Genomic DNA, 48,186 nt, shown 5'->3' on the forward strand with positions numbered 1-48,186 from the left:
CTCGGCGACGAGCGTCAACCCGACCCTCGCGTACGCGGCGAGCGCGGGGCCGTCGGCGGTCGGGTTGCCGCCGGGTGGCCGGGACGCGGGCCCGCGGACGGCCCGGTCCGGCGTGCGGATGTCCGCGGGGTACGGGCGGGGACGCGGCGTCGGAGTACCGGAGGGTTCGGCGTCCGGGGCGGTGCGGGCGGACCGCCACCGGGCCAGGAGCCGGGTCAGCACAGGCAACTCCGTTTCAGTGGCGGATGTCCTATTTTCGAATGTTGAAGATCCGGAGTGACGCCGCTGGTCATGGTCCCTCGTCGATGCGTCCGGGCGATCAGCGAGCCGTGACCAGAGACTCACCTTATGGCCCGGTCGGTCGTTCTACACCATGGGCGCCTGTGGCGTCGGCCTCCTGCGACTCAGTAGAGTGTCGGTTTCGTCGCCTGTCATCCAGGCAAACCTCTAGAGTCGCTTACGAACTGTCCGTTTCGGTTGCAATCGTGGAGCATCGTGACTAGCCGAGCGCAAGAGCCAGCCGTGAGTGCTGAGCCGCCTCTCCCCGACTCCCCGAGTGGTGACGCGCAGCGGGAGTCGTCCGAGTCGTTGCTTCAGCGACTGACGAGTCCCGCGAAACCGCCCGAGGAGAAGGCGGCCGACCGGCCGCTGTCCATCAAGGCCCGACTCCTTCGGATCGTCCTCGTCCCGTGTATCGCCCTGATCGTGGTCTACACGGTGCCCGCCGTGTACTTCCTCGGCACCGGCTTCCAGGCCCGGGAGATCGCGGTGACCGTCCGCGATGTCTCCATTCCCGCGCTGCAGGGCCTGGGTTCCCTGCAGAGGGAACGGCAGCTGAGCATCTCTGCCATCACCAACCCGCAGAACGCGCCCAACCTCAAGGACCAGCGGATCAAGTCCGACACGGGTCTGAAGGCCATGAACGAGGCGATCGACGGGATGCTGTTCACCCCGCCGGACGCCGTCAAGTCCAAGCTGACCGCGATGGAGAAGGCGCTGAACGGGCTGCCGCACATCCGTGCGCAGGTCGACGACCGGACGGCCACCCCGCAGGCGGTGCTCGACGCGTACGACAAGATCCTGGACGCGGCGGCGACGCTGTTCGACGCGCAGGCGCGCGCGGTTCCGGACGTCACGACCCTGCAGGGCGCGCTGGCCGGCGTCGATCTGTTCATCGCCGCCGACTTCATGTCGCGGTCCACCTCGCTCGCGGTCAGCGGCCTGGCCGCCAACCACTTCACCCAGGCGGACCTGCTGGAGTACTCGCGCCTGGTGGGTTCGGCCCGGCAGCAGCTGAACACCCTCAAACCGAAGCTGCTGCCGACGGTGCAGCAGCAGTACACGAAGCTGGTCCAGAGCGCCGACTACAAGCGACTGAGCCGGGCCCAGGACAACCTCGTACGCTCCGGTGCCTGGTCGGGCCACATGCCGGCGAAGGTCGCGGCGGACGAGGCGATCTGGCAGCAGACGTCGAACCCGGTGTCGGACTCGCTGGCGAACCTGGTGTTCCAGCAGACCGACGAGGTGTCCAGCGCCGAGCTGAAGTCCGGTAACACCAACCTGATCGCCTTCGGCGCCGGCGCGCTGCTCGCGCTGCTGCTGGTCATCGGCGTCATCGTGCAGACCGTGCGACGGTCCGCCAAGCTCGCCGACGGTACGGTGCGTGCCGGTCTGGAGGCCGCGGCCGCCCGGTCCACCGCGTTCGCGAACGTGCTGCCCGGCATCCTCGACCGGATCGACAAGGGTGAGAAGGTCGAAGCCGACGAAGTGCTGGCCGAGGCGGAGAAGAAGTCCGAACGGGTGGCGTCCAACGCGTCGAGCCTGCCCGAGTTCCAGAAGATCGACCGCGCCAACACCGACGTGGTCACCCGGCTGATCAGCGCCTCGACCGAGACCGCGATCGCCCGCCAGAACATGCAGGAACTGCTGGTCACGGTCGCCCGGCGGCAGACCTCGGACCTGAACCAGATCCGGGAGACCCTCGCCGGCCTGTACGCCATGTCGGAGAACTCGCACGACCCGGCCTTCCAGGCGAAGGTACTGGAGGGTCAGCACCGGCTCGACCGGCTCGACGTGCAGACCACGAACCTGATCACGCTCGGCGGTGGCCAGCGCCGCATCCGGCGTACGGCGGAGACGATCGACGAGGTGCTGCTGTCGGCGCGGGCCCGGTCCAGCGGCGGCCCGAGCCGCGTCGTGTGTGCCGCGGCGCCGCCGTGGAAGATCGCCGCGCGGCACGTGCTCGACGTCCGTGACCTGCTCGTACCGCTGCTGGACAACGCGGCGAACTTCTCCCCCACGACCGTGCACGTCTCCTGCGAGGAGGTCGCGCGCGGCATCGCGATCGAGATCGTCGACCGTGGCCTCGGCATGAGCGACGAGCAGAAGGAGGACGCCCGGGCGATCATCCAGAACGAGTCGAACACGATCACCCCGGAGGGCGTCAAGAAGCAGGGCTTCTTCGTGGTACGCCGGCACGCCCGCGCGGTCGGTGCCCGGGTCGACTTCGCCAACATGCGCGACCTGTACGGCGGGGAGGCGACCGGTACGAAGGTCGTCGTCCTGCTGCCCAGGTCGATCCTCGACACCGGCGAGCCGGAACCCAACGGCGCACCCGAGTCGGCCGCACCGACGCCGGCGCCACGGCACCTCGCGCCGGAGGACCTGGGGCCGGCGCAGCAGCCGTCGCTCGGTGCCGTACCGGCCGCCGCCGGGTCGTACCGGCCGACGGCCTTCCCGGCGCAACCCGGGACCGACCGTGGGTGGATGACCGGGCAGGGGCGTGACGGGGACCGGCGATGAGCCGTGACAGCCGGCTCACCTGGCTGCTCGACGACCTGGCGGACCGGACCCGGGCCGACCTGGCGATCCTGTTCACCGCCGACGGGCTGCTGCGGGACCGGTCCACCGGTACCGACCCGCTCTCCGCCGAGCAGATCTCCGCACGCTGCGCGGGGATCTGCGGCGGCGCGAAGTCGATGGCGAGCGTGCCGGCCCTGGGTGGGGCCCGGTTCGAGCAGGCGCTGATCGGCATGGACGGACGGGTCTGCTACATGTGCCCGGCAGGTGACCAGACGTACGTGGCGGTAGTCGTGGATCGCGGGGTGGACCTGGGAATGCTGACCTTCGAGGTGCAGCGTGTCGTGGACAAGGTGGGCGAGCACCTGGGAACCCAGGTGCGACGGCGGGTCTTCTCGGACACGTCGCCGGGACGGGGGGTGATCGGTGAGTGACCTCGACGACGCGCCACTGAACCAGGCGTACTCGTACCTGTCGAAGGACATGGAGACGGGTGCGGTGGTCCGGCCGACCCGGCGACTCCCCCCGGAGACCCAGGTACGCACAGCCGGTTCGCTCGACTGGTCGGAGGTGCAGATCGAGCACGCGTCGTGCATCCGGCTGCTGTCCGACAGTGACTGGCTGTCGGTGGCGGAGGTCGCGGCGCGGCTGCAGATCCCGCAGGGCGTGATCATGGAACTGCTCTGCCAGTTGCTCGACAAGCGGATGGTGGTCCGCGCTGCGGCGCCGACGACGGTGCAGGCCGCCGCGGGCGGCGAGCACCGGCTGCCGCCGAAGCAGGTGATGGAGCAGTTGCTCGTGGGTCTGCGCGCGCTCTGAGCCGCGTGGACTCTCCGGTGGGCAGGACGCTCAGGTGTCCTGCCCACCGGCGTGTCCGGGACCGTGTGGCGTGTCCCACGCCGGCGCCGGATGTGGCGTGTCCGTACGCGACCGGTACTCGTTGGACGGTGTGGAGTCACCTGTCCCGTGACGTACCTCCGGAGCGCGGACCATGACCGAGTCGCGTTGCCAGCGCCGTACGAGGGCGCGTGGATGGACGCCGTGCGCGTGGATGATCCGGTTCGTCGTGCTCGGTCCGGTCCCGGCCCGGCGGCGTAGATATGGGTACTCGGGTCCGGTCCCGACATGACGGTGTGGATACCGCCGTATGCTGCCGGTCAGGGCCCTCCCTCTACCACTGGCGAAGGGTGCACAGAACGTGGGCGTCTCCCCCAAGTTCACAGCGACGATGCGAGGCCGCGCCATCACCATGGCGACCCTCGTGACGATCTGGCTGTTCATCGTCCTGGGCGTGGCCATCTGGATTGCGTTCCGGGCGCACCTGTCCACCATCGGCTGGACGCTGGTGTTCGTCGGATTCCCGGTCACGCTCGCGATCGACCTGGTCTGGATCACGCAGGCGCCGCGGCACGTCATCACCAGCCTGCGCAAGCTCGCGATCCTCGCCGAGAACCTGGCCGCCGCGCTGAACGACAGCATCGAACGGCTGCACCGGCGCGAACCGGTGGCCGACACGCTGCCGGTCGAGTTCTCGGGCTGGACGATGGACGAGTTCGGTCAGCTCGGCCGGCGGCTGCACGACGGTACGCAGGCGAACCTGTCGACGATGATCCAGGCGATGCGCGGCGAGACGCAGTCCCGGGTCGGCATCAAGATCGCGCGGCGCAGTTCGGAGATCAACCGCCGGGCGCTGGACCTGCTGTACCACTTTCCGGACATGGACTCGCTGACCGCCGACCAGGCGCACGCGCTCGACCAGATCGACAAGGCGCTCGTCGAGTGGCGCCGGTACAACGACACGGTGCTGTTCATGTCGGACGAGCCGCTGCCGCGGGTGATGCCGGAGCCGGAGAGCCTGGAGACCGCGCTGCGGGCCGCCGAGGAGGAGTCGACCCTTCCCCCCGGCGACGACCGGATCGACATCATCGTTCCGCGCGACGTGCACACCGTCGCGGTCGGCCCCGAGATCTACCTGCACCTGGTACACCTGCTCACCGAGCTGCTGAACAACTCGATCCGGAGTACGCGGCAGGGGCAGAAGGCGGCGATCAAGGTCCGCGCCACCGACGAGGGCACCTTCGTGAAGATCACGATCGAGGATCTGGGCGAAGGCTTCCCGGACGGCGCGGACGGCGACCGCGTGATCCGCGCGAACAACGAGAAGATCGCGCGGGCGCCGCACCTGTCCACGTTCGATCCCGACCACACCGGGCTCGACCTGGTCGGCCGGATCGCCGGCCGGCTGGGCATCGGCGTCACCCTCGGCCGCAGCCCGTACGGGGGCGCTCTAGTCGACGTGACCATCCCGAAGACCGTCCTCGACACCCGCGCCGCCACGCCACCGACCGAACCGCCGGGGCCGCGACTCGCCGTCGTACCGGACATCGGGTGGCCACAGCCGCGCCCGTAGTCGAGCATTGACAGTTGACGAGGGGAAACCAATGACGGATCCGCCGAGCGAGCCGTATACGGTCCAGAACTCGCTGCGTCGCTTCACGCAGAAGCGTGGCCGCGCCAAACCCAAGCGGCGGTACGACGTGGCGATGATGGTCGTCGCCCGCGGCACCCCGCACCAGACCGACTACGAGACAACCGATCCCGGGCTACGGCTGCGCGAGGAGCACCGGGCGCTGCACGCGTTGTGCCGGCGCCCGTGCGCGGTCGCCGAGATCGCCGCGCGCCTCGACGTGAACCTCAGCGTCGCCGGCACCCTCATCGACGACCTGGCCGAACTGAACCTGGTGGAGTTCGTCGGCGCCCGCCGTACGGTGCACCACCGCAGGGTCCTGGAGACGGCCCTGCGCGAGCTGAAGGCCATGTAGCGACCGGCCCCGTGGGGAGGCTGCCGCCGGACCGGTGGCAGTGGGGCGGCCGCGGCTCCACTCCCCGCCGGTACGGGCGGGTCCGGCGCGGCGGGATCGTAGCTGCGGAGCCAGGTCGTCGCCTACGCGGCGTGCCGGTGTGCGAGGACCCCGCGCCAGGGCACGGCACCGCCCACGGAAGCGATCCGGCGCCGGGGCGCTACCAGGCGACGTCGTCGAGCGCCGGCCACGGCGGACCATCCCGCAGTACGCGCAGGAACGCCACTCCCGATGCCCGGCCGCTCGGGTGTTGGTCGTCGCGACTCCAGCGATGCGCCGCGACGATCGCGAGTACGACCGCTCGGCACTCGCCGACCAGGTCCTGGTCGGCGTCGGGGTAGCGCTGGCTGACCGCGTCGGGCACCCAGGCCAGGTCGTACTCGACTGGCCCGCGGGCGGCGTTCTCGAAGTCGATGAACAGGGGCCCGTCCTTCGTGGTGAGGATGTTCCCCGGGTGCGGCTCACCGTGCAGCAGCTGTTCGGGGGCGCGCCGGCCGGCGATGGATCGCCCGCGCTCGCGCAGCGTGTCGGCGAGCAGCGCCCGGTCCGCGTCCGCGAGATCGGGAGTGACGTCACGGCTGGCGACGTCTCGTCGGGTGGCGGCCACCCGGTCCATGACGTGCGGGGTCGGGACCTCGATCCGCCGCAGGCCGGCATGCAGACGTGCGAGCGCCTGCGCGTACTCGGCCGGCGGAAGGATCCGGGACCGCGCAGGTTCGACGTGAGCCCACATGGCGATCTTGAACCCGTCCCGTACGAACACGCGCGGTTCGACCCGGGCATCGAGCGCGGCGACCGGACTGTCCGTCCACGCCAGCCGCCGTACGAGGTCCACTTCCTGCTCCGCGCTGGCGAAGTGCGATTCGGGCGTGACCCGGGCGACGATGTCGCACGGTGTCAGGCGTACGACGAGCCGGTTGGAGTCGCTGAGCACGATCGCCTCGTCCACGGCCAGGCCGAACTCCGAGGCGGTCGACATCGCGGCGGCCACCGCACGCCGCGCCTCAGCTGCTTCCATCTCCGTGTCCCTCCCCGCCCGCGCGGCCGCAGCACGTGTCCAGCCAGCACGGTACGACGCCGCTGGATCGGTGACGTCGACTCGTGTACGTGCCGGTCAGGGCTGGACCCGCCGGCCGGGCGAGGACGGCACCCCGCATCGCGTGCAAGGACGGTAAGCCGGGCGGATGCGCCACGCCAGGGGTTTCGGGGCGGGAGGCTGCCGGCGCGTTCGTCCGGAAACAAATGTATGCGGATCGCATATAGTCGTGGGTATGGAGTCAGGCCTTGAAGCAGCGATCAACGAGTGGCACGCGAGCGTCAACTCCGGCGACGTGCAGCGGTCCGGGCGGGCGGTCGGTGATCCGGTCGTCGTCCTCGGCCCGAAGGGCGCGGGCCCGATCACGCCCGCACAGTTCGCGGAGTGGGTCGAACGTTCGGGGATCACGCTGATCCCCCGGTCATGGCACCCGGTCAGCGAGCGACTGATGGTGGTCGAGCAGGACGCCACCTGGCCCGAGAGTACGGAGCCGACCCGGGTGGCGACGGTGTTCCGCGCCGCCGGCGGAAAGATCACCGCCGCGCTGCGGCTGCCGGACCTCAGGTCCGCCCTCGACCTGGCCTACCTCTGCCGCGAGATGGCGGCCACCGAGTGAGCGGCGACGGCGCCGGGCAGGTGCTGTTCCAGTTCGTCCGGCACTGGGCGCGCCGGCCCGTCACCGCGGACGAGAATGGTGACCAGGGCCGGCTCGTACTGGTGTGCGAGGCGGTCCACGCGCTCGGCCAGCGACGGGCACCGGCGACGGTCAACGCGATCGCGTACGAGATCGGGATCGACCAGAGCGGCGCCTCGCGACTGGTCAAGAGCGCCGCGGCGGCCGGCTACCTGGCCATGGCGGCGTCACCGGCCGACGGTCGACGGCGCGAAGTATCACTGACCCCAGCGGGGCGGTCCATGCTGGACCGGGCACACCGCTGGCAGGAGGACGTCTTCGCCCAGCTGACCACCGGCTGGAGCGACAGCAGGCGCCGCGACTTCCGGCAGGCGATGGTCGACCTGATGGACCGCTCCCACACGATGGACGCCTGAGCCAGCGCCCGGTTGCGTATCGGCGGGGCCTGCCGCGCCGGATCCGTTGCGCGACAAGGAAAGTCGGGTCAGTCCGCGGTCGGGAAGACGAGATCGCGCTCGGGGTCGAACCGGCGGTACCGGGTGAGCCGCGGCAGCAGCGCCGGCGTCTCCGCCCGGTACGTGCGCCACGCGTCGCCGAAGATGCGGCCCATCGTGGGCTCCTCGTTCTGCCGCAGGTGGCTGGCCGACATCCAGACCACGAACAGTACGAAGAAGACGCCGAGCCACCAGTTCAGCAGGAGGGTTTCGGCGGCGAGCCCGCAGTACACGCCGAAGATCATGGGCGAACGGCACAGCCGGTACGGGCCGCCGACGACCATCACGCGGGGCTCGTGCGCTGGTTCGAGGGTCTGGCCGAAGCGCGCGAACGTGCCGATCGCCCACGGGAACCAGACGAGGAAGTTGACGGCGAAGAAGACGCCGACGACGATCGTGACGCCGCGCAGGGCGCCGGTGCCGATCCCGGCCCGTACCGCGTCGGACATCGAGCCGCCGAGCGCGAACCGCGACACCAGCCCGCGTACGACGGTGAGTACCGCGGGGATGACGAGCAGCACCAGGAACGGCCGGGTGAAGGACGCGACGTACATGGGGAGGGTGGCGCGGTCGAGGTGCCGGAGCCGGGCGCGGACGTCACCGCCCGGACCCGCCTCGTCCGTGCCCGCCGAGCCGCCCTGCTGCTGGGACTCCGACATCGATCTCCTCCAACACCCGCCCGCGTGGTGACGGCCTGGGACGCCCGGCTCGCGACGATCCGACCGGCAGCTGCCGGAAACACACGATTGCCGGCTACGGCGGGCATGCTACCCCGCTGACCGGTCACCGTGGGTGCGCCGCCCGGCGGAAGCGCGCCCTACCCGCCGGTACGGGACGGGATCCCGTGCGGTGCAACGGATCTCAGACGACGGACGGGCGGTCCAGCGACGAGACGAGCGGATCGGGCTGGGCGGCGAGCTTCGCGGTCAGCTCAGCACGGGCGGCGATCTGGTCCGGCACCGTACCGGTGATGATGGTGTTGGTCTCCGCGACGGTGAGCAGCTTGACGTTGACCAGGTGGATCGGCGACAGCGGACCGTCGATCACCGCCGGCACGATCGCCGGATCGGTCAGGTTGAGCAGGAACGTGATGCTGCCGTTGTCGCGGACGAACCGGTCCCGGTGCGGCCCCGGCATCCGCGACCCGTCGAACTCGACCGACAGCGTGCCGAACTCCGCCAGCGCCGGCACCACGTGCTTGCCGGACGCCTCGATCCCCGACATCCCCATCACCGCGGTGGCCAGCCAGCTCGACGCCAGATCCATGACCACCTGGTACCCGACGAGCGCCGGGTCGGTGGCGATGCCGTAGAACTCGACGCCCCATCCGTTGCGGCGCGGCGCATCCGGCTGACCGAACGGGTCGGACAGGCCGTCACTGGCCAGCAGTACGGCGTCGGGGCGGCGACTCACCACGTGCGCCTGCCGGGTGTCGGGCCAGAAGTCGCCGCCCATGAACCCCGGGTTGACGATCGGCGCGATCACGTAGGGGTCCAGCTCGCCCCACGCGTTCCACACCGCGCTGCGCGCCTCGTACGTCGCGAAGCGGGTGCGGTCGGCCTCGTCGGTCGCCTCGTCAGCGGTCTGCTCGGTGGTCTCATCGGTCACGGCCCGCGAGGCTAACACCGCCCGGCAAGCCCACAATGTCCACATGCGACAGACGCGCTTGGCCCAGCGGCCGTTGCGGGGTGGCGCGTGCGGAACGCCGCAGCGCAGCAACGGCGGCACCGGTGTTGTCCCGTGCGGCGCCCGTGGCAGGGTGGTACGCATGACGACGGTTGACGTGCGGTGGATCGACGCGCGGCGGCGGCTGCCGGCCGACGGCGACTGCGTGCTGGCGGCGGTGACCGGCCGCTACCCGGACGGCGAGGAGTTCTGGCTGGTGCTGCCGATGCACTTCCGCCGGGTACACCCGGTCGAGGAGACCGGCGCCGTGGTCGAGAACCGTTTCGTGGACGCCGACCGCGTCGTACGCGCGCCGCTCGGTGGTACGACGGACGAGCAGGTGACGCACTGGGCGGAGCTGCCCGTCCTGCCCGGTACGGACCGGCGCGAGATCCTCGGCCCCGGCGTACCGGCGGCGCTGGCCACCGCGCTCGCCACTGACTGACGGAACCCTTGGGGCGCAAGCGATCCCGCGGAGGGCGGCAACACGGTGCCGCCCTCCGAACGTCAGGCGGCGCCGTACGGCGCGAGGCGTACCTTGAAGTGGCGCAGGACCGGCGGCGCGTGCGTGATCCGGTATCCCTCCAGGGATTCCGGCTTCGCGGCGATCCCGGCGAGCACGTCCGCGACGTACTCCAGGTGGCTCTGCGTGTAGACGCGGCGCGGCAGGGCCAGCCGCACCAGCTCGTACGGTGCCGGCGTGACGACCTCGTTCCGGTCGTTGAGCTCGCCCAGGTAGAGCGATCCCAGCTCGCTGCACCGCACGCCGCCGTCGAGGTACAGCTGGCAGGCGAGGGTGTGGCCGGGGAAGCGCTGCGGCGGCAGGTGCGACAGCAGGCGACCGGCGTTGAGGTAGATGCCGTGCAGCCCGGACGGCCGCACCGTGTCGACCCCGGCCTCGCGGACCCGGGTGGCGAGGTGGTCCGCCGCGTCCGCCCGGTACGCCAGGTAGAACGGGTCGACCATCTCGCGTACGCCCTCGGCCAGCCGGGACAGGTCGTGCCCCGTCATCCCGCCGTACGTGGAGAAGCCCTCGGTGGCGATGAGGTTGGCCTCGCACTGCGTGGCGAGCGCGTCGTCGCGCAGCCCGATGAAGCCGCCGCCCCAGCCGGCGCCGTCCTTCTTGAGGCTGACCACCGTGCCGTCGGCGAGGTCGAACGCGCGGCGGGCGATCTCGCGTGGCGTGAACCGCTCGTACCCGGGCTCGCGCTGCTTGACCAGCCACGCGTTCTCACCGAATCGGGCCGCGTCGAGGATGAACGGGATGCCGTGCCGGGCGCACAGCTCCTTCGCCGCCTCCATGTTGGCCATCGACACCGGCTGCCCACCGCCGCCGTTGTTCGTGATGGTCATGAGCACCAACGCGACGCGCGAGCCGTCCGGGCCGGAAAGCGTACGCGCCAAGGCATCCAGGTCGATGTTGCCCTTGAACGGCTGGTCGCTGTCGAGGTCCGCCGCCTCCGGGCACGGCAGGTTGCGGGCCTCGGCGCCGGTGAGCATGACGTTCGCGGCGGTCGTGTCGAAGTGCGTGTTGCTGATACTGATCTTGCCCGGTCCGAGCAGCGCGGCGTCCAGAATGCGCTCCCCCGCGCGCCCCTGGTGTACCGGCAGGATGTGCGGGTAGCCGGTCAGGTCCTCGATCTCCTCGACGAACCGGTACCACGACCGCGATCCCGCGTACGCCTCGTCGGCCACCATCGCGGCGGCCTCCTGCTGGATCGACGTCGCGCCCGTGCCCGAGTCGGACAGCAGGTCGATCGTCACGTCGGCGGACCGCAGGTTGAACACGTTGTACCCGGCGGCTTCGAGCGCCGCCCGACGCTCGGCCCGGGTCAGGATCGGGATCGGCTCGACAGCCCGGATCCGGAACGGCTCCATCATCGGCACCCGACGTTCTTCCATGTGCATGTACAGCGCTCCTCAAGCGTCCACTCGGCGGCGTCCGCCGCCATCAGACAACGCGACCAAAGCCTCGGCGTCCGGCCGCGGCGGTGCCACGGCGTACGCCTCGGACGACAGGTACATCGTCACGCCGGGGACGCCGGCCCCGAAGCGCAGCGACACGTGCGCGATGAGCCCGCTCCCCGACGACAACGACCGATCCGTCAGTACGGCGATCGCGGCGTCCAGCAGCGAGGCATCGTAGCCGTACCGGTCGAGCAGCCGGCCGACGCGTCGCCGGGCCACCGCGTCGTCCGCCACGTACGCGCGGATCGGGATGTAGAGGCTGTAGCCGCTGGGGCGGTCGGTGTCGCCGTCGACGAACGTGTACGAGGAGATCAGTGGACGCGAGTCGAACGGCCCCGGGCCGCCGATCTCGGCGACGAACTCGCGGACCTCGTCGTCGTCGACGCCCGGCACCGCGCGGGCCGCGAGCACCGCGTCGTCCGCGGTGCCGTCCCGGTGCGACACGTACACCTTGACGCGGGATGCGCTGTCCTCGTGGAGATCCAGCGCGAAGAAGCTGAACCTGTCGCCGCCGACACGGTCCGGCCGGCCGGTGTGCGCCAGCAGCGTCGGATACGCCGCGCCGAGGCCCATCCGCCGCAGTCCCTCCGCGACGAGATCGCCGGCCCGGTGCGGGCCCTGCGCCTCCGGATCGAAGTACACCTTGACGCGCGGCAGTCCCGAGGAACGGAACACCAGCGAAAGCCACATCGAGAACAGACCCTGGTTGTCATCGGGAAGAAACAGATCCCGGACCCGATCCAACCGCTCCGTCGAGAGGTGGTAGCGGTCCCGCCACGAATCCAGGCATGCCAATGCCGCCAACTGATTCGCGTACTTACCGGGATCGGCTCCGACGGCCTCGGTGAGCAGTCGCAGCGTCGGTTCCTTCGCGTGATCGAACGCCAGCGAGAATTCGAGCGGCGTTCCGTCGTCGGCCACGTCCGAGAACCACTGACCCGGCTCGTCCAGGCTACGCTGACCGGCTGGCCCGAGCACGTCCGCCAGCATCCCGGTGGCAGCACGGTGATCCGACCGTCCGAGTACGCCGTGCAGGCCCACCAATTGCGTCATGAGATGTTCGGAGAGGGATGGACAGCGATCACTCATGCCTACTCCTGAATTCACGAAGCGTGATTGGGGCTGAAGTCTTTTGCAACGGCTCCCACCCAAGTGCCGTTGCGGGTGGAGGGTACCAGCGGATTCCGTCGGTGCCCGGCCGTAAAGCCGTCCGTTTGATGGGACCGAGAAACCTTACGTGGCACCGGAGCGGGTCATCGTCACCCAGTGACGCGGACCGATGAATAAGGCTCCAGCCACGGGTTTTGCGTCATATGGGTTCTGACCTGCGCCAGTACCTGGCGCTCGGCACCCGAGCCGTGGTAGTGCCGCCACAGAGCGTGTGACTCGCTGTGCGCAACGAACTTTTTTCGTTCGCCGCACGAAGGTTCTTGCGCAGTGGCGATCATCACGGATGTCTCGCACGCATACCCTGACCTGCGGCGCGACCCGTTCCGCGGGGCGCTGACACTGCGTTCGACCGATCGACGGGCGTCATCGCGAGCTGTCGTACCACCGGACGCCCGTCGCCCGCGGCGGTGCTCACGCAGCGCGCAGGACGTCGTCGCGACCGCCGACCCCATGACGCCGGCGACACGCCGCGACAGCACCCTCTCGTACTGGCCGGTAACGCCGCGCGTGCCGCGGTCCGTCGTCACGTCGGCGGGTGAACCCGGCACTCCCATCGTGAATCCGTTGTACGGCAAGGGATCCACGCATCACAAGGCCCGGCCCGAACGGTGCCGGGCCGGGCCGGGGGCAGGATCAGCGGGTGCCCTGGGCGGCGGCGGACAGCTCCTGCCAGTCGGCCCACGTACGGAGCCGGTCGGCGTAGACCTGTTGCAGCATCGGGTAGAAGCCCTGGCCGAACAGGATGCGCAGCGGCGGCTCCGCCGAGTCGACGACGGTGAGCAGGGCGCGGGCGGCGGCGGCCGGGTCGCCCGCGGGCTGGCCGCCGAGCGCACCGGCGAGCCGCTCGCGCAGCGCAGCGTACGCCGGGTGGGCCTGTGCCAGGTGGCCGTTCGCGAGCGGATCCGGGTTGTTGCCGTCGCGGGTTGCGTAGCCGCCCGGTTCGACGATGGTGACCCGTACGCCGAACTCGGCGACCTCCTGCGCGAGCGTCTCGTTCAGCGCCTCCAGCGCCCACTTGGACGCCTGGTACGCGCCGCCCATCGGCATCGCGATCAGTCCGGCGGCCGACGACAGCTGCACGATGTGCCCGGACCGCTGCTCCCGCAGGTACGGCAGGACGGCCTGGATCACCCACAGCGCGCCGAACAGGTTCGTCTCGAACTGGGCGCGCACCTCGGCACCGGTCAGCTCCTCGATCGCCCCGATCTGCGCGTACCCGGCGTTGTTGACGACGACGTCGAGGCGACCGAAGTGCTCCACGGCCCGGCGTACGGCACCGGTCACGGCGGTCGGGTCGGTGACGTCCATCGCCAGTGGCAGCACCGCATCCCCGTACTCCGCGGTCAGGTCGGCCAGGCTGCCGGTGTCGCGCGCCGTCGCGGCCACCCGGTCCCCGCGCTCCAGCGCCGCCCGCACGAACTCGCGCCCCAGCCCGCGCGACGACCCGGTCACGAACCACACCTTGCCCATGGCGTTACTCCCTATCCTGGCGTACCGGTGCGGCACCGGCCGCCGCTGCGCGTCCTTGTCGCCGGGATGACGGGCGCGGGCGGGCAGAGGTAACAGCACGCGCGGGTGACCACCGCCACCCGGGCGCGGTTCGCCTTGGCGTACAAGGGAAGGCGGGGTCAGGACGGGGTGGTCCAGGTGCCGCCGGTCATGATGCGGCGGCCGGGCAGCTCGTGCTCGCCGTGCCAGGCCAGGACGGTGCGCGGGAGTACCCGGAAGAACGCGTTGGTGTCGTTGCGGCGCGGATCCCAGCCCCACGCGCGGGCGATGGCGTCCGCCGCGTCGACCGGTACGTCCGCGGTGGTGAACGTCTCGACGTCACCGTCGACGATCACCACGTCGTCGGTGTCGCCGAACGCGAGGCGGGCCGCCCCGGTCTCACGCAGGTTGCGTCCGGTCGGGCTGGATGCGCTGGTGGACAACCAGATCGCGGTCCCGTCCCAGCGGAACCACAGCGGCACCAGCCACGGCTGGCGGTCCTCGCCGGCGGTGGCGACCCACACGTCCGACTCGCGGGTCAGCCGGTCCAGGACGTCGCGCCGGCGCTCGTCGGCAGTACGGGATCGCATGGTCGCCAACGCTATCCCGGTCCCGGCGCGGTCGGCCACTGTCCGGCGCGCCGTTGATTCCACTGTGGACAGTGCGGCGCCGGTGGGTGTCGCCGGTGCCGCACCACGGGCGGCCGCCACCACGCTCAGGCCAGCGCGCCGAGGGCCAGCGCCGCCACTACCGGCACCAGGTACAGCACCGGGAACATCACCGTCCGGTACGACCGGGCACGCAGCACAGTGACCACGGCGCCGAGGAAGTACAGGATGAGGCCGATGGCGGCGGCGACGCCGATCGCGGGCACGAGCAGACCCACCAGCAGGCCCACCGCCCCGGCGAGCTTGGCCACCGCGAGGTACGGCCACAGCGCCCGCGGCACGCCGTACTCGACGAGCGGCTTGGCGACGAAGTCGGCCTGGCGCAGCAGCGAGACGCCGGAGAATCCGACCCACAGCGCGGCGGCGATCGTGACGATGGTGTAGGTGACGGACATCGGGTACTCCCTGGGGTTCCGGTGAAGTGCGGTCACCCCACATGAGTGCGCCCGACCCGATCCTGTGACGTGACCCCACTCACGCCGGGTTCCCCGCGCTGGGGCAGCGGTGCGCCGCGGTGCGCGATCGCCACCCCGCAGCCCGGCCCGTGCGCCCGGGAACGGCCGTTGCCGCGGCCGTCGATGTCGTCGTGGTGGCGCGGCGCCGCCGGGCCCAGCCGACGCCGTCAGTGGGTGAGGATGGTCCAGGGGGTGCCGTCGGCCCAGCCCGGCTGGACCATCTCCTCGGGATCCACGACCAGCCGGCGCGCCGCGTCGACCACACCCGCCGGTACGAGGGGCTCGACCGCCGTGGCGGCGCCGGTGAGGAACCGCCGGTCCGGGGCCAGCAAGCCGGTGTCCGTACGGTCGGCGAGCGTGGCGCGGACGTACTCGATCTGGGTCGGGTCGGTGGCGCGGACGGCGACGCAGCAGGTGTTGGCGCTGCCGGCGATGGTCGCAGCCGTGTCGCCGTCGTACAGCGAGCAGCCGGCGAGCCGCCGCGGATCAAGGCTGTCGAACAGGATCCGGTACGCGGCCTGTCCATACAGGGAGCCGAGATCGGCTATGTGGAACAGGATCCCGATCTCCTGCGGGGTCCGCTGACCTCGTCGGAACAGTCCCACGGTCCACTCCCCTCCGGTCGACGCCTGTCCCGCCGCGGTAGGCGCGGCCCGCGGGAGCGGTCCCGGCCCCTTCGGGGCAGGTCACAGGGCGTGAGCGTGCGTGGCGATCTGTCCACTGTGGACGTTGAGTCGGCCGCGGTCGGCTTGTGAATACGGCACGCCGCGCCGCGCCGACGTGCCTGCCCGACCGGATCGCCGCACTGCGCGACGCCCGACGAGTCTCCGCTAGTCGAGGATCCACGTGCGGAGGTCGGCGCCGAACGAGGTGGCACCGACGACGGTCACCGCCACGGCCGCGAGCGACGCGGCGAGCAGCAGAACGCGGTGACGTCGCCGGGCACCGACCGCGAGCAGGAGCCCGAACGGGACCAGCACGGTGGCGGCGTACCACCCGGCGAACAGCTGGTAGTAGACGGCCAGCGGGAACGGCCAGGCGAACGGGTTCCACAACCCGAACACGAACAGCCCCTTCGGGTCGGCGGCGTCGGTGACCATCTGGGCACGCGTCATGCCGTAGCTCACCCGCCCCACGACGTACAGGCCGAGCGTGTACAGGTACGGGGCGACGGCGACGATCTGGACGACCGCGAACCGGCGGCGTGCCCGGTCGCTGATCCGACGGAGGTGCAGCGCCCCGGTCGCGACGGCGACGAGACCGCGCCGGTCGGCTGCGGCGAGCCGGACCGCCGCGACGGCCATGCCCAGAGAGACGCGTGCCGGTGTCAGGCCCAGTTCCGCCGCGCCGTCGAGGTCAGCGAACCACTGTTCCCGGTACCGCTCGCGAACTGCCGGGTCCGGCACGAGTCTCGTGGCGGCACGGACGACCGTGTATGCGAGGCGCACGCTCATCCGGTTGCCTCCGCCCCGCGCGCCGGCCCGAACGAGCGGCGGACGTGTCGCGACCGCGCCTGCCGTACCACGTCGCGGGCGGCCTCGGCGCCGTCGGGTGTCAGCGTGTAGCAGCGACGTCGGGGGCCGCGCCGTTCGGCGTCATCGTCCCAGCGCGACTCCACCCAGCCGGCCTTCTCCAGCCGGTCGAGCAGCGGATACACCGTGCCCGATGGTCGTCCGGTCATCGTGATCAGCTCGAGTCCCCAGCGCGGCTCCGGACTGTCCAGCAGGACGGTCAGCACGTCCACGGTGGCCCGGCCAATGCGTGGCAGCATCTCCATGGGGCGCTAATCTACATAAGTAGATCAGAGTTGTCACGTTGGCGCCGCGGCCTCGTCAGCGCGGACACGACGACGACCCGCCTCGGCCGGTCCGTGGACCGGCCGGGGAACGGGGTCACACCAGCGGGAACGACCACTCCGCGTGGAGTCCGGGGCCGACCACGAGGGTCGAGTGGCCGAGCTGCTCGACGTGCCGGTACCCGACGGGGTGGTTGAGGGACATCTCGACGTGGCGCACGCCGACATGGTCGCGCGGCCTGGTCGTGAACCGGAGCGTGGTGCCGCCGCGGACGGCGACGGCGCCCGACTGCGTGCTGCGGACGACGAACCCGCCGGCGCGCAGCAGCGGCACGGTGTCGCCCAGGTCGCCGCTGGTGACGTCGATGCTCACCTCGGTGACGTCGCGCATCAGGTGGTCCTGGTACCCGTCGGGCATGTACCGCAGGCGGCCGACGTCGCCGGGGTAGCGGGCCGGTTTGGTGTTGCTGCGGGGATCCGCGAAGTACTCGGGCAGGTACTCCATGCCCCACGCGTTGTACGCGTCGTAGGCGGAGTCGGTGAAGACGGCGTCGAACCACGGGACCGGCTTGCCGTCACCGAAGTCGCGGGTCTGCCGGAACGTCACCGGATCGGCGACGCCCTCGTCGCGCAGCCGCTGCGTCACGGTGGCGAGGTCGCCGGCGCGCTCGACGGACAGGCCGGTGCCGGCGGCGCCGAGGGTGCCGTCCTGGCCGGGCACGTCACCGACGCCGAACAGTTCCAGGTAGGTCTCGCGACCCAGCAGGTACCGTCCGGTCCACTTCTCGCCGCCGGCCCCGGTCGTCGTGCGCACCTGGAAGTTCGCGAAGTCCTTCAGGTACTCGGAATGCTCGATGGCGTCGGCGGTCTCCCGGTCGAACACGCCGTACGCGTGGTTGAAGAACAGCAGCTGATGGGCCGCGCCGGCGTGTGCCGGTCTCGCCGCGCCCGCGAACGCCATGCCGAGGGCGACGGCGAGCACGAGCGCGGCGACCATGAGCTTCCGCACCATCACTCTGGGGATCGTCATGTCGGCGATCGTAGGCCCGCGATGCCAGCCACGACACCGCCTTCCGGGTATCCCGCCGGAAGGTCCACAGTGGAGTCGCGGTCGCTGCCGGAAGGTGTCAGTGGGCCGGGCCTACGGTACCGGCATGAAGTTCGACATCGACGCGTTCGCGGAACGGTACGTGGCGGTCTGGCACGAGCCGGATCCGGTGGTACGCAAGGAGAGTGTGGCGGCGCTGTGGGCCGCCGACGGGACACAGGCGACCGAGGAGAGCGTGTACCGGGGGCACGAGGCGCTGACCGACCGCGTCGCCTCGGCGTACGAGCAGCTGGTCCGGGACGGCGGATACGTGTTCCGGTCGGCGGGTGACGTGGTCGGGCACCACGACACCGTCACGTTCACGATCTGGATGGTGCCGGCGGCGGGCGGGCCGGTCGAGTGGGCCGGCCGGATGGTGCTGCTGCTCGACGCCGACGGCCGGATCCGCGAGGACTTCCAGTACACGCTGCCGGTGCCGCCGTGCGCGAGTACCCGGGCCATCGCGGAGGCGTTCGTGCGGCGGCTGGCGGACGGCAACCCGGAGGACATCGGGGAGCTGTTCGCCGACGAGGTCGAGTGGGTACTCGACTGGCCGGACGAGGGACATCCGGCGGTGCCGTGGATCCGGCCGCGGCACACCCGGGCCGACGTCGTCGCGCACTTCCGGGAGATCGCCGCACACCACGCCGCGGGCGGGTCGGCCGCGCCGGAACCGCACCTCGTCGTCCACGACACCGACGCCGTGCTGCTCGGCGAGATCCGGCAGACGGTGCGCGCAACGGGCCGGGAGTACGCGGCAAAGGTGGCCGTGCACCTGACGGTCGAGGACGGCCGCATCACCCGCTACGCCGTGTACGAGGACAGCCTCACGGTGGCCCGCGCCCTCGCCGGCGAGTGACGGCGTGGTTGTCGTGCGGCAAGCACTCGGGTGGAGCTTGCCGCACGACAACCAGGGTTCGGGTTCCTGTTCTCCGACAATCACCTTCCGCGCGACCGGCACCTCCGGGTGGTTGTTGCGCGGCAAGTACTGCATGTCGGACACGGGCGGTGTGCGGGCGTACGTCCGCGCCGGTTAAGCGAACGGTTAGGCGGCGATTGACGGCCGCGTGGCCCGGGTGTGTGCTGCGGAAGAGGGGGCCCGGCGGCGGGTCGGGTCCGCTGCGCACAGGGGGCTGCCATGCAGGTTCCCGGACCTTTCGAGTACGACCGGGCGGGCAGCGTCGACCAGGCGATCGCCCTGCTGGAGCGGCGGGGCGAGACGGCGCGGCTGATCGCCGGCGGGCACAGCCTGCTGCCGATGATGAAGCTACGGCTGGCCGACGTGGAGTACCTGATCGACATCAACGACCTGCACGACGAGCTGGGGTACGTGCGGATCGAGCCGCACGTCGTCCAGCTCGGCGCGCTGGCCCGGCACCGCGAGCTGCTGGAGTCCGACGAGCTGGCGGCGGTGCTGCCGATCTTCCGCGACGCCGAGCGGGTCATCGCCGATCCGGTGGTACGCAACCGCGGCACGATCGGCGGTTCGCTGTGCCAGGCCGATCCGTCGGAGGACCTGTCGGCGGTGTGCAGTTGCCTGGACGCCGGGTGCGTGATCCGCAGCAGTACGGGGGAACGGGTCGTGCCGATGACCGAGTTCCACCGCGGCCCGTACGAGACGGCAGTCGGCGACGGCGAGATGCTCGTCGAGGTACGGATCCCGGTGCGGCCGTACTCGTCGTCGGCGTTCGAGAAGGTGGAGCGGCGGGCCGGGGACTGGGCGGTGGTGTCGGCCGCGGCGGCGGTGACGCTGTCCCGCGGCACGATCGTCGACGCGCGCGTCGGGTACGCGGCGGTGGGCCCGCACACGGTCGTCCTGCCGGCGGTGTCCGAGCTGCTGCGCGGCCAGGCCCCCGGCGAGCACCTGTACGAGCGGGCCGGCGCGCTGGCCGCGGCGAGCTGCGATCCCACGACGGACATGCGCGGAACGGCGGAGTACAAGCGGCATCTGGTGGAGGAACTGACCCGGCGCACGCTGCGACGGTCGGTCGGGCGGATCGCGGACGGGGGGTCCTGACCATGCAGGTGACGATGACCGTGAACGGCACGGGGGTGACCCGCGAGGTCGAGCCGCGGCTGCTGCTGGTGCACTTCCTGCGCGACGACCTCGGCCTCACCGGTACGCACTGGGGCTGCGACACGAGCAACTGCGGTACCTGCGTGGTGTGGATGGACGACGAGCCGGTGAAGTCGTGCACGGTGCTCGCCGCGATGGCCGACGGCCACCGGATCCGTACCGTGGAGGGGTTGGCGCAGGCGGACGGCACCCTGGACCCGGTCCAGGAGGGTTTCATGCGCTGCCACGGCCTCCAGTGCGGCTTCTGTACGCCGGGGATGATGATGACCGCGCGGGCGCTGCTGGACCGTACGCCACATCCGGACGAGGCGGAGATCCGGGCGGCGATCTCCGGCCAGATCTGCCGCTGCACCGGGTACGCGACGATCGTCCGGTCCGTGCAGTGGGCGGCCGACCATGCCGACGGCGCCGCGACGGCCGGACCGCCGAGCGCCGACGCCGAGGACCTCGGACACGCCGGCGAGGCCCGGGACGCCGTACCGGAGACGACCGGCGAGGAGCGGCACGCCACGGCAGGGAGCACGTCATGACCACCGTCGAACGGCCACCCACCCGGCGGGCCGAGGAGATCGACAACGACCAGCATCCCGTGGGGCACGGGCGGATGCTGCGCAAGGAGGACCCGCGGTTCGTACGCGGGCGCGGGCGCTACACCGACGACGTACGGCTGCCGGGGATGCTGCACATGGCGATCCTCCGCTCGCCCGTCGCGCACGCCCGGATCGTGTCGGTGGACACCAGCGCCGCCGAGGCGCATCCCGGTGTCCGCGCGGTCATCACCGGCGAGGCGCTCGCCGCGCAGGGCCTGGCGTGGATGCCGACCCTGTCCAACGACGTCCAGGCCGTACTCGCCACCGACAAGGTGCGGTTCCAGGGCCAGGAGGTGGCGTGCGTCGTCGCCGACGACCGGTACGCCGCGCGCGACGCCCTCGAACTCATCGACGTCGAGTACGACATCCTGCCGCCGGTGGTGGACGCGCGGCACGCGCTGGACGCGGACGCGCCGGTGATCCGGGACGACCTGGAGGGCAAGGCCGACAACCACTGCTTCGACTGGGAGGCGGGCGATGCGGCCGCCACCGACGCGGTGTTCGCCGACGCGGACGTCGTGGTCAGCCAGGACGTCGTGTACCCGCGGGTGCACCCGGCGCCGATGGAGACCTGCGGCTGCGTGGCCGACTTCGACCCGGTCGAGGGCCGGCTGACGCTGTGGTCGACCAGCCAGGCGCCGCACGCCCACCGCACCCTGTACGCGCTGGTCGCCGGGCTGCCGGAGCACAAGATCCGGGTGATCTCGCCGGACATCGGGGGCGGCTTCGGCAACAAGGTCCCGATCTACCCCGGGTACGTGTGTGCGATCGTCGGGTCGCTGCTGACCGGCAAGCCCGTCAAGTGGATGGAGGACCGCTCGGAGAACCTGACCAGTACCGGGTTCGCGCGCGACTACATCATGCGCGGGGAGATCGCCGCGACCAAGGACGGGAAGATCCTCGCCTTGCGTACCAACGTGTTGGCCGACCACGGGGCGTTCAACGGGACCGCGGCGCCGGTGAAGTACCCGGCGGGGTTCTTCGGGGTGTTCACCGGCAGCTACGACCTGAAGGCCGCCTACTGCCACATGACGGCGGTGTACACGAACAAGGCGCCGGGCGGTGTCGCGTACGCGTGCTCGTTCCGGATCACCGAGGCCGTGTACCTGGTGGAGCGGCTCGTCAGCCGGCTCGCCGCCGAACTCGGCCAGGACCCGGCACGGCTGCGCCTCGCCAACTTCATCCGCCCCGACCAGTTCCCGTACGCGACACCGACCGGATGGGTGTACGACTCGGGCGACTACGCGGCGACCCTGCGGGAGGCGATGCGCATCGCCGGCTACGACGACCTGCGGGCCGAGCAGGCACGGCGCCGGGAACGCGGCGAGCTGATGGGCATCGGGGTGTCCACGTTCACCGAGGCGGTCGGCGCCGGGCCGCGCAAGCACATGGACATCCTCGGCCTCGGCATGGCCGACGGCTGCGACCTGCGGGTGCACCCCACCGGCAAGGCCGTCGTACGGCTGTCCGTGCAGAGCCAGGGGCAGGGCCACGAGACCACGTTCGCGCAGATCGTCGGCGAGGAGCTGGGCATCTCGCCGGACGACATCGACGTGGTGCACGGCGACACCGACAACACCCCGTTCGGCCTCGGCACGTACGGGTCGCGCTCCACGCCGGTGTCCGGCGCCGCCGCCGCGCTGGTGGCCCGCAAGGTACGCGACAAGGCGCGGGTCATCGCCTCGGCGATGCTGGAGGTCGCGCCGGACGACCTGGAGTGGGTGAAGGGCTCGTTCCAGGTGGCCGGCGACCCGGGGCGGTCGGTGACCATCCAGGAGATCGCGATGCGCGCGCACGGCGCGGGCGACCTGCCCGAGGGCGTCGAAGGCTCGCTGGACGCGCAGATCACGTACAACCCGCCGAACCTCACCTACCCGAACGGCGCGTACATCTGCGTGGTGGACGTCGACCCGGGCACGGCGCAGGTACGGGTGCGGCGGTTCGTCGCCGTCGACGACTGCGGTACCCGGATCAACCCGATGATCATCGAGGGTCAGGTGCACGGCGGGCTCGCCGACGGGCTCGGCATGGCGCTGATGGAGATCATCGCGTTCGACCCGGAGGGCAACTGCCTGGGCGGATCGCTGATGGACTACCTGATCCCGACCGCGCTGGAGACGCCCGACTGGGAGACCGGGTTCACGGTGACGCCGTCGCCGCACCACCCGATCGGCGCCAAGGGCGTCGGCGAGTCGGCGACCGTGGGCTCGCCCGCCGCGATCGTCAACGCGGTGATCGACGCGCTGGCACCGTACGGGATCACCGGGCTGGACATGCCGCTGACCCCGTCCCGGGTCTGGGAGGCGATGCAGGGCCACCCCACGCCGCCGATCTGATCCGGTGGCGGCGAACGGTTCCGGCGGCTGGTGGCCCGCCGGCCGGGCCGGGAACCGTTGGTGGGCAACGGTTCCGGGCGACACGCACCGCGGCGGGCGGGCGCGGGAGTACGGAAGGGACGGTGTCGGGGTGAGCGAACGCGGGGGCGGCGGTGTGCGGACCGCGGAGCCGCCGTACGTGCGGGTCACGGTGGTGCGCGCGCAGCCGCCGACCTCGGCCCGGCCGGGCGACAGCGCCGTGGTGCGCGCGGACGGCACCATCGACGGGTTCGTCGGCGGCCAGTGCGTGACCGGCTCGGTACGGGTCGCGGCGCTCGCCGCGCTGCGCGCCGGCGAACCCGTCCTGCTGCGCATCCTGCCGGACGGCGCGGCGCCGTTCCCGGACGTACCGGGGGCGCAGGTGGTGGTGAACCCCTGCCTGTCGGGCGGCGCGATCGAGCTGTTCCTGGCGCCCGAGCTGCCCGCGCCGGTGGTACGCGTGGTCGGCGACTCGCCGATCGCCCGCGCGGTCGCCGAACTGGCGCCGATCGTCGGCCTGGCGCTGGACACCGGATCCGGCGGGCGCGCGCCGACCGCGGTGGTGGTGGCCAGCCACGGCGGCGACGAGGTGGGCGCGATCCGTACCGCGCTGGCCGACGGCGCCGGGTACGTCGGGCTGGTGGCCAGCGGGCGGCGTGGCGCCGCGGTCCTCGCCGACGCCGCGCTGACCGACGCCGAACGCCGCCGGGTGCACTCCCCCGCCGGGCTGCCGATCGGCGCCCGCAGCGCGGCGGAGATCGCGCTGGCCATCGTCGGCGAGATCGTCCGCGAGCTGCGTACCGGGGGGCTCGCGGCGCCGAGCGTGGAGCCGCCGGCGGTACGCCAGGAGGTCGATCCGGTGTGCGGGATGACCGTGGTGGTCGGCCCGGACACCCCGACGCTGACGGTCGACGGCGAGCGCTTCTGGTTCTGCAGTACCGGATGCCGCGACCGGTACGCGGAGAAGGTCGGTGCCTGAGGTGCGCGTGACGGGGGTGGTGCTGGCGGCCGGCGGGTCGGCGCGGCTGGGCGCGCCGAAGCAGCTTCTGCCGTACCGGGGGGCGACGTTGCTGGCGGCGACGCTCGACGTGGCCCGGCGGTGCGGCTTCGCGCAGATCCTCGTCGCGCTGGGTGGCGCGGCCGACGAGATCCACGCGCGGGTGGACCTGACCGGCGCGCAGGTGGTGCGCAATCCGGACTTCGGCGACGGCTGCGGCTCGTCGATCAGCAGCGCGATCGCCGCGGTGGACCCGGATTCCGCCGGCGTCGTCCTGCTGCTCGGCGACCAGCCGGGCGTCGAACCGTTCGTGGTGCGCCGCCTCGTCCACGCCGCGACCGCACCGGGATCCGGTGGTACGCAACCGATCCCGGTCGCGCCGGTACCCGGGGCCGCGGTGCGCGTGCCGACCGGTACGCCGATCGGTGTGTGCCGATACGACGACGGGCTCGGGCACCCGTTCTGGTTCGGCCGAAGGACGTTCGGGGCGCTGGCGGCCCTGCACGGTGACAAGGCGGTCTGGAAGCTGCTGCACTCCGGCCGGTACGACGTGGTCGAGCTGCCGGTCACCGGCCCGGTCCCGATCGACGTGGACACCCTGGACGACTACCGCGCGCTGCTGGCCGCCGACGCCGCGAGCGGCCCATGACCAGCGCGCTCACCGAGGTGGCCGAGCTGGCCGACCGGATGGACAGCGTCGGCTACCTCGTCGACGAGGGCCTCGCCACCGCCCTGTTCTTCGCGGTACGGCTGGGCCAGCCGGTGCTGCTGGAGGGCGAACCGGGCGTCGGCAAGACGACCGCGGCCAAGGCGCTCGCGCAGGCGCTCGACACCGCGCTCATCCGCCTGCAGTGCTACGAGGGCCTCACCGCCTCCGAAGCCCTGTACGAGTGGAACTACCAGCGCCAGCTGCTGGCGATCCGGCTCGCCGAGTCGCGCGGCGAACGGCTCCGCGACGCCGACCTGTTCACGGCCGAGTTCCTGTCCGATCGCCCCATCCTGCAAGCGATCCGGTACGCCGGGCCGCGCCCGCCGGTGCTGCTGATCGACGAGATCGACCGCGCGGACGACGAGTTCGAGGCGCTGCTGTTCGAGTTCCTGGGCGAGGCGTCGGTCAGCATCCCCGAGATCGGCACGTTCACCGCCGCGCGGCGCCCGATCGTGGTGCTGACCTCCAACCGCAGCCGGGAGCTGCACGACGCACTGCGCCGACGCTGCCTGTACCACTGGATCGACTTCCCGGCGGCGGAACGGGTCGCGCGGATCCTGCGCCGGGCCGTACCGGACGCGGCCGGGCCGCTGATCACCTCGGGCGCCGAGTTCGTCGGCCGGGTCCGCGCACTGGACCTGGACAAGCCACCCGGTCTCGCCGAGGCGATCGACTGGCTCTCCGCCCTCTCCGTACTCGGGGTCGGCGAGCTGACGCGCCCGGCCGCGCTGCGGACGCTGTCGGCGCTGGCCAAGACCGCCGACGACCGGGACACCGTCACCGGCGCGCTGGCCGACCTGCCCGACCCGGCGCACGTGTGATGCGAACCGGTTGCGGTGCAGGCGTTTCCGCCGGTTCGGCGGCGGGGCGCGGGGCGTTCCGGTGACCGTCGTACCGGGGCCGGTGCCGCGACTGCTGCGCGGCGTGGACCGGGCCGCGTTCGCGGCAGCGCTGACGCGGCGGCTGCGCGAGCGCGGCGTACCGGTGGACCTGACCGCGACCGGTGTGTTCGTGCGGGCACTCGCGACCCGCACCCCCACCACCCCCACCGCCCTGTACTGGACGGCCCGGATCGCCGTCGTACGGCGGCATGCGGACCTGGCGGCGTTCGACGCGGTGTTCGCCGAGCTGTTCGCCGACGCGGCACTCGGCACCGACCCGCACGCCCGGCACCGTCCCCCGGCGGGCAGGCCGGCGGCGTCGGCCGCGCCGGGACCGCCGGAACCGGGCGGATCCGGCCTGCCGTGGGCGATCCGGCCCACCGTCGTCGGCGTCGCCGACGGGGACGCGCCCGACGGCCCCGGCGTACCGCAGCGGTTGCCGAGCGCGGCGGCCGGCCTCGCCGACACCCCGTTCGAGGACCTCGACGCGGCACGGTACGCGCTGCTCGCCGACTGGCTCGCCGCGGCGTTGCCGGCACTGCCGACCCGCCGCACCCGCCGCCGGGCCGTACGCCGGCGCGGCACCCGGACCGCGCTGCGCGAGACGATGGCCCGGTCCCGGCGTACCGGCTGGGAACCGATCGACCTGGTCCGCACCAGTCCCGTACGCCGACCGCGAAGGCTGGTCCTGCTCTGCGACGTGAGCCGGTCGATGCAGGCCGAGGCCACCGCGTACCTGCACCTCGGGCGGGCGTTCGTGCGCGGCACGGACGCCGAGGTGTTCGCGTTCGCCACCCGCCTCACGCGGCTGACTCCCGCGCTGCGCCGGCGATCCGCGACCGACGCGACCGCCCAGGCGACCGCGGCCGTCGCCGACCGGTTCGGCGGTACCAGGATCGCGGCGAACCTGCACGCGCTGCTCGCCTCCCGGCACGCGGACCTGCTGCGCGGCGCGGTCGTCGTGATCGCCTCCGACGGCTGGGACAGCTGCCCCGCCGCCGACCTCGCCGCCGAACTGGCCCGCGTACGCCGCCGCGCCTACCGGATCCTGTGGGTCAACCCGCGTGCCGGCGTACCGGGGTTCGAGCCGCGGGTCGCGGCGATGGCCGCCGCCCTCCCGTACTGCGACCGGCTCGTGCCCGGGGGCACGTTCGCCGCGCTGCGCGGGGTGGTGGACGAGATCGCCGGCTGCGCCGCGCTTTCCCGCCGGCCCGTCACGACCACAGCGTGATGTGGATCGACGGCCGGAACCGCCCGGCCGTGACGCCCGAACCGCGCATCATCGCCTGGATCGCCCGCGGCGTCGCGATGAACCGCACCAGCTCCGCGGCCGGCGCGGGCTCAACACCGGCCAGTACGACGGTGTGCCAGGCACCCTCCACGGCCGTACCAGGACCGGACAGTCGCACCAGCGTGCCGCTCGCCAGGTCCGCCGTCACCGCGAACGACGGCGCGATCGCCACCCCCTTCGACCGTTTCGCCTGATCCACCGCCGCCGCATGGCTCTGGAAGATCTGCTGGTGCTCCTCCGGTACGCGCAGCTGGTGCAGCAGCCCGGACACCGCGCCGACGTCGGACGCCGCCGACGGGCCCAGCAGCCACGTCTGCGCCCGCAACTGCGCCACCGTCACCGCCGTACCCGCCAGCGGATGCTCCGGCCCCACCACCGCGATCATCCGGTACCGCAGGAAAGGCCGGCACGACAGGGCATCCGACAGTCCCGCCGGGCGCGGCCCGATCGCCACGTCCACCTCCCGGTTGTGCAACGCGGTCGCGAACCGGGCCGGCGGGTGCACGCTCAGCTCCACGTCCAGATCCCGCGCCCGCGACGTGAACAGCGCGATCAGCCCCGGCGCCGCCTGCTCCGCGAACATGCTCGACGCCCCGATCCGCAACAGCCGCTGCGTCCCCGCCGCCTGCCGCACCTCGTACACGGTGCGGTCCTGCAGGCCCAGCAGCTCGGCGGCACGGCTCGCCAGCCGCAACCCGCCCGGCGTGAACGCCAGCCCCTGCGACGACGGCACGAACAGCCGGTCGCCCAACTCGCGGCGCAGCTTCGCGACGTTCGACGACACCGCCGCCTCGGACACACCCAGCTCGTCCGCGGCCCGCCGCACCGACCCCAGCCGTACCACCGCCGAGAACGCCCGCAACTGCGTCGGGGTCACCACCGCCCCCTCGACTCCGGACCGTCATTTCAACGTACCGCGCGGTACTGCCAGGCACCGTGGCCGAACGTCCTGCCCCCGCCGGCCCGAGCGGCCACCCCGCCTGCTGGTGCCCGTCGCCGATCAGCCGCACTGCGACCACTCTGGCGGGTTGCCCGGTGCCGACCCGGCCGCACTCCCCTGCCGCATGTGCCCCCTTCATCGGGTACCGGCAGCCATGGGCCGGGGCAACGCCTCGACCGGCGTGACCGTTCAGGGGCTGGCGTCGTTCTCGCCGGCGTCGAGGGCCTTGAGGTGCCGGCGCAGCTGGTCGGCCCGCCACCGGTCGTCGAACTCGACGCAGATCTCCAGCGCGTCGCGGTACGCCGCGGCGGCCTGCGCGGTCCGCCCCAGATCGCGGTACAGGTCGCCGAACGTACCGAAGGTGATGCGTTGCGCCTCCCGGTCGGCGCAGCCGCGCTGGGCGTCGAGCGCCCGGCGCAGGCAGTCCTCGGCGCGGTCGTGCCGGCCCTGCTGGCGGTGCACGTCGCCGAGGTTGTTGAGGCACAATCCCTGCCCCTTGGGGTCGCCGAGGTCGCGGAACAGCTCCAGCGCCGCCTGGTACCGGTCCGCGGCCTCCGGGAACCGCCCGAGGTTGTCGTACACCACGCCGAGGTTGTTGAGGTTCCACGCCTCGCCGCGCCGGTCGGACGTACGGCGGAACAGTGCCGCGGCGGTCTCGTGGTGCGCGACGGCGTCGTCGAACCGCCCCAGGTCGTCGTACGCCACGCCGAGGCCCATCTGCAGCCGCGCCTGCCCGGCGAGGTCGCCGACGCGTTCCGCGGCGAGCAGGCCGACCCGGTGGGTGTCGAGCCAGTCGTCCCAGTGCTTGCTCAGGTAGAAGAAGGAGAGCAGCACCGCGGACAGCTGCCAGGTGACTCGGTCCTCGCCGCTGTCGGCCCCGGCGTGGATCGCCGCGACCATCGCGGCACGTTCGGCATGGAACCAGCGCAGCGCGTCGTCCCGGTCGTGGAACGTGCCGGTCGCGTCGCCGTCGTCGCCGGGCGGCTCGAACACCGGATGGAGGTGCGGGTCGAGCGCCTGGCGGGCCAGCGTCGCCGTCCGCCGGTAGTACCGCAGCAGCCGGCCCAGCGTCACCGAGCGCCGCTCGCCAGGTTCGCGGGTGTCGACCAGGTGCCGTGCGTACGCGCGGACCAGGTCGTGCATCCGGTACCGGTCGGGTGTCGTCTGTACCAGCAGGTGCTCGTCCAGCAACGACTCCAGCAGGTCCTCCGCCGTACGCGCATCCAGGTCGGCCGCCGCGGCCATCGACCGCGCGGTCGCGTCGGTACCGGGATGGGCGCCGAGCAACCGGAAGACCCGCTGCTGGGCCGGCGACAGCGCCCGGTACGACAGGTCGACGACGTCCTGCACCGCCCGGCTGCCGGCGACCAGCTCGTCGAGGATCCGGTGCCGGTTGCGCATCCGGGCGAGCAGGTCGCGCAACTGCCAGGCCGGGCGGGCGCGCAGCCGGTGCGCGGCGAGGGCCACCGCGATCGGCAGGTGCCCGCACAGCCGTACGATCTCCGCGGCCGCGTCCGGCTCGGCAGCGACCCGCGCGCCGCCCGCGTTGACCGCCAGGAACTCCACCGCGTCCGCCTCGGGGAACACGTCGACGTGCAGCGACACCGCGCCCTCCAGCGACAGGTTGCGGCGGCTGGTGACCAGTACCGCGCAGTACCGGCCGGCGGGCAGCAGCGGCAGTACCTGGTCCTCGGTGGCGGCGTTGTCGAGCAGTACCAGGACGCGCCGTTCGACCAGGTGGCTGCGGAACATCGCGGACCGGGCGCCCGGGTCGCCCGGGATCAGCTGGCCCGGCACGCCGAGCTGCCGGAGGAACGACTCCAGCACGTCGGACGGGTCGGCGGGCTGCTGGTCGGCGGTGACACCGCGCAGGTCGACGTAGAGCTGGCCGTCGGGGTACCGGTCGGCGTGCAGGTGACGGTGCGCGGCGTGCACCGCGAGGCGTGTCTTGCCGACACCGCCCATGCCGTGCAGGACGCAGATCGTCGGGGACTGGTCGGGCGGGCGGCGCAGCAGCTCGTCCAGCGCGCGCAGCTCGGTACGGCGACCGGTGAAGTCGATGATGTCGCCCGGAAGCTGGCACTGCCCCCACCACCCCGGCGCGCGGCCACCCGGCCGAATCCCCGTGCCAGCAGGCGATTCCCCCGCCCCGCTGGCGGAGCCGCCCGCCGTGACCGGTACCTGTTCGGGCGCCGGGCTGCCGGCGAGTATCTCGCGCTCGATGTCGCACAGCTCCGGGCCCGGGTCGATACCGAGCTCCTCGACCAGCATCCGCCGTCCGGTACGGAACACCGACAGCGCCTCGGACGTACGGCCCGAGCGGTGCAGCGCGAGCATCAGCTGCCCGCGAAGCCGCTCCCGTAACGGATGCGCCTCGACGAGGGTGGTCAGTTCCGGCACCAGATCGTGGTGCCGGCCGAGTACGAGGTCGGCCGCCAGCCGGTCCTCCAGTACGGCGAGGCGAAGCTCGGTCAGCCGGGTCGACTCGATCCGGACCGGTGCCGGTGGTTCGTCGATCCCGTCGTCCAGCCCGGAGTACGGTTCGCCCCGCCAGCAGCCGAGCGCCGCGGCGAGCTGCTCCGCGGCGGCACCGGCGTCGCCGTCCGCCCAGGCGCGCCGACCCCGCGCGGCCATCTCCTCGAACCGGTCGACGTCCACCTCACCCGGCTGTACGGCCAGGGTGTAGTCCGGTGCGGCGTAACGGATCCGGTCACGTCCGATCGTCTGCCGCACCCGGTACACGTAGGTCCGGAGGTTCTGCCAGGCGCTCGGCGGCGGGCGGCCGCCCCACAGCGCGTCCAGCAGCATCTCGTTGGACGCCGACCGGCCAGGCCGGCACAGCAGCACCGCCAGCAGTTGCCGCTGCCGCAACGACCCCATCCCGTACGGCCGGCCCGCGTCGTCGGTCACGGCCAGCCGCCCCAGCGCCTCGAACCGCATCCCTGCCCCCTTCCGGCGCGGCCAGGCCGATACACGCGGCCGCCGGATCGCAGCCATCGCGGGTGTATCGGCGGCTGACACGGTGACCGCACATCGCCCGAGTATCGATGATCTGGAGGAGACCAGATGTCCAGTAGACGACTCCGGGGGCTGCTCGTGGCCGCCGCGCTCGCGATCCCGCTGGCCGCCGCACCCGCCACGGGCGCCGCCGCGCAGGTGCGGCGACCCGCCGCCCCGCACACGCTCCGCGTGATCCAGATGAACCTGTGCAACAGCGGTTCCGCCCACTGCTTCACGAAGAAGCGGGACCACTACGGGAACATCGGTGACGACAACATCGCGAAGAAGACGATGGCGTGGGCGGTGAAGCGGGTGCACTCACTCGCCACCCCGCCCGACGTCATCACCCTCAACGAGATCTGCGGGAAGGACCTCCAGGGCCTCAAGAAGAAGCTCGGGTACAAGGGCGTCACCTACCGGGGCGACTCGTTCTTCCCGGTCAGGTCGAAGCACGGCGGCGCGCTGAAGTGCAAGTCCTCCCGCGGCTCCACCCGGTACGGGTCGGCCATCATCACGAAGGCCGCGCTGCCGAAGCCGTACGCGACGCACCGGGACTACCTGAAGTACCGGAGCCAGTGGCCGTACGTCGCGGAACGGCGCACGATGGGCTGCCGCAAGATGTCCGGCTTCACGGTTTGCACCACCCAACTGCTCAACATCGCGAAGCACGGCGGCCCCGACTCCAGGCGCCAGTACACGGAAGCACAGTGCCTGCAGATGATCGAGCGGGCACAGAAGTTCGCCGGCCGCGACCCGCTGATCATCGCCGGTGACCTCAACCTGAAGTGGAGCAAGAAGACACCGGCGGACCAGGCGTCACTCCGGCGCTGCATCAAGGCGTCCACCCGGTACGTGACCCGCAAGAGTGACGGGGACGTGCAGCACGTGATCACGACGATGCACGTCGCCAAGGTCGCGGCCAAGGCGTCGCCGAAGTGGATCACCGACCACCCGACCCTGTGGGTGAAGGCGACCCGCTGACATCCACGGGTACCGAGCCCCGGGCCGAAGGGGGTGGCCCGGGGCTCCCCCGCGTCCGTGCCACGCGCACGGGCGCCGCCGGACGGCCCGGACGAAGGCTGGCAAGCGGAGCCGGCGCGGCTGCTGGATTCCATCGCCGTCAAGCAGGGTCTCGCCGGCAGCTCGATAGCCGCTCACGGCCAGATGCGGGCGCGCGATCAGGTCGCCAGGGACACGTCGTCCACGCTCGTGCGGTCCTGATGCGGCACCGGGCCCAGACGGGCACGGGCGGTGGCAGCCAGCGGATGATCGTGGCGGTGGAGAAGCTCGTGGGCGGTCCGCCAGCGCGCACGGGCGTCGGCGTACCGGCCGAGGGCGGCGAGGGTGTCGCCGTACGAGAGGAGCCCCTCGGCGCGCATGAGCTCCGCACGGACGGCCCGGGCCATCTCCTGCTGCTCGCGGTGGTAGCGGAGCGCCTGCTGGAGATCGCCCGTCTGACGGTGAATGCCGGCGAGATTGCCGAGCAAGGTGATCTGCACGTACGCGTTGTTGTGCGCCCTCGTGACCGGCAGGGCGGCGAGGCTGTACCGCAGCGCCTCGGTGAGGTTGCCGCGCCGCTGGTTGATCTCGCCGATGTTGACCAGGCACAGGCCCTGCCGCCGGTGGTCCCCCACCTCCACGAACTCGTGGTACGCCCGGGTCATCTCGCCGATCGCGCCGTCGTGGTCGCCCTTCTCGGCGTGCACGCAGGCCAGGTCGAGGCGTACGCCGGCGGCGCCGGCCGGCTGGCCCAACGACAGGTACGTCTCCAGCGCCTCCTGGAAACTGGCCTGGGCGTCGTCGTAGCGGCGCTGGTCGAAGCGTGCCGAACCGAGCCCGCACAGGACCCGGGCGAGTACCTGGAGGTCGTCGAGGACGCGGGCGGAGGTGAGCGCGACGAGGAAGGTCGCGGCGCGGTCGTCGGCGTGGTGGCGCAGGACGAGATGGTGCTGCCGGGCGACGGCCAAGCGGCAGACGTCCTCGTGCAGGCCGAGGCCGGCGGCGGTCGACATGCTGGCGTCGAGGCTGCCCTGTTCCCGGTCGAACCAGGCCAGCGCGGCGTCCTCGGCATCGAAGTCCAACGGCGCGGGTTCGATCGCCGGGCCGGGCGCGAGGAGCCGGGCGGCGCCGATCGCCGTGGCCGCGCAGTGAGCCGTCCGGGCGTACCAGCCGACGAGCCGCCGCAGCGCCGAGGTGCGCTCCGCGTCGGGCAGTCGGGCGGCGAGGCGTCTCGCGTACACGCGGAGCAGGTCGTGCAGGGCGTACCGGCCGGGGGCCGTCTCCTCCAGCAGGTGAGCGTCGGCCAGCGCGTCCAGGTGCCGCGCCGCCTGCCTACGGTCGGTCTCGGCGAGCGCGGCAACGGGCTCGGCCGTGATCGTCGTACCCGGGTGCAGGCCGAGCAGCATGAACACCCGCGCCACGTCGGCCGGCAGCGTGTCGTACGACAGCGCGAACGCGCCGGCCACCCCGCGGTCGGCGACCGCCAGCTCGTCCAACCGGTCGTTCTCCGCGCGCAGCCGGGCGACCAGGTCCCGCACTGTCCACGATGGATGGTGGCGTAGCCGAGCGCCGGCGATCCGGATCGCCAGCGGCAACCGGCCGCAGAGCGCGACGACCTCGCGGGCGTCGGCCACCGGCAGCGGCGCGACGGATTCGGCGATCCGGTCGGACGCGACCCGGGTGAGCAGCCCGACCGCCTCCGGATCCGGCAGTACGGACAGGGTCAGCGTGCGCGCACCGTCCAGCGTCGTCAACCGGGCCCGGCTGGTCACCAGGACGGCGCAGGACTCGGATCCGGGCAGCAGCGGGCGTACCTGCGCGGCCGAGGCGGCGTTGTCGAGGACCACGAGCAGCCGGCGGCCGGCGACGGCCGCGCGCCACGCCGCGGCCTTCTCCTCCACCCCCGCCGGGGTAGACCCCACGCCCGCGTCGCGCAGCAGCACGTCCAACGCCGCCGACGGCGACAGCGGGCGCTGCCCTTCGGTGTGCCCGCGCAGATCCAGGAACACCTGCCCGTCCGGGAACCGTTCGGCCAGCGCGTGTCCGGCCTGTATGGCCAGGGTGGTCTTGCCGACGCCCGCCATGCCGTCCACGGCCACGATCCGGCCCGCCGTCGGTGTCGAGGAGTGGTCGAACGCGGCGAGTAGCTGCGTCAGTTCCCGCAGCCGACCGCAGAAGTCGCCGACTGCCCGCGGCAGGGCCCTCCGTACGCCCTTCGTCGCCGTGCTGCCGTCCCGGTGCCCGGTCCGCGCGGCATCATCGACCGCCTCGGCCGTCGGCGTGGTCGCACCTGCAGATCCTGGTGCATCACCGTCCAGTGCCGCTGTCGCCGCGGTGTCGCGGGCCGCGGCGATGAGCCGGTCCCGGTGTGCCTGGTCGAGGTGCAGCGCGTCGGCCAGAGCCGCCACGGTGGACAGCCGGGGCCGCCGTTTCGCGGTTTCGAGCGTGATGATCGTGTGTGCCGACACGCCCGACGCGTGCGCGAGCCGTTCCTGTGTCCAGCCGGCCGCGAGCCGGCATTCCCGTCAGACCGCGCCGAACGACTCCACCCGTACTCCCCCGCAGCGCACGGCCGTCGTCGGCCGGTCCTGATCCTCGCCCACCACATTAAGGACGGGGACCAAGCGCCGCGTCCTGGCGCCGATCACGGTGCGGGCCTTGCGATCCAGGGCGGCACGGACGGGAGGAGTGTGCGTCACATCGCGGTCCACCCCGCAGGCTGGGAGAACGCGCCGGGCGGCGGCGGGTACAGGCCGACGGCGTTCGGACCGGCGCTGTAGTACCACCGGTCGGCGGTGTCGTAAGCGGACCGCAGGTGGTCGCTCACCAGACCCTCCTGTTTGGCGATCAGGCCGGTCAGCTTGCCGATCGCCTCGTACATGCTGGAGATGACCTGGAGCGCGGTGGAGCCGTGGATGACCGCGTTCTGCTCGCCCGGCCCGGCGATCGTGGTGGCGTTGCCGGCGGCGGCGGCGATCGCGGTCATGCCGATCGCGGCGATCGGGACCTCGGCCAGGGCCGCGGCGGCCACCCACGCCACGTCGCTGGCGATCTGCAACGCGATGGTGGCCCCCGGTCCGACGCAGCCTCCGCTGCCACCCGCGTCGAGCACCTTGATGGTGTCGTGCCCGATCTGCTGGATGTCCTCGTACGCCCAGGTGAGGATCTTCTGGTGGGCGGCGATGCCCACGGTCAGCACCTTGGTCGTCTCGGTCTGGTGGTCCACGATGCAGTTGCGGCCACGGATGTTGTCGACGTACGTGCCGAACGCCTGCGCTCCGGCACCGACCCAGCCGCGGGCCTGGTTCGCGATCGCGTTCAGGGTCGGCGCGACGGCCACGGCCGGCGTCCACGAACCCGCGGGCGGCTGGTCGGCAGGATCGCCGGAAACGTCGTCACCGAGGGCCTGCCGGACCGCGTTGATCTGCCCGACGACCCGGTCACAGTCGTCGGGGTCGGGCCCGGCGAACGAGGCGAACAGCTCCGGAACGTCGGCGAGGGTGGAATGGAGGAAGTTCTTGTAGCCGGCCGGAAGCAGCGGCGGCGCCCCCGAATCCGGTGCCGGCGCACCCTGCCCGTACTGCATGGGCACGCCCGGCACGTAGCGCATCATCGAGTACTCCAGGGCGGCGCAGTGCACAGCGGCGTCCACGACCCCCTGCCCCATCCCCCGCAGTTCGTCCCGACTGGGTGCGCTCATCACCGACCGGCCTTCCCTGTGTCGACATGGTTCATGACGTTGGTGTCCTTCGCGCCCGGGAATCCCTCGTCCAGCGCCCGGACCTGGCCGTCCCATGCTTTCTGCAGGTCGTCCGCCGAGACGTGGTCGGTCGCCTGGTAACGCGCCTCGATCGAAAGCACCGTCCACGCGGCGTACTGCAGGTTGGTCGCGGAACTGTCGAACGCCTTGCGCAGCAGCTGCGCCAACCCCGACCACTGTTGCCCGGTCTCCTGCGCGCTGCTGACCGACTGCCAGCCGCTGCCGTCGACCCCGGTAGTCCCTGGATTCCATTCGAACAACGGCAATCCGTGCTGGGCGACGCCGTCTGCCATGCGGCCGAGGCGGGCGTAGTCGTCGACCAGCGCCGGCAGCAGCACCTGTCCGATGCTGAACAGGTCCGCCAGGTCGACGACAACCGCGTCGCGGCTCGGTCCCGAACCCTCGTCCTGATGTCTCATCGGCTTCCTCTCCAGTACCCCAGCACCCGGTACGGCGCGTCGTCCGACACCGGTACGTCCGGCACCGGTTCCTCGTACACCGCGCGGTGGATCCGCCCGGCCTGCGCGTGGTGGTCGGCCAGCAGCCGCGCCAGCGCGGTGTGCAGCCAACCCAGGAACTCGCCGACCGGGGCCGACCGCGTCACGCCGGTCCGGATCGACACCGTCCACTCCGCCAGCCCGCGCGCGCCCAGCCGGACCCGGCCGTCGCCGCCGTCACCGTGGCTGGCGATCGTCGCGACCCGCGCCCGGTACTCCCGCAGTCGCGGCCCGGCCACGTCGGGCATGTCGTCGTGCACCGGGCGGTCGATCGCCGCATCGGTCAGCTGCCGGTACTCCCGGCGGTAGGCCGCGTACCCGAGCCGGCCCAGCTGCGCCAGCTGATGCGCGAGCGTCGCCTCCGCATACCGGTGGTACGCCGCGGGCGGCAGCTCCACGCCCAGCGGCCGGCCGCGTCCGCTCACCACCGCGGTGATCCGCCCGTCCGGCGAGCTGATCCGTACCTGCAGCTGGTCGAGCCGGTCCGCCAGTTCCCCCATGACAGCCTCCTTGGATCCCGGAACGACCTCGGCGGACCCGTCGCCGATCGGCGCCAGCACACGGGATGCCGCAGGCGTGCGGCCATCACGACGACCAGACCGATCGTGGCCGCAGTCGGCGTACGCGACCATGACGTTCGGATGGCGTTTGCCTGGCGCTCCCGTACTGACGGTCGACGACACGCCCGTCGGGGCCCGGGATCAACAGCCCTGACCTACTCGCGGCGGAAAGGGCGGCGCGCCCTCCTGTCGCGGACCGGTCGCTCTCGACAGCACAGAACGCGGGCGCGCGAGGCGTTCCGTGAAGCGAACGGGTCGGGTGTGACGTCCGCGACCCGCGGCGCCGCCAGTACGGGACAACAGCCCCGAGTTGCCGGGAACTCCGCGGACGTACATTGACCGCGCAGCGCCCGGTGCCTAGCGTTCACCTCGTTCGGTATACGGAACAGCAGGAGGTGGGATGGCCCGCGAGCAGTTCGCCACCGGTAGCCACGACTGGCCGCCGACCGAGGCACTCAACGCGTTCATGAGCACCGGGTGGGCGGACACCGAGCGCCGCGACCTGGCCCAGCTGCCGGTCGCCGGGTTCGCCGCGAAGCGCCGCGACCGGCTGCGCGCCGCGTTCCCGGGCGAGCGGATCGTGGTACCCGCCGGGCGGTTGAAGACCCGCTCGAACGACCAGGACTACCGGTTCCGGGCGCACTCGAACCACGTGTGGTTGAGCGGAAACCAGCACCCCGACTCGGTACTGGTGGTCGAACCGGACGGCGACACCCTCTTCGCGCCCCCACGCTCCCGCCGGGACAACGGCGAGTTCTACCTCAGCCGTACCGGGGAGCTGTGGGCGGGCCGCCGGCCGTCGCTCGCCGAGTCCGCCGCCGAGCTCGGGCTAGCCACCCGCGACATCGCCGAGCTCGAACCGGCGCTGCGCACCGCCCTGCCCACCCGGGTACTGCGCGGCGTCGACGCCGACGTCGACGCGCTGGTCGGGCACGACGAGTACGCCGAGGCGGAGCTGGCCGCGGTGCTGTCCGAGCTGCGCCTGGTGAAGGACGCGTACGAGATCGAGCAGCTGCAGCTGGCCTGCGACATCACCGCGCGCGGCTTCGCCGACGTGGTGCGCGCCCTCGACCGGGCGAAGGCCACCTCCGAGCGGTACCTGGAGGGCACGTTCTGGCTGCGCGCCCGTACCGAGGGAAACGACGTCGGCTACCACTCGATCGTGGCCGCCGGCCCGCACGCCACGACGCTGCACTGGATCGACAACGACGGCCCGGTCCGCGACGGGGACCTGCTGCTGCTCGACGCCGGCGTCGAGACCCGCTCGCTCTACACCGCCGACATCACCCGGGTACTGCCGATCTCCGGTCACTTCACCCCCATCCAGCGCGACCTGTACGAACTCAACCGGGCGGCCAACGACGCGGCGCTCGCCGAACTGGTGCCGGGCGCGTCGTACCGCACCTTCCATCGGGCGGCGATGCGGGTCACCGCGTACGGGCTCGCGGACCTGGGGCTGCTGCCGTGTTCGGCGGAGGAGGCGCTGGATCCCGACTCGACGGTCTACCGGCGCTGGACGTTGTGCGGTTCCGGCCACATGCTCGGCCTCGACGTGCACGACTGCGCGGCGTCCCGGGCCACCGAGTACCTGGACGGCACGCTCGCGCCCGGCCACGTCCTGACCGTCGAACCCGGCCTGTACTTCCAACCCGACGACGAACTCGTACCGGCCGAGTTCCGCGGCCTCGGCTACCGGATCGAGGAGAACGTACTGATCACCGACGACGGCTACCGGCTGATGTCCGACGCGCTGCCGCGTACCGCGGCCGACGTCGAGTCCTGGATGTCCACAGTGGACACCGAACGCTGACCCGCGACCCGGCGGCCGTGATCAGTCCAGGGCGCCGGATCCGGAAGCGGCGCCAGAGCCGGTGCGGGCGTCGGGCGAGCGACCGTCATCTTTTCCTCACCAACCTCGACCCGTTGTACCGATGGGGCGGTACACCTGTCCGGAGGGACGATGTACATGTCCCCCAGCCAACGGACCGGCAGCACCCGGCCGCGGCGCCGGCCGGGCGACGCGAAGGGTCGACACGATGGCCATAGCAGTCGAGATGACCTTCCCAGGCGGCACCCTGGACCAGTACGACGAGATCACCGACAAGATGGGGTTCGCCCCGGGTGGACCGGGATCCCCGGGCGGGCTGTTCCACTGGGTCGCCGCAACCGACGACGGGCTCCGGATCGTCGACGTGTGGCAGGACCGCGAGACGTACCAGAGGTTCGTCGACGAACAGCTCGGACCTCGCGTGCGCGAGGCGGGAGCACCTGCCCCCACGGATGTCCACATCTACGAGGTCCACAACTACCTCACCGCAGGCTGAACCGCGCAGCGGGCACACCGAGGGAGCCAGCGACGGCGAGCCGCCGCCCCAGCCAGGACTCGGCGGTCGTGTGCCGGGACTCGCCGCCCCGCTGCCAGAACCCGCGCGGCGGAACCTGCACCATCGACAGGCGGTGCCGGGCGATCATGCCCAGCGCCCGTGGCGACGCCTCCGGCCACTGCTCGGCCAGCGCCGTACCGATGTCGTTGAAGGTCATCGGGCGGTCCTCGGTCAGCTGCCGCGCCCGGTCGGCCGCCGCCTCGATGTCGACACCGGCGAGCTGCCGGCCGAACGCCGACTTCAGGGTCCGGTCCTGCGGGACCTGCAGCACGGGCCGCAGGGTCAGGCAGTCGTCAGCGGTCACCGTGTGGATGGTGGACCGCTGCAAGCTGATCCGCACGAACTCGCGATCGGCCAGGCGTACCGAGAATGCGGCGGGGTCGAAGTCGGCGAGGCGGGACCACAGGGCCGTGTACGGGTTCTGCGGCAGCTGGGAATGCAGGCCGACGAGGTGCTCGACCGCGGCGGCCGGGTCCATCCGGTGCCGGCGCAGCAGAAGCTGCCGCGACAGCGTCGCCCGGTTGAGGTCACGGTTCTTGAGCATGGGAAACATCCGCATCAGGATAGGGAGACGAGATCCGGGGCCCCGCGGCGCCGACGTCGTACCGCACGCCGGCGCCACGGAGGAGGTCGATCGACGCGATGGTGCGGATCTCGCCCGGTTCGAGGGATCCGGTCAGCAGTTGCCCGACCCAGGCGAGTCGGCGCCGAAGCCCGAAGTCCCGTCGCCAGCACCCGTGGCACCGTGCCTGCCTTTCCGTCCACCTGGCGGGGGGGGCACCTGCCGCCCCCGCCGTCGTTGATCAGCCTCCGAAGTCGGCCCGGTGATCCTCGGCCCACTGGGCGTAGCTGCGGGCGGGGTGCCCGGTGATCTGCTCGATGACGTCGTTGACCGGCGCGGGCTTGCCGACCGCCTGCGCCATGAGAGCGAACAGCGCGGCCAGGAACTCGGGGTCCATGAACTGGCCCATCTGCTCCAGTACCGGCTCCGGGTCGAGGTCCTCGACGGTGAGCGGGCGCTTCAGCGTCTCGCCGAGGATACGGACCTGCTGTGTCTGGGTCAGCGACTCCGGACCGGTCAGGTCGTAGGCCCGACCCGGGTTCCCGCCGTCGATCAGGATCCGCGCGGCCACCTCGGCGACGTCCCGCTCGTGCACGGCGCTGAAGGCCGCTTCGGTGTACGGCGCGCGAATGATGTCACCGCCCTGGAGCTGCATCGCGAACGTCAACGAGTTGATGGCGGGGAACAGCAGCCGCAGGAACGTCGGCTCGATCCCGGACGCCTCGATGGCCCGCTCGACGTCGCGGTGGTACTGGGCGATCACGTCGGGCTGCCGTTCGGCGCCCGGGACGACCGCCCCCGAGGACAGGAACACCAGCCGCCGCACCCCGGCCTGGCCCGCGGCCGCCAGCAGCGGAGCGACATCCATCCCGTACTGCAGTACCAGGAAGGCGGCCTCGACGCCGGCCAGCGCCGCCGGCAGCGTCTCGGGCTTGGTCAGATCGCCCCGGACGACGTCGACGTCCGCCGGGAGCCCGGCCCGTTCGGGAGTACGGGTCAGCGCCCGCACCGGCGCACCTGCGGCGACCAGTTCCTCCACCGCCTGACGTCCGAAGTGAGCCGTGGCACCGATGACGAGATACATGGGATTCCTTCCGTGCGAGCACAGGGGTCTGTGGGGGTTCCGCCGACGACCGGCGGCGGGTCAGCGAACCTTGGCGAAGAACTGCCGGATGTCGCCGACGAGCAGGTCGGGGGCGTCGTGCGCGGCGAAGTGGCCGCCCCGGTCGAAGACGTTCCAGGAGAGTATGTTCGTGTGGTCGCGGTCGGCGAAGGCGCGGATGGACTGGAAGTCCCAGGCGAAGTTGGCCAGGCCGAGGGGCACGGTGGTCGGCTCGGGCACGGACGTACCGCGGCCGTTCGACTTCTGCTGTACGGGGGCCGCCGCCGCGTCCTCGTAGTAGAACCGGGCGGCTGAGGCGGCCGTGTTGGTCAGCCAGTAGATCATCACGTTGGTGAGCACGTACTCCGGGTCGAGGGACGCGCCGAGCAGCTGCGCGTGCCAGCCCAGCAGGCCGGCCGGGGAGTCGGCCAGGGCGTGCGCCAGGTTCTGCGGCTCGGTGGACTGGAGCTTGTCGTACGCGCCCCGGTTCTGGGTGAACCACTCGGCGAACGCGAGCTTTCCGCGCTCCTCCTCGGTGAGACCGGCCAGTTCGGCGGGGTCGCCCGACGGGAACGAGAAGACCTGCGTCACGTGCACGCCGCAGACGTGCCCGGGGTCGACCCGGCCCACCTCGGGCGAGATCAGCGATCCGCCGTCGTTGCCGACCGCGCCGTACCGGTCGTATCCGAGCCGGCGCATCAGCTCGGCCCAGGCCCGGGCCACCCGGTACCGGTTCCAGCCGGGCTCGCGGGTCGGCCCGGAGAAGCCGAAGCCCGGTACCGACGGGATGACCAGATGGAACGCGTCCGCCGGGTCGCCGCCGTGCGCGGCCGGGTCGGTCAGCGGGCCGATCACGTCCAGCCACTCGACCACCGTGGTCGGCCAGCCATGGGTCAGGATCAGCGGCGTCGCGTCCGGCTCCGGCGACAGCACGTGCAGGAAGTGGATGTGCTGACCGTCGATCTCGGTGGTGAACTGCGGGTACGCGTTCAGCTTCGCCTCCCAGGCCCGCCAGTCGTAGCTGGTGCGCCACCGCTCGACCAGCTGCTTGACGTAGCCCACCGGGACGCCGTACTCCCAACCGGGCGGCACCGGGCCGGCCGGCGCCGACTCGCCCGCGGGCAGTTCCTCCGCCCACCGGGTCCGCGCCAGCCGCTCCTGGAGATCGTCGAGGTCGGCCTGGGGGACGTCGATGCGGAACGAGGTGATCGTGCTGTCGTTCGCCATGGTCGGCTGCTGTGCCAGGTCGTCGATGTCCGCCTGCGGGCTGTCGACCTGAAGCGGCGTGATCTTGTCCCTCATCGTGACGCTTCTTCTGTCCCGCGTACGTCATGGGTCGTGCTGTTCTTGCCAGTCGGTCGCAGGGGGCGGAAGAAGCCGCGGATGTCGGCGACCATCAGCTCCGGCTCCAGGTGCGCGGCGTAGTGGCCGCCGCGGGCGTCGTAGAGGTTCCACTGGACGATGTTCGTGTGGTCGCGCTCGGCGAACGTCCGCACGCCGGAGAAGTCGCCGGCGAAACCGGCCAGCCCGAGCGGGAACGTACTCGGCTCGGCGGGTGCGGTGTCGGCGTTGGCGTCCTCGCGGTAGAAGCGGATCGAGGAGCCGCCGGTGTTGGTGAGCCAGTAGATCGCCGTGTTGGTCAGGACGAAGTCGTCGTCGAGACGCCGCCCACCCATCGCGTCGTCGTCCATCAGCTGCAGGTTCCAGCCGAGCAGGCCGACCGGCGAGTCGGCCAGCGCGTGCGCGAGCGTCTGCGGCTGCTGCGAGTGCAGCTGGTTGAACGAGAACTTCGACGCCATGAACCACTGCAACTGCTGCATCTGGGCCATGTCCTGCTCGGACATGCCGGCGAACTCGGCCGGGTCGCCGGACGGGAACGAGAACACCTGCGTGACGTGGACGCCGAGGACACGCTCGCCGGCGTACGCGGCCAACCGCGGCGAGATCATCGAACCCGCGTCGTTGCCGTGCGCCCCGTACCGCTCGTAGCCGAGGCGCGCCATCAGTTCCGCCCAGGCCGCCGCCGTACGGGTGCTGCCCCAGCCGGCCTCGGTGGTCGGCCCGGAGAAACCGAAGCCCGGCAGCGACGGGATCACCAGGTGGAACGCGTCCGCCGGATCCCCGCCGTGCGCGGCCGGGTCGGTCAGCGGGCCGATCAGGTCCAGGAACTCCACGACCGATCCCGGCCAGCCGTGGGTCAGGATCAGCGGCGTCGCACCGGACTCCGGCGACCGTACGTGCAGGAAGTGGATGGTCTGGCCGTCGATCGTGGTGGTGAACTGCGGGTGCTCGTTGATCCTCGCTTCCTGTGCGCGCCAGTCGAAACCGGACCGCCAGTGTTCGACCAGCCGGCGCAGGTCGTCCACATCCACCCCGTAGCCGGCATTCGGCGCCGGCTCGGTCCAGCGGACCCGGTCCAGCCGGTCCCGCAGATCGGCAAGGTCGGAATCGGGTACGGAGACCCGGAACGGTCGGATCGCGGTGTCGTCGTTCGTCATGCTCTCAGCCTGCGGTGACGGCGGCGCCGACGACAGTGCGTGCGGCACCGGTCGGCCGGCACAGTGCCGGTTCCCGCCGTTCGCTCTGCATGTCCGGCCGTGCAGTTTGCACGACGGCACGCCTGATCCCGTTGGTACGCAACGGAAAGCGCGCCGCACCGGTGCTGGGGTGCCGCGCTGTCCGGTTCCTGGTGATGGTGTCGCACGACCGCGGCGGACCCGGTCTGTCCGCAGTCGGCGCCGACGACGGTGCGTGAGGCACCGACCGGCAGAGCCGGTGCCCGTACGCTGCTTTGACACTGCACATCGGACCTGTGCACCATGCAGTTCGTCGAGGTCAGGGGGGCGGAGTGCGGGCAAGGCCGCAGCTGGCACTCGTGCTGCTGACCGTCACGCTCTGCGCCTGGTTCGTGGCCCGCAGCGGCTTCGTCTTCTCCTCCGAGTACGGACCGTCAGCGGTGCACGGGGTGACCGCCGGGATCGCCGTGACGGCGATCGCCGGGGTCTGCGCGCTGCTGTACGTGATCGCGACCCGGCGCCCGCCCCCGCCCGTCGCCGCCGGCCTCGTGGCCGCCCAGGCCGTCCTCGCCTTCGCCCCGTACGTCGTGATCGGCGGGGTGTGGGGCCCGGTCGGGGGCGGTGTCGTCGCGTCGCTGCTGTTCGTCGCGCCGCGGCGGGTCGGCTGGCCGCTGTCGGTCCTCGCCGTCGCGGTGGACATCGCGCTGAGCGCGGCGTTCCAGGAACCCGGGGTGGACGGGTTGGCGCTGGTCGGCCGGCTGGTCATCGATGTCCTGGTGGGGTTGAGCCTGTTCGGGGTGGTGTTGCTGACCGACCTGACCCGGCGGGTCGCCGCCGAGCGGACCGCGTACACGGAACTCGCGGTGGCGGCGGAGCGCCTCGACAACGCCGAACACCTGCGTACGGCGCTGGGCGAGGAGCTGGCCGCGGTACACCGGCTCAGCGGGCTGGGCGTCGACGACGCGGACACCCGTACCCGGCTGGCCGATATCGCCGCGCACGCCCGGAACGCGGCGCGCGCCGCGCGCTCGATCACCGATCTCCGGCGCGCGATGCCCCCGCGCCCGGCCGGTACGGACACCGCGCCGGCGACCACGATCTCGCCGCGGCTGGCCCGGTCCTTCACCCTCGCGACGACGATCGGCTGCGCCCTGCTCGTCCTGGTGAACCTCGCCTACTACGTCCGGCCGGGTACCGCCGGGTGGGTGCTCGCGGTGCTGATCCTGGCCGGTTCCGTTGGCCTGCAGATGTACCACGGCGCGCCGCAGCTGGGCGACCGCGTACCGCGGTGGTGGCGGTGGACGTTGCCTGGCCACCTCGTCGTACTGCTGGTCGTGGTCGCGCTCACCGGTACGCACTTCGCCCCGGTGATCGTGCTGGTCGCCGGCGCGGTGCTCTACCGGTACCGTCCCGCCGTCTCCGCCGGAGTCCTGACGGTCGTACTGGTGGCACTGCTGCTGGTGCAGCCGCCGGGCACCACCCTCGGCGACCGCACCTACCTGGTCGCGAGCCTGACCGCGACCCTCGTCCAGGTGTACGCCTACTGCCGGCTGCCGGAGCTCGCGCGGGACCTCACCGAGACGCGCGACGGGCTGGCCCGGCTGGCGGTGGTACGCGAACGGCTCCGGGTCGCGCGCGACGTCCACGACCTGCTCGGCTTCAGCGTCGCCGGCATCGGGCTCAAGGCCGAACTGGTCGCGCGGCTGGTCGACACCGACCGGGCCAGGGCCCGCGACGAGATCGCCGAACTCGGGCGGCTCGCCGAACGTGGACTCCGGGAGGTCCGCGCGGTGACCGCAGGCACCCACGAGCTGCACCTCGCCGAGGAACTCCGGACCGCCAGGTCGCTGCTCGACACCTCGGGCATCCGAGGAGACGTGACCGTCGACGCCCCCGCAGTACCGGGTGGCGTCGACACGCTGCTGGCGACCGTGCTGCGCGAGGCGGTCACCAACGTCGTACGCCACGCCACCGCGAGTACCTGCACGATCACCCTGACCGTACGGGACGACGCGGTGACGCTGCGGGTCGTCAACGACGGTGCCGCCGGCGCGGGCACCACGCGACGGGCCGGCACCGGCCTCGCCAGCCTGGGCGCCCGGGTCACGGCCGCCGGCGGACGGTTCAGCGCCGAGACCCGCGGCGACACGTTCGTCCTCACCGCCGACGTACCCGTGCGAGAGCGGCTACAGCCACCCCGCCTCGGCCGCGATCCGGATCGCGTCGACCCGATTACGGGCGTCGAGCTTGGTGACGGCTGAGGCCAGGTAGTTCCGGACCGTTCCGTACGTCAGGAAGAGGCTGGCGGCGACCTCCCGCGGCGTCGCGCCCGACGCGGTCAGCCGGAGCACCTCGGTCTCCCGTTCGGTGAGCGGGCTGCCGGTCGAGCCGAGCGCCACGTACGCCAGCTGCGGATCGAGCACCCGTCCACCGGCGGCCACGGTACGGATCGCGTCGGCGACCTCGCGCGGCCCGGAGTCCTTGAGCATGAACCCGGCCACCTCCGCCTGCACGCCCCGTTGCAGGGTGGCCGGACCGCCGACCCCGGTCAGGACCAGGGTCCGGCAGGTGGGCAGTTCCCGCCGCAGGCGGGTGGCCGCCTCGATGCCGTCGATGCCGGGCATGTCGATGTCGATCACCGCGACGTCCGGCTGGTGCCGCAACGCGGCCGGAACGACCACATCGCCCCGGTCGACCGCCGCGACGACCTCGATGTCGTCCTCGTGACCCAGCAGCTCCGCCAGCGCCTCCCGCAGCACGCGCACGTCCTCCGCCAGCAGTACTCGGATCACCGCGGCTCCTCCTCGTTCCCGGTCAGCGTACGTCGGCGCCGGTCGACGTGGCGTCGGCGACGAGCCGGACATCGTCTTGGCGGCCAAGGCGCGGCGGCGCGGTCAGCTGGCGGGCGTGAGCGTGGCCGGAAGGCCGAAGCGTACGACGAGGTCGGCCCCACCGTCGAAGACGGTGATGCGGGCGATGCCACCGGGCGTCGCGTCCAGTACGCCGACGCCGAAGGCCCGGTACGTGTCACCGTCGCGGCGGTACGCGGCTGCCGCCGGTTGGCCGTTGGCGAGGGTGGGCAGCATCCGCCAGCTGCCGGCGGTTCCGACGACCGTGGTCAGGAACCGCAGGCACGTCGCCCGGCCGGCGAACCACGTGGCCGTGCCGACCAGTTCGATCGCGGCGTCGGCGCGCAGCGCGCGTTCGAGGGCGACGGTGTCCGCCCGTTCGAACCCCGCCATGTACTGCGCCAGCAGCTCGCGGGCGCGCGGCTCGGTCGGCTCCAGTACCTCGTCGTGCCGGGGCAGGGCGGCGTCGAGCGTGGCGCGGGCGCGCTGGAGCAGGCTCTTGACCGCCGGGACCGTGGTACCGAGCATGGCGGCGACCTCCGCGGCGGGGAACGAGAGCGCCTCCCGCAGCAGCAGTACGGCGCGTTGCCGGGGCGGGAGCAGCTGGCAGGCCGCCACGAGCGCCAGCCGCAGGCTGTCGCGGTTGGCGACCACGGTGGCCGGATCGGCCTCCGCGGGAGTGGCCAGGGCGTCCGGCAGCGGCTGCAACCACGCCACCCCGTCGACGGGCGCCGGCGCGGCGTCCGGGTCCACCTGCGGGGCGCCGAGACCGGACGGTACCGCCCGCCGGGACCGCTGCGTCAGCGCCCGGAGGCAGGCGTTGGTGGCGATGCGGTACAGCCAGACGCGCAGCGACGACCGACCCTCGAACGTGCCGTACGACCGCCACGCCCGCAGGTAGGTCTCCTGTACCAGATCCTCGGCGTCGTCGAGGGAGCCGAGCAACCGGTAGCAGTGCGCCCGCAGCTCCCGCCGGTACGGCTCGGTCAGGGTGGCGAAGTCGTCGGCACGTCGGCTGGTCATGCGGTGTACTCCCGCCTCATCGCTCGGCATGCAGGATCGGCCGGACCCAGGCCGCGAGACGGTCGAGCGCATCGTCCGCCTCGGGCGCGCGCCCAGCCGCCATCTGGAACGTGTGCAGCATGCCGGGGAACACCTCCAACTGGACCTCGACACCGGCGCGCCGGGCGCGATCGGCCAACCGGCGGGCGTCGTCGAGGAGCGTCTCGTCCCCACCGACCTGGATGTACGTGGGCGCCAGCCCGGTCAGCTCCGCGTACAGCGGGTTGGCCATGGGGTCGCGTGGGTCGCCGGTCTCGCCGAGGAACGCCGACGCGATCGTGGCCACCGCGTCCCGCTGGAAGAACGGGTCCAGCTCGCCGTTGGTCCGGTACGAGTCGCCGGACGTCTCCATGGCCACCCACGGCGACAGCAGCAGCGCCGCGCCCGGCAGCGGCAGGCCCAGCTCGCGGGCGCGGAGCTGCACGGTGATGCAGGCGCCACCGCCCGCCGAATCGCCCACGACGGCGATGTGACCGGGCTCGATGCCCCGATCGAGCAGCCACCGGTACGCGGCGGTCACGTCGTCGAGCTGCGCCGGGTGGGTCGCCACCGGCGCCAACCGGTACTCGAACAGCAACCCCCGTACGCCGGCCCGCTTCGCCAGGTGCCCCAGCAGCTTGCGGTGCGTGTACAGGGAACCGCTGAGGAACCCGCCGCCATGGATGCACAGCAACACCCGGTCGGCCGCCGCGCCCTTCGGCGTCACCCACATCCCCGGCATCCCGGCGACGTCCACCTCGGTGTAGTCGACGCCGCGCGGTTCGGCCGTGAGGTCACCCCACGCCTCGTCGTCCTTGCCCTCGAAGGCCGGATCGATCCAGGACCTTCGCGACACCACCCAATGTTCCCGAACCTTCTCGGACTGCGTACTCGGCACCGGTCCACTCCTCTGTGCGACGTGACAAGCCTGCACCCGTGCAGATCCGCGGCACCTCC

General features: G+C 72.1%; 46 protein-coding genes and 1 pseudogene (1 of these 47 only partly in view). 20 read left to right on the top strand and 27 right to left on the bottom strand.

Annotated elements, in window-relative coordinates; translation table 11 throughout:
- Positions 1–222 carry the beginning of a histidine kinase gene (locus tag Aru02nite_RS11945; protein WP_203657502.1) on the bottom strand. 681 nt of this gene lie to the left of the window's left edge, so 222 of the gene's 903 nt are visible here — the first part of the coding sequence; its start codon is at positions 220–222; the stop codon falls past the left edge of the window.
- A gap of 300 nt (positions 223–522) precedes the next feature.
- Between Aru02nite_RS11945 and Aru02nite_RS11950 the strand changes: the two genes are divergently transcribed.
- The 5 genes from Aru02nite_RS11950 (at position 523) to Aru02nite_RS11970 (ending at position 5,621) form a co-directional block, all read left to right on the top strand.
- On the top strand, positions 523–2,802 hold the full coding sequence (locus Aru02nite_RS11950) for a sensor histidine kinase (RefSeq protein WP_203657503.1): 2,280 nt from the start codon (positions 523–525) through the stop codon (positions 2,800–2,802).
- Positions 2,799–3,233: a roadblock/LC7 domain-containing protein gene (locus Aru02nite_RS11955; protein ID WP_203657504.1), complete on the top strand. Its 435-nt coding sequence runs from the start codon at positions 2,799–2,801 to the stop codon at positions 3,231–3,233. The genes Aru02nite_RS11950 and Aru02nite_RS11955 overlap by 4 nt, the downstream gene beginning before the upstream one ends.
- Entirely contained in the window at positions 3,226–3,618 is a 393-nt protein-coding gene (locus Aru02nite_RS11960; protein ID WP_203657505.1) for a DUF742 domain-containing protein, read from the top strand. The genes Aru02nite_RS11955 and Aru02nite_RS11960 overlap by 8 nt, the downstream gene beginning before the upstream one ends.
- A 409-nt stretch (positions 3,619–4,027) precedes the next feature.
- The gene (locus Aru02nite_RS11965) at positions 4,028–5,209 is read left to right on the top strand and encodes a sensor histidine kinase (protein WP_203657506.1); all 1,182 of its coding nucleotides are present in this window, start codon (positions 4,028–4,030) and stop codon (positions 5,207–5,209) included.
- Positions 5,210–5,240: 31 nt separating this feature from the next.
- Complete coding sequence (locus Aru02nite_RS11970) at positions 5,241–5,621, top strand: DUF742 domain-containing protein (RefSeq protein ID WP_203657507.1); 381 nt, start codon at positions 5,241–5,243, stop codon at positions 5,619–5,621.
- A 199-nt stretch (positions 5,622–5,820) separates the two neighbouring features.
- Here Aru02nite_RS11970 and Aru02nite_RS11975 read toward each other — a convergent pair whose 3' ends face one another.
- On the bottom strand, positions 5,821–6,678 hold the full coding sequence (locus Aru02nite_RS11975; RefSeq protein ID WP_203657508.1) for a phosphotransferase: 858 nt from the start codon (positions 6,676–6,678) through the stop codon (positions 5,821–5,823).
- 253 nt (positions 6,679–6,931) lie between these two features.
- Here Aru02nite_RS11975 and Aru02nite_RS11980 point away from each other — a divergent pair, with 253 nt between their 5' ends.
- Positions 6,932–7,312 (top strand): hypothetical protein, encoded by a 381-nt coding sequence (locus Aru02nite_RS11980; RefSeq protein WP_203657509.1) that lies wholly within the window; start codon positions 6,932–6,934, stop codon positions 7,310–7,312.
- Positions 7,309–7,746 carry a MarR family winged helix-turn-helix transcriptional regulator gene (locus Aru02nite_RS11985; protein WP_203657510.1) on the top strand — a complete coding sequence of 146 codons (438 nt, stop codon included), beginning with the start codon at positions 7,309–7,311 and terminating at the stop codon, positions 7,744–7,746. The genes Aru02nite_RS11980 and Aru02nite_RS11985 overlap by 4 nt, the downstream gene beginning before the upstream one ends.
- A 68-nt stretch (positions 7,747–7,814) precedes the next feature.
- On the opposite strand, the gene Aru02nite_RS11990 is transcribed toward Aru02nite_RS11985, so the two are convergent.
- Positions 7,815–8,483, bottom strand: a complete 669-nt coding sequence (locus tag Aru02nite_RS11990) for a methyltransferase family protein (RefSeq protein ID WP_203657511.1) — start codon at positions 8,481–8,483, stop codon at positions 7,815–7,817.
- A 202-nt stretch (positions 8,484–8,685) separates the two neighbouring features.
- The gene (locus tag Aru02nite_RS11995) at positions 8,686–9,432 is read right to left on the bottom strand and encodes a hypothetical protein (protein ID WP_203657512.1); all 747 of its coding nucleotides are present in this window, start codon (positions 9,430–9,432) and stop codon (positions 8,686–8,688) included.
- Between the two features lie 160 nt (positions 9,433–9,592).
- On the opposite strand from Aru02nite_RS11995, the gene Aru02nite_RS12000 reads away from it, so the two are divergent.
- Positions 9,593–9,934: an AQJ64_40280 family protein gene (locus Aru02nite_RS12000; protein ID WP_203657513.1), complete on the top strand. Its 342-nt coding sequence runs from the start codon at positions 9,593–9,595 to the stop codon at positions 9,932–9,934.
- A 62-nt stretch (positions 9,935–9,996) separates the two neighbouring features.
- Here Aru02nite_RS12000 and Aru02nite_RS12005 read toward each other — a convergent pair whose 3' ends face one another.
- From Aru02nite_RS12005 to Aru02nite_RS12045, 9 genes are all read right to left on the bottom strand, one after another.
- Positions 9,997–11,397 (bottom strand): tryptophanase, encoded by a 1,401-nt coding sequence (locus Aru02nite_RS12005; protein ID WP_203657514.1) that lies wholly within the window; start codon positions 11,395–11,397, stop codon positions 9,997–9,999.
- A gap of 12 nt (positions 11,398–11,409) precedes the next feature.
- The gene (locus Aru02nite_RS12010) at positions 11,410–12,609 is read right to left on the bottom strand and encodes a tryptophan dimethylallyltransferase family protein (protein WP_239076620.1); all 1,200 of its coding nucleotides are present in this window, start codon (positions 12,607–12,609) and stop codon (positions 11,410–11,412) included.
- 651 nt (positions 12,610–13,260) lie between these two features.
- The gene (locus Aru02nite_RS12015) at positions 13,261–14,097 is read right to left on the bottom strand and encodes an SDR family NAD(P)-dependent oxidoreductase (RefSeq protein WP_203657515.1); all 837 of its coding nucleotides are present in this window, start codon (positions 14,095–14,097) and stop codon (positions 13,261–13,263) included.
- A gap of 158 nt (positions 14,098–14,255) precedes the next feature.
- Entirely contained in the window at positions 14,256–14,705 is a 450-nt protein-coding gene (locus Aru02nite_RS12020; protein WP_203657516.1) for a pyridoxamine 5'-phosphate oxidase family protein, read from the bottom strand.
- A 125-nt stretch (positions 14,706–14,830) separates the two neighbouring features.
- Entirely contained in the window at positions 14,831–15,178 is a 348-nt protein-coding gene (locus Aru02nite_RS12025) for a DoxX family protein (protein ID WP_203657517.1), read from the bottom strand.
- Between the two features lie 227 nt (positions 15,179–15,405).
- A complete protein-coding gene (locus Aru02nite_RS12030; RefSeq protein ID WP_203657518.1) occupies positions 15,406–15,843 on the bottom strand; it encodes a hypothetical protein in 438 nt (145 codons plus the stop codon).
- Positions 15,844–16,068: 225 nt separating this feature from the next.
- The gene (locus Aru02nite_RS12035) at positions 16,069–16,692 is read right to left on the bottom strand and encodes a hypothetical protein (protein ID WP_203657519.1); all 624 of its coding nucleotides are present in this window, start codon (positions 16,690–16,692) and stop codon (positions 16,069–16,071) included.
- Positions 16,689–17,015 (bottom strand): PadR family transcriptional regulator, encoded by a 327-nt coding sequence (locus tag Aru02nite_RS12040; RefSeq protein WP_203657520.1) that lies wholly within the window; start codon positions 17,013–17,015, stop codon positions 16,689–16,691. The genes Aru02nite_RS12035 and Aru02nite_RS12040 overlap by 4 nt, the downstream gene beginning before the upstream one ends.
- A 115-nt stretch (positions 17,016–17,130) precedes the next feature.
- Positions 17,131–18,063 carry a DUF5829 family protein gene (locus tag Aru02nite_RS12045; protein WP_203657521.1) on the bottom strand — a complete coding sequence of 311 codons (933 nt, stop codon included), beginning with the start codon at positions 18,061–18,063 and terminating at the stop codon, positions 17,131–17,133.
- Positions 18,064–18,187: 124 nt separating this feature from the next.
- Here Aru02nite_RS12045 and Aru02nite_RS36580 point away from each other — a divergent pair, with 124 nt between their 5' ends.
- From Aru02nite_RS36580 to Aru02nite_RS12085, 8 genes are all read left to right on the top strand, one after another.
- Complete coding sequence (locus Aru02nite_RS36580; RefSeq protein ID WP_239076621.1) at positions 18,188–18,979, top strand: nuclear transport factor 2 family protein; 792 nt, start codon at positions 18,188–18,190, stop codon at positions 18,977–18,979.
- A 279-nt stretch (positions 18,980–19,258) separates the two neighbouring features.
- Positions 19,259–20,137 carry an FAD binding domain-containing protein gene (locus tag Aru02nite_RS12055; protein ID WP_203657522.1) on the top strand — a complete coding sequence of 293 codons (879 nt, stop codon included), beginning with the start codon at positions 19,259–19,261 and terminating at the stop codon, positions 20,135–20,137.
- A gap of 2 nt (positions 20,138–20,139) precedes the next feature.
- Positions 20,140–20,727, top strand: coding sequence for a (2Fe-2S)-binding protein (locus Aru02nite_RS12060; protein WP_203657523.1), 588 nt, complete (start codon positions 20,140–20,142; stop codon positions 20,725–20,727).
- On the top strand, positions 20,724–23,123 hold the full coding sequence (locus Aru02nite_RS12065) for an aerobic carbon-monoxide dehydrogenase large subunit (RefSeq protein WP_203657524.1): 2,400 nt from the start codon (positions 20,724–20,726) through the stop codon (positions 23,121–23,123). Before Aru02nite_RS12060 ends, Aru02nite_RS12065 begins: the two co-directional genes overlap by 4 nt.
- 130 nt (positions 23,124–23,253) lie before the next feature.
- A complete protein-coding gene (locus tag Aru02nite_RS12070; protein WP_203657525.1) occupies positions 23,254–24,120 on the top strand; it encodes an XdhC family protein in 867 nt (288 codons plus the stop codon).
- Entirely contained in the window at positions 24,113–24,787 is a 675-nt protein-coding gene (locus tag Aru02nite_RS12075; protein ID WP_239076622.1) for a nucleotidyltransferase family protein, read from the top strand. Before Aru02nite_RS12070 ends, Aru02nite_RS12075 begins: the two co-directional genes overlap by 8 nt.
- Positions 24,784–25,668 carry an AAA family ATPase gene (locus tag Aru02nite_RS12080; RefSeq protein WP_203657526.1) on the top strand — a complete coding sequence of 295 codons (885 nt, stop codon included), beginning with the start codon at positions 24,784–24,786 and terminating at the stop codon, positions 25,666–25,668. Before Aru02nite_RS12075 ends, Aru02nite_RS12080 begins: the two co-directional genes overlap by 4 nt.
- Positions 25,669–25,729: 61 nt before the next feature.
- Positions 25,730–26,959 carry a vWA domain-containing protein gene (locus tag Aru02nite_RS12085; protein ID WP_239076623.1) on the top strand — a complete coding sequence of 410 codons (1,230 nt, stop codon included), beginning with the start codon at positions 25,730–25,732 and terminating at the stop codon, positions 26,957–26,959.
- Here the strand turns inward: Aru02nite_RS12085 and Aru02nite_RS12090 are convergent.
- Both Aru02nite_RS12090 and Aru02nite_RS12095 read right to left on the bottom strand, forming a co-directional pair.
- Positions 26,943–27,896, bottom strand: a complete 954-nt coding sequence (locus Aru02nite_RS12090) for a LysR family transcriptional regulator (protein ID WP_203657527.1) — start codon at positions 27,894–27,896, stop codon at positions 26,943–26,945. The genes Aru02nite_RS12085 and Aru02nite_RS12090 overlap by 17 nt on opposite strands.
- Positions 27,897–28,148: 252 nt before the next feature.
- Positions 28,149–30,899, bottom strand: a complete 2,751-nt coding sequence (locus tag Aru02nite_RS12095) for an AfsR/SARP family transcriptional regulator (protein ID WP_203657528.1) — start codon at positions 30,897–30,899, stop codon at positions 28,149–28,151.
- 126 nt (positions 30,900–31,025) lie between these two features.
- Here Aru02nite_RS12095 and Aru02nite_RS12100 point away from each other — a divergent pair, with 126 nt between their 5' ends.
- Entirely contained in the window at positions 31,026–31,940 is a 915-nt protein-coding gene (locus tag Aru02nite_RS12100; RefSeq protein ID WP_203657529.1) for an endonuclease/exonuclease/phosphatase family protein, read from the top strand.
- 197 nt (positions 31,941–32,137) lie between these two features.
- On the opposite strand, the gene Aru02nite_RS37450 is transcribed toward Aru02nite_RS12100, so the two are convergent.
- The 5 genes and pseudogenes from Aru02nite_RS37450 to Aru02nite_RS12120 form a co-directional block, all read right to left on the bottom strand.
- A complete protein-coding gene (locus Aru02nite_RS37450; RefSeq protein ID WP_308446265.1) occupies positions 32,138–33,364 on the bottom strand; it encodes a tetratricopeptide repeat protein in 1,227 nt (408 codons plus the stop codon).
- 354 nt (positions 33,365–33,718) lie between these two features.
- Positions 33,719–34,471, bottom strand: a pseudogene (locus Aru02nite_RS37190) (helix-turn-helix domain-containing protein); the annotation flags it as partial.
- A 182-nt stretch (positions 34,472–34,653) separates the two neighbouring features.
- A complete protein-coding gene (locus Aru02nite_RS12110) occupies positions 34,654–35,658 on the bottom strand; it encodes a hypothetical protein (RefSeq protein WP_203657531.1) in 1,005 nt (334 codons plus the stop codon).
- Positions 35,658–36,056 carry a hypothetical protein gene (locus Aru02nite_RS12115; RefSeq protein ID WP_203657532.1) on the bottom strand — a complete coding sequence of 133 codons (399 nt, stop codon included), beginning with the start codon at positions 36,054–36,056 and terminating at the stop codon, positions 35,658–35,660. The genes Aru02nite_RS12110 and Aru02nite_RS12115 overlap by 1 nt, the downstream gene beginning before the upstream one ends.
- Positions 36,057–36,133: 77 nt before the next feature.
- Positions 36,134–36,715 carry a YbaB/EbfC family nucleoid-associated protein gene (locus Aru02nite_RS12120; protein WP_203657533.1) on the bottom strand — a complete coding sequence of 194 codons (582 nt, stop codon included), beginning with the start codon at positions 36,713–36,715 and terminating at the stop codon, positions 36,134–36,136.
- Positions 36,716–37,175: 460 nt separating this feature from the next.
- Between Aru02nite_RS12120 and Aru02nite_RS12125 the strand changes: the two genes are divergently transcribed.
- Positions 37,176–38,585, top strand: coding sequence for an aminopeptidase P family protein (locus tag Aru02nite_RS12125; protein ID WP_203657534.1), 1,410 nt, complete (start codon positions 37,176–37,178; stop codon positions 38,583–38,585).
- A 244-nt stretch (positions 38,586–38,829) separates the two neighbouring features.
- Entirely contained in the window at positions 38,830–39,099 is a 270-nt protein-coding gene (locus Aru02nite_RS12130; RefSeq protein ID WP_203657535.1) for a hypothetical protein, read from the top strand.
- On the opposite strand, the gene Aru02nite_RS12135 is transcribed toward Aru02nite_RS12130, so the two are convergent.
- From Aru02nite_RS12135 to Aru02nite_RS12150, 4 genes are all read right to left on the bottom strand, one after another.
- Positions 39,086–39,712, bottom strand: coding sequence for a DNA glycosylase AlkZ-like family protein (locus Aru02nite_RS12135; protein ID WP_203657536.1), 627 nt, complete (start codon positions 39,710–39,712; stop codon positions 39,086–39,088). The two genes, Aru02nite_RS12130 and Aru02nite_RS12135, sit on opposite strands and share 14 nt — an antisense overlap.
- 250 nt (positions 39,713–39,962) lie before the next feature.
- On the bottom strand, positions 39,963–40,805 hold the full coding sequence (locus tag Aru02nite_RS12140) for an NAD(P)H-binding protein (RefSeq protein WP_203657537.1): 843 nt from the start codon (positions 40,803–40,805) through the stop codon (positions 39,963–39,965).
- A 60-nt stretch (positions 40,806–40,865) separates the two neighbouring features.
- Positions 40,866–42,050: an epoxide hydrolase family protein gene (locus tag Aru02nite_RS12145; RefSeq protein ID WP_203657580.1), complete on the bottom strand. Its 1,185-nt coding sequence runs from the start codon at positions 42,048–42,050 to the stop codon at positions 40,866–40,868.
- Positions 42,051–42,121: 71 nt separating this feature from the next.
- Entirely contained in the window at positions 42,122–43,321 is a 1,200-nt protein-coding gene (locus tag Aru02nite_RS12150) for an epoxide hydrolase family protein (protein ID WP_203657538.1), read from the bottom strand.
- Positions 43,322–43,671: 350 nt separating this feature from the next.
- On the opposite strand from Aru02nite_RS12150, the gene Aru02nite_RS12155 reads away from it, so the two are divergent.
- The gene (locus Aru02nite_RS12155) at positions 43,672–45,600 is read left to right on the top strand and encodes a sensor histidine kinase (RefSeq protein WP_203657539.1); all 1,929 of its coding nucleotides are present in this window, start codon (positions 43,672–43,674) and stop codon (positions 45,598–45,600) included.
- Here Aru02nite_RS12155 and Aru02nite_RS12160 read toward each other — a convergent pair.
- The 3 genes from Aru02nite_RS12160 to Aru02nite_RS12170 all read right to left on the bottom strand — a co-directional run bounded on the left by Aru02nite_RS12160 (position 45,526) and on the right by Aru02nite_RS12170 (position 48,085).
- Positions 45,526–46,131 carry a response regulator transcription factor gene (locus tag Aru02nite_RS12160; protein ID WP_203657540.1) on the bottom strand — a complete coding sequence of 202 codons (606 nt, stop codon included), beginning with the start codon at positions 46,129–46,131 and terminating at the stop codon, positions 45,526–45,528. The genes Aru02nite_RS12155 and Aru02nite_RS12160 overlap by 75 nt on opposite strands.
- Before the next feature lie 102 nt (positions 46,132–46,233).
- Positions 46,234–47,211: an RNA polymerase subunit sigma-70 gene (locus tag Aru02nite_RS12165; protein ID WP_203657541.1), complete on the bottom strand. Its 978-nt coding sequence runs from the start codon at positions 47,209–47,211 to the stop codon at positions 46,234–46,236.
- A gap of 16 nt (positions 47,212–47,227) precedes the next feature.
- Entirely contained in the window at positions 47,228–48,085 is an 858-nt protein-coding gene (locus tag Aru02nite_RS12170; protein WP_203657542.1) for an alpha/beta hydrolase, read from the bottom strand.
- Positions 48,086–48,186 lie beyond the last annotated feature (101 nt).

Origin of the sequence: Actinocatenispora rupis, from assembly GCF_016861975.1 — a bacterium.
GTDB classification, from domain to species: Bacteria; Actinomycetota; Actinomycetes; order Mycobacteriales; family Micromonosporaceae; genus Actinocatenispora; species Actinocatenispora rupis.

What these genes read in the sequence shown, in the direction of transcription:
- Aru02nite_RS11955 (WP_203657504.1), top strand. Translation starts at nt 2,799, where the DNA reads ATGAGCCGTGACAGCCGGCTCACCTGGCTGCTCGACGACCTGGCGGAC.
- Aru02nite_RS11965 (WP_203657506.1), top strand. Translation starts at nt 4,028, where the DNA reads ATGCGAGGCCGCGCCATCACCATGGCGACCCTCGTGACGATCTGGCTG.
- Aru02nite_RS11970 (WP_203657507.1), top strand. Translation starts at nt 5,241, where the DNA reads ATGACGGATCCGCCGAGCGAGCCGTATACGGTCCAGAACTCGCTGCGT.
- Aru02nite_RS11975 (WP_203657508.1), bottom strand. Translation starts at nt 6,678, where the DNA reads ATGGAAGCAGCTGAGGCGCGGCGTGCGGTGGCCGCCGCGATGTCGACC.
- Aru02nite_RS11980 (WP_203657509.1), top strand. Translation starts at nt 6,932, where the DNA reads ATGGAGTCAGGCCTTGAAGCAGCGATCAACGAGTGGCACGCGAGCGTC.
- Aru02nite_RS11990 (WP_203657511.1), bottom strand. Translation starts at nt 8,483, where the DNA reads ATGTCGGAGTCCCAGCAGCAGGGCGGCTCGGCGGGCACGGACGAGGCG.
- Aru02nite_RS12000 (WP_203657513.1), top strand. Translation starts at nt 9,593, where the DNA reads ATGACGACGGTTGACGTGCGGTGGATCGACGCGCGGCGGCGGCTGCCG.
- Aru02nite_RS12005 (WP_203657514.1), bottom strand. Translation starts at nt 11,397, where the DNA reads ATGCACATGGAAGAACGTCGGGTGCCGATGATGGAGCCGTTCCGGATC.
- Aru02nite_RS12015 (WP_203657515.1), bottom strand. Translation starts at nt 14,097, where the DNA reads ATGGGCAAGGTGTGGTTCGTGACCGGGTCGTCGCGCGGGCTGGGGCGC.
- Aru02nite_RS12020 (WP_203657516.1), bottom strand. Translation starts at nt 14,705, where the DNA reads ATGCGATCCCGTACTGCCGACGAGCGCCGGCGCGACGTCCTGGACCGG.
- Aru02nite_RS12025 (WP_203657517.1), bottom strand. Translation starts at nt 15,178, where the DNA reads ATGTCCGTCACCTACACCATCGTCACGATCGCCGCCGCGCTGTGGGTC.
- Aru02nite_RS12035 (WP_203657519.1), bottom strand. Translation starts at nt 16,692, where the DNA reads ATGAGCGTGCGCCTCGCATACACGGTCGTCCGTGCCGCCACGAGACTC.
- Aru02nite_RS12040 (WP_203657520.1), bottom strand. Translation starts at nt 17,015, where the DNA reads ATGGAGATGCTGCCACGCATTGGCCGGGCCACCGTGGACGTGCTGACC.
- Aru02nite_RS12045 (WP_203657521.1), bottom strand. Translation starts at nt 18,063, where the DNA reads ATGACGATCCCCAGAGTGATGGTGCGGAAGCTCATGGTCGCCGCGCTC.
- Aru02nite_RS36580 (WP_239076621.1), top strand. Translation starts at nt 18,188, where the DNA reads ATGAAGTTCGACATCGACGCGTTCGCGGAACGGTACGTGGCGGTCTGG.
- Aru02nite_RS12055 (WP_203657522.1), top strand. Translation starts at nt 19,259, where the DNA reads ATGCAGGTTCCCGGACCTTTCGAGTACGACCGGGCGGGCAGCGTCGAC.
- Aru02nite_RS12060 (WP_203657523.1), top strand. Translation starts at nt 20,140, where the DNA reads ATGCAGGTGACGATGACCGTGAACGGCACGGGGGTGACCCGCGAGGTC.
- Aru02nite_RS12065 (WP_203657524.1), top strand. Translation starts at nt 20,724, where the DNA reads ATGACCACCGTCGAACGGCCACCCACCCGGCGGGCCGAGGAGATCGAC.
- Aru02nite_RS12080 (WP_203657526.1), top strand. Translation starts at nt 24,784, where the DNA reads ATGACCAGCGCGCTCACCGAGGTGGCCGAGCTGGCCGACCGGATGGAC.
- Aru02nite_RS12095 (WP_203657528.1), bottom strand. Translation starts at nt 30,899, where the DNA reads ATGCGGTTCGAGGCGCTGGGGCGGCTGGCCGTGACCGACGACGCGGGC.
- Aru02nite_RS12100 (WP_203657529.1), top strand. Translation starts at nt 31,026, where the DNA reads ATGTCCAGTAGACGACTCCGGGGGCTGCTCGTGGCCGCCGCGCTCGCG.
- Aru02nite_RS37450 (WP_308446265.1), bottom strand. Translation starts at nt 33,364, where the DNA reads ATGCTGCTCGGCCTGCACCCGGGTACGACGATCACGGCCGAGCCCGTT.
- Aru02nite_RS12110 (WP_203657531.1), bottom strand. Translation starts at nt 35,658, where the DNA reads ATGAGCGCACCCAGTCGGGACGAACTGCGGGGGATGGGGCAGGGGGTC.
- Aru02nite_RS12120 (WP_203657533.1), bottom strand. Translation starts at nt 36,715, where the DNA reads ATGGGGGAACTGGCGGACCGGCTCGACCAGCTGCAGGTACGGATCAGC.
- Aru02nite_RS12125 (WP_203657534.1), top strand. Translation starts at nt 37,176, where the DNA reads ATGGCCCGCGAGCAGTTCGCCACCGGTAGCCACGACTGGCCGCCGACC.
- Aru02nite_RS12130 (WP_203657535.1), top strand. Translation starts at nt 38,830, where the DNA reads ATGACCTTCCCAGGCGGCACCCTGGACCAGTACGACGAGATCACCGAC.
- Aru02nite_RS12135 (WP_203657536.1), bottom strand. Translation starts at nt 39,712, where the DNA reads ATGTTTCCCATGCTCAAGAACCGTGACCTCAACCGGGCGACGCTGTCG.
- Aru02nite_RS12140 (WP_203657537.1), bottom strand. Translation starts at nt 40,805, where the DNA reads ATGTATCTCGTCATCGGTGCCACGGCTCACTTCGGACGTCAGGCGGTG.
- Aru02nite_RS12145 (WP_203657580.1), bottom strand. Translation starts at nt 42,050, where the DNA reads ATGGCGAACGACAGCACGATCACCTCGTTCCGCATCGACGTCCCCCAG.
- Aru02nite_RS12150 (WP_203657538.1), bottom strand. Translation starts at nt 43,321, where the DNA reads ATGACGAACGACGACACCGCGATCCGACCGTTCCGGGTCTCCGTACCC.
- Aru02nite_RS12165 (WP_203657541.1), bottom strand. Translation starts at nt 47,211, where the DNA reads ATGACCAGCCGACGTGCCGACGACTTCGCCACCCTGACCGAGCCGTAC.